Below are 47,221 nucleotides of genomic sequence, written 5' to 3'. Positions count from 1 at the left end.
GGTGCGCGCACCCTCTCCATCTTCCATGCGACACCCGTGCCGGTCATCTCTCCAGGTTGTCGGGTAGATGACCTATCCGGGACATCGAGGGCCGGGCTTACACCCGCTCCCGGCGCTGCGCCGGATGGCGACCGGTTTCCAGGGCTTCGTCACTCACCTCGGGACCGGTGTGGCCGGTTGTGCGCCGCCGGGCCCGGCCCAGCCGCAGCACCCGCCGCCGGACCCCCGGATCCACGCCCTTGTCGGCCGGATCGTGTTCGCCGTGGAACCGGCGCCACAGGCGGCGGCCGGCGAGCAGGAACAGCAGTGCGGCCGCGCAGGCGGTGATGATCGCCAGAATCTGCCCGTAGGCGTTGGAACGGACCGAAATCGAGGTGGCATGGCCGAGCGGGACACCTTCGGGTGTGCTCAGCGATATCGGAACGACGAGGTTGCGGCTGTCGCTGACCTCGGTCGGGATCTGGAACGAGCGGGTCCCGCGGGGCGGGAGCAGCTGTTCGCCGATATCGGTGATCTTCGTTTCCGGCGGCGCGTCGATCCGGAAGCGGATCCGCATCGAAATGGGCAGGTCGTTGCGCGCCACCAGGAGCAGCGGGCTCGATTCCGAGGCCAGCGTGTACACCCCGCCGGGCGGCAGCACCGTCACCGAGCGGTAGATCTCATCCACTGCCGCGGTGGTTTTCTCGATCCGCCGCTGCGCGAACACATCGGCCTGCCCGGCGGGGCCGCCGCGCCGATCCGACAGCGACAGCGCGCGCACCAGATCGTCACGTAGCGGGTTCAGGTAGGCGCGTGGTGTCGGCTGAGTGTCGGGCACCTCCACCATGGCCTGCAGCAGCTGGGACAGCCGGTGCGACTGATCGCGGGCAGGTATCGCGAAATGTCCGGGCACTGTCTCGGCAGCGGCGTCCGGGAGCGGGGCCAGCTGATAGGGCGCCGGGTCCGGCGCCTGCCCGACCAGATCGTCGAACGGCCGCGGATTCACCAGGTTGTTGTCCACGAGCAGTTCGAGCTGGCGCAACAGCGCGACGGCTTCGTCGCGGTTGGCCCCCCATTGCTGCGGCGGCATGATCAGCTGGGAGCGCGGGCGCGCCGGGTCGGCGTGCAATGCCTGCCAGGACACCGCACCGAGCGCGTCTTGCAGGCGTGCGCTGCGGGAATCGTTGGTCACCGGGTAGCGGGCTGCTTCGGGGACGTAGGCGGGCGTGGGTGGATTGGAACCGATACCGGCCAGCGCCGCCGCCGGCCAGATATCGAAGGTCGCGACTCGTAGCGCGGGATCACCCGTCGAGGCACCACCACTGCCCGCCTGATTCGGCGGCGCCGCGGCACCGGATGTCGCCGGCCCGCCCTCGACCGGGGTAGGACCACCGGCGGGGACGGCCTGTTGTTCGGCCTCCTCCCCCGGTACGGGTCCGGGCGCCGGGGCGGCACCCGCGATACCGGGCAATCGCACCACGTCCGGCACCGCGGCGGCGGGATCAACGGCCCCACCCTCCGGCGCCACCGCGTTCCCCGCGAGTACCGCGGTCTCGAAACCCTGCGATTTCAGCAGTTGTGCCGCCGCGGGGTCGAGACTGCTCGCGTCCGGCAGACTCACCTTGCGCACCGACCGGGTGTTGAGGATGGAATCGACGATCTGCGCGGGAGCTTCCAATGCCCGGGCAGTGAGCGCCGGATCGTTCGCCGCCGCCAGCGCGGAGATATCGACCTGCGCGAACGGCAACGCCACCGTGCACATCGACGAGGCCAGCCCACGCACCCGGTCCAGCCACTGCTTGGCCGCCTCGGTGCCCGTACCCGGCCGCGTCGCGCCGTCGGGATCCGACGGGCTGGCCAGAACCCGGTACTCCTCGGTCATCGCCTGCACCGTGAGCAGCAGATCGGGGTCGACGGCCAGGCATATCGCCGAAGCCGGACCGTCCGCCGTGCGGTCGTCGCCGACGACCGATTCCAGCGCGGCGACCAGTTCGTCCAGCCGGCCGCCGCGGCTCAGCGAGGCCGCGAGCTCGTCATCGGCCAGTTCGGTCGTCCGGTCCAGCTCACCGGTCTGACCGGCCACCATGCGCGGCCGGTCGGCCAGCGGCCACAGCAGTGTCGTCGACACCGCGGGGTTGGCCGGCGGAGGTAGCGGCGGGGCGCTACCGTCCGCGGCCGCCGGTAGGCCGAGTACCGGCAGTAGGAAGCGGGCATCGTCCAACCGGGCCTGGCCGCCGTAATCCGGGGTCCCGTTGACATTCAGCAGCAGCGGATAGACACCGGGTTCGGTGATGTTCAACGATTCCGCGGTCCCGTCACGCAACGGTGCCGACAGCGTGAACTGCTGACGTTGACCCGGTTCCAACCGCACCGCGATGTCCTGGAACGGAGTCGGATAGTCGTAGCTGGACTGGTCCAGCTTCAATGTGGTGCGCAGCTCGCTGGGGTCGGCGATCGCCCGCGACCGCTGCACCCGGACGGTGACATCGTCCACGCCGCGGTCGCCGATATTGGTGACCGTGCCGGTCACCGTCAGCAGCGGTTCGCTCGCGGTGGTCACCGTGCCGGGGCTCACCGAATCCAGCGACAGCTTCAGGAACTGTGGCGCAGCGGAATCCTCGGCCGACCCGGCCGGCTGGGCATGCGCGACGGTCACGGGCAGCGCGGACAGCGCCGACACCGCGCCGAGGATGGTCAGGATCACGAAGATGATCCGACTCGGTCCACGCGTCATCGCTTACCGGTCTCCATCCGGTCGATCAGGCGGTTCGCCACCTCGGCCAGCCTGCGCTCGTCGGCGTAGGCGAGCCTGGAGTTCAATTCGCTCAACGGCACCCAGTCCACCTGGGTGACCTCCACATCCGCGTCGGATAGTTCACCACCGACCGAACGCAGCAGAAAATGGTGCACTGTCTTGTGTACCCGCCGCCCCTCGGTGACGAACCAGTAATCGATACTGCCCAATTCGGCGACCACCACGCCCTGAATACCGGTTTCCTCGGCGACCTCGCGAATAGCCGTCTGTTCCGAGGTTTCGCCTTCTTCGATATGTCCTTTGGGCAGCGACCATAGCAGCCGTCCCCGGCGGTCCGTCCGGCCGATCAGGGCGGCGCAGCGCTTCTCGGGCGGACCGTCGAGCCCGTCGACAACCAATCCCCCCGCCGACGTCTCGCGCACCGTGCGCATACGCGGTTTCGCCGCACCACCGGCCGAACCACGGCGCCGGGGCTGGCGGCGTCGACTGTTCGCGCGATCGGCCGGAGACACTACGCAATACTAGAGCAGTATCTTTTTGCACCGCCTCCGGCGGCGCGGGGTTTCGGCCACCGCGCGCCCGGGGCGCACAAATAAACACAGTAAGGTTTTGCTGTGGTTTCGACGGAGTCCGAGGATGCAGTGCTGGATCGCCGTACTCGTTTGCTGGCGGCTGCGGCTGTCACGCTGGGCCGGCTTTCCGAGGTGCTGACTCCGCTGGGGGAGATGTTCGCCGCTCGTGGTTTCCACTTGTATCTGGTGGGGGGCAGTGTGCGGGATGCGGTGCTGGGGCGGCTCGGCACCGATCTGGATTTCACCACCGATGCGCGGCCCGAGCAGGTGCAGCAGTTGCTCGACGGCTGGGCGGATCAGTTGTGGGATACCGGTGGGCTGGCGTTCGGGACGGTGAGCGCGGCCAAGAGTGGTCAGCAGTTGGAGATCACCACCTTCCGTAGTGATACCTACGACCGGGTTTCGCGAAATCCGCAGGTCAGTTTCGGGGACAGTTTGGCGGGCGATCTCGTCCGCCGCGATTTCACCGTGAATGCGATGGCGGTGAAGATCGCAGCCGACGGCGCACTGGAATTCGTGGATCCGTTGAACGGGATGGAAGCGCTGCTGGCGGGCGTATTGGATACGCCGGCCGCGCCCGAGGATTCGTTCAACGACGACCCACTGCGGATGCTGCGTGCGGCCCGTTTCGTTTCCCAGCTGGGTTTCGCAGCGCATCCGCGGGTGCGGAAGGCGATATCGGAGATGGCGCCGGAGATCGAGCGGATCACCGCGGAACGGGTCCGGACGGAGCTGGACAAGCTGATCGGGGGCGCCTATCCGATCGACGGTATCAACATGATGTGCGAAACGGGGCTGGCGCAGCGGGTGCTGCCCGAGGTTCCGGCGATGAAACTGGAGATCGACGAACATCATCAGCACAAGGATGTCTACTGGCATTCGCTGACCGTGCTGGAGCAGGCGATCGACCAGGAAGAGGGCGATCCCGACCTGGTGTTGCGCTGGGCGGCGCTGCTGCACGATATCGGCAAACCGGATACCAAACGCAATGAGCCCGGGGGCGGGGTCAGCTTCCATCACCATGAGGTCGTGGGCGCCAAAATGGTGCGTAAGCGGATGCGGGCACTGAAGTACCCGAAGCAGTTCACCGAGGATGTGGCGCGGCTGGTGTTCCTGCATCTGCGGTTCCACGGTTACGGGAAGGGCCAGTGGACCGATTCCGCGGTCCGCCGCTATGTCACCGACGCCGGGGACCTGCTGCCGCGGTTGCACAAGCTGGTGCGTGCCGATTGCACCACGCGCAACAAGCGCCGCGCCGCCGCATTGCGTGCCACCTATGACGATCTCGAGGTGCGGATCGCCCGACTGCAGGAGCAGGAGGATCTGGCGCGAGTCCGGCCGGATCTGGACGGTAACGCGATCATGGAATTGCTGGGGCTGCCGCCGGGGCCCGAGGTGGGTCGCGCGTGGCGTCATCTGAAAGAGCTGCGGCTGGATCGCGGTCCGCTGACCCGCGACGAGGCCGAGGAGGCTCTGCGGCAATGGTGGCGGTCGCAGCAGTGAACCGGCCGGTCAGAACACGATCAGGGTGGTGCCGGCCACGATGGCCGAGCGGATCTGGGCCAGGTCGAACGATCCGCTGACGGGTGCCACGTCGACCCGGAAGCGGACCAGCTCGCCGTCGCGGACGGCGCGCCGTATCCGTGCCCCGCTCGGCAGTTCCGGTATCCGGATCGGTTCGGTGGTCCGCCAGCGCCGAGGTACGGGCATACCGAACCAGGTGGCCCGGTGGATATCGAGTTCGAGGATGTCGTCGGTGATGGAGGCGTCCAGTTCGGCGCTGATCCGACGGCGTCGGTGGACCGCGCGGACAGGTCCCTGCTCGGCCGGCGTCAGTTCCCATTCGGGGGCGCGGTCTGCGAACCGGCCGAGCAGCGCCGGCAAGGTGACGGTGCCGTCGATATCGATCCGGGCCGCGCGGATTCTGGTCGGTACACCCGGTACCAGCCGGACTTCGTGGGCGATGACGGTGACCTCGTCGAGCGTCAGGCCGTCCCAGTCCAGGTCCCGAAGCACGGCCTTGGTCTGGAAATGTGCGCCACGGCGGCGCACTTTCAGCACGTCGAGGGTGCCGGTGAGGTGATGATCGAGCAGGGTCGCGCTGATCTCCCGGCCGCCGAACCGGCTCAGGATCCCCTCGCTGAGCACGGTGAGCACGGTATCGGGAAGCAGTGCGGTGACGGTGCCGGCGCCGAGATCGGCCACGGGTTCGACCCATGCGGTGGTATAGCTGATCCACTGTTCCAGCCGGGCCTGCTCGAACAGTCGTTTGCCGAGGTCGACTGCCCACAGTGGGGAGAACGGGGAAGTCGATCGGGGGTCGGATTGTGCCGCCATGATCATCTCCGAGAGTACTGGCCCGGACCGGTCCGCCACCATACGTAGTCGGCTGCGTCACCGCGCCGTCGTACCGGAGGGTGCGCCCCCGTGGCATTCCGGACGGGTGTTACCGGTGCGTCATGATCATGAATGAGCGCGATGGCGGCGAGGCTCGGGTAGGTTCACTGCGACAATGGGACCCGACAGGAGACAGTGAGCTGTTGACCGAGGTGGTGTGGGGTTTTCGGCCGGGGCGTTGCCGGCTCGTATTCCTCGGATTGGTGCTTACGGGGTATGTGGGGATACCGGTGCCCGCACAGGCGGCACCGCATCCATGGGCTCCCCCGCCGGTGAACGAGTGTGGTGAGGTCGGGTTCGATCCGCTCGACCGCGCGCCCGACCCCTCCGCGCCGCCGCCCCCACCGGTCGCGGTGCCGCCGCAGATCGATATCCCGATCCCGGTACCGCAGCTCACTCCGGTGCCGGTGCCCGATCCACCGCACGACAACACCCGGATCGTCCCGGAGCCGCTACCGGCCGACCCGTGCCGTAACCCGTGCCCGGATATCCGCGACACCTCCGGACCGGAACCTGCCGAGGAGGACGAGGCCGCGCCGCCCGCACCGCCGGAAACCGGTTCCGGCAGTGGTTCGGCCACCGGTAGCAGTTCGGGCAGTGGTAGCAGTTCGGGCAGTGGTTCCGGTTCCGGTGATCCGGTGAAGTTGCCGAGGATCCAGTTCAAACCGGAGATCGAACCCATCCCGATCCCGGTCCCCGGCGAACCGGGCGACCCACCGCAACCCGCGCCGCCACCGGTCGTCCATCCGGCCGAACCCGGTCCCGTCGCGGGTCCGGCGGCGCTGCCCCGGGTGGAGTCGGTGCGGCTGGTCGAGCAGGTGACCGGGCACGGTTCCCCGAACCGGACCGATATGCGCTGGCAGGTCGACGGCACCGATCTGGGTTTGATGTGGGAGACGAAACCCGGCGAGATCGCCGTGGTGTTCGGCGATACCTTCGGCCAGGGCTGGGTGCCCGGCGGTGCCGGTGGTGATGGCGCGGATTGGCGCAGCAATATCCTCGCCTACAGCACCGACCGCGACCTTTCCGACGGGCTGCGCCTGGACACGATGGTGCAGGACAGCCGCTGTCACGCCGCCGAACTGCTGGGCAGCCGCAAGATCAAGAACTGGGAAACCACCACCATCCCCACCTCGGGTTTCGCCCTCGGCGACCGTCAGTACCTGAGCTATATGTCGGTGAACCGCTGGAGCCGCATACCGGGCCTGTGGTGGACGAACTACGGCGGTATCGCCTATTCCGACGACAACGGCAATACCTGGGTCAAGGATCAGCACGCCAAATGGGAGAACCTGTTCGGGCTGGGCCGGTTCCAGGTCGCGGCGATGGTGCCGCACGGCGACCACGTGTACATGTTCGGAACGCCCAACGGCCGGATCGGTGTGATCGGGCTGGCCCGGGTGCCCAAGGAACAGGTGCTGAACAAATCCGCGTACCAGTACTGGGTGAACGGAACCTGGGCGCCGGCGTCGGAAAACCTGGCCACTCCGCTGGTGCCGGGTATCGCCAGTGAGCTCTCGGTGCGGTTCGATACCGAATCGGGGCTGTGGCAGATGTCCTATCTGGATTCGGCACGCGGTGCGATCGTATTGCGCACCGCCGCGCAGCCGCAGGGGCTCTGGACCGAGCCGGTGCCGCTGGTGTCCACCGCCGACTATCCCAAGGCGTACGGCGGGTTCATCCACCCGTGGTCCACCGGCCGCGACCTCTATTTCACGCTCTCGGAGTGGGATTCCTACAACGTGTACCTGATGCACGCCCGCCTGGATCTGCCGGACTGAGCCGCCACTCAGATCGCCCCGGCCCGGCGGAACCGTATCCGCTGACCCGGCCGGGCCTGCGCAAACAGATCGATATCGGTGTCCAGGACCACCGCGATCACCGGATAACCGCCGGTGATCGGATGATCGGCGAGGAAGACCACCGGTTGCCCGCCCGGGGGCACCTGCACCGACCCGAGCGCCACTCCCTCGGTGGGCAGCTCCGCCGTGGAGGTCCGTTCCAGCGGTGGCCCGTCGGCACGATCCAGGCGTGCGCCGACGCGGTCGGTGTCCTGACCGACCGTCCAATATCCGGTGAACAACGCCGCGGGCTCGGTGAACCAGTCGTCCCGTGGACCGGGCATGGCCCAGATCTCCATGAGGTCCGGGAATCCGGGTTGTGGCGCCTGGTCGATGTTCGGCCAGCTCCGCGGTGCCGGACCGGTGGGTAGCCGGTTCCCGGTGCGCAACGGCGGCGGCCCGATACCGGACAGTGTGTCGTAGCTGCGGGAACCCAGAACCGGCGCGATATCGATGCCGCCGCGTACTCCGACGTAACTGCGCAGCCCGGTCTGTGCGAAAGCCAGCCGCAGCACCTGCCCCGCTTCCAGGTACAGCACGCAGGCATGGCCGACCGGAGTCCCGTCGACTGTTGCCGGTGCCGGCGCTCCGGTGACCGCAATCAGCGTCGGCTCCTCGGTGCGTAGCACCAGGCCGCCGAGCAGAACCTCGATACCCGCGGCGTGCTCCGGGTTTCCCACCAGCCGGTTCGCCAGCCGCAGTGCTCCGCGGTCGGCCGCTCCGGCCGGTCCGACACCGGAATCGAACCAACCCGGCCGGCCCAGATCCTGGACTGTCGCCGGTGGACCGACCTCCTCGACCACGATCATCGGCCCGACCCCGCATCGACGAACCGGACGAGCCCGCCTGCCCGGATCAACGCGGGCGGGTCGCGATCGGAATCCCATATGACCAGATCGGTACGGCCGATGAGCTGCCAGCCGCCCGGGCTTTCCCGCGGGTACACGGCCGAATAACCACCGGCCAGCGCCACCGAACCCGCCGGGATCCGGGTGCGCGGTACCGGACGCCGCGCGACAGCGAGCCGGTCGTCCGGGGATTCCAGATAACCGAAGCCCGGGGCGAACCCGACGAAGGAGCACCGCCACACCGTGCCGGTATGCGCCGCGACGACCTCGTCGGGATGTAGGCCGAGCGCGTCGGCCACCTCGGGCAGATCCGGGCCGTTGTAGTGGACCGGAATCCGAACGGGTTCGCCGCGGGGCAATGTTCCACGGGAAACATTGCCGGGAACGGATTGGTTCACCGCGGCGACCAGCCGCTCGATTTCCGGCCGCAGCCGATACGCCGCCTCCGGCGAATCCAAAGTCACCAGAACGGTTTCCGCCGCGGGAAGTAGATCGACGACACCGGGCAGCGACCGTTCACGCAGCTCCGCGGCCAGCTCGGCGACCCGATCCGGGTTCGGGGTGCACAGGTATGCCCGGTCGCCTGCGGGTCGCAGTACCGGACCCGCCTCGTCCCGGTTTCGTGGGGACCGCGCCAGTGCACTCACCTCGTTCCCGCTCGTTCAGGTGAACGACGCTACCGCGATCCCCGCGTCCTCGAGGGCGGCCCGGATCCGCCGGGCCATCTCCACTGCCGCCGGGGTATCGCCGTGTACGCAGATACTGTCGGGCGATACCGCGACAGTGCCGCCACCCGCGACTCGCGCAGTCCCGGTTTCCGCCAGCGTCACGGCCTGGGCGAGCGCCATATCCGCGTCCAGGACCGCGCCGGGGGTATCGCGCGGGGCCAACCCGCCCGTCGCGGTGTAGGCGCGATCGGCGAACCCCTCGCTCACGAACCGGATACCCGCGAGCGCCGCCGATTCCTGCAGGTGAGTCCCCGCCGGCCCGAGCAGGACCAGCGCCGAATCGTATTCGCGGAGTCCGGCGACAACGGCGTCCGCGAGGGCCGGCTGGGCCGCCGCGGCGTGATAGAGCGCTCCGTGCGGTTTCACATACCGCACGCGATCCCCCGCGGTCCGCGCGAAACCGTCCAAAGCGCCTATCTGGTACAGCGTTTCGTCCCGCAGTTCCGCCGGCGCGACGGTCAAGGCCCGCCGCCCGAACCCCGCAAGATCCCGGTAGCCGATATGCGCGCCGATCCGCACACCCTTCTCCACTGCCAGCGAACAGGTGCGTCGCATGATGGAAGGGTCGCCGGCATGGAATCCGCAGGCGATATTCGCACTGGTGACGATATCCAGCATGGCGGCATCGTCGCCCATACTCCAGGCCCCGAACCCTTCGCCGAGGTCGCTGTTCAGATCGAGTCCCATCCGACCCTCCTTCCGCCTGTCTCCATTGTTCCCGCCCACTCTTCACACGACACCCTCGACCGGCCGGTGGTTGCGAGTTCTGCCGGATCCGAATTTCGTGGAGGAATCCGTCGAGTGCTGCTCACGGAATGCGCACCGAGTGATCCTTTTCACATAAAAACTCGGATTTGTATGGAACCGCTCCGAGAGCACAGGAATTTCTTCCGGTTATCTCCGTGTCATATCGGGCGTACCGGCGAATCGGCGAGAACTACCGGCAATTGCTGTGCGGGCGATACCTTCGACCCGAATACCTTGCATTGTCCGGTTCTCCGGTGTTTCGGCGGCCCGTGGGGGCGATCGTGAGGTTATTCCGTGGCAAATTTGTGGACGCAGAACCCGAAGCCATTGCCGCGCAGCGTGGCTCGAACACCGGATCCGAACTTGCGGAATCCGCTCGGGCCCGTAGTACTGTCTGGCCGCGGCCGGCCCAACACAGGGAGGCCGAATTCTGGGGAGGATCGAAATGAAATTCGGAAAGTTCGGTGCTGTCGCAATCATGGCTGTCGCCGCCGTCGGTATCACCGCCGGTTCCGCGAATGCTGCGCCCGCCACCGCGACCGAGGGTGTGACCACCGTCGGGCAGCAGCAGGGTATCGAGTACCAGAGCACACTTTCCAGCGATGCGCGCGAGGTGACCACCACCGTCGACGCGGGCACGTTCGCGCTCACCGACAACGGCACCACCGTCAGCCTTATCGCCGCCGACGGTGCGGAGGTCACCGAGGTCCCGCTCACCTTCGAGGTGGCGGGCCGGTCGATCCCGGTCGGTCACCAGATCGCCGACAACGGCCGCAGCCTGACGCTGACGCCCGACGTCGCGCCGGCCGATATCGCCGAATTGAAGAACATCAGCTCCTTCGACCGCTTCCTCGACCAGGCCAATCAGAACCTGATCGGCATGATCGCCGGCGGTGTGCTCGGTGGCTTCATCGGCAGTCTGCTGGGGCTCGGCATCTTCAGCATCGTCACCGGGCCGGTGGGCACGGTGGTCGGCGCCCTGGCCGGTGGCGCCGCGATGGGTGGCCAGCCCTTCATCGACGCGTTGACCGCGGTCGCGACCGGTCAGCCCTGATCGTCGACCGCCGCGGATTCAGCGGGCGCATCCCGACCGGGATGCGCCCGCTCCGTGTTTACGGCGCCGGTTGTTCAGCAGCAGGGCGACGATGCCCGCCCCGTAGCACCCCGCCCCGGTCACGATCACCGCGACCGACCTGCCGTCCGCCGGGACGACCAGCGCGGTCAGCGCGACCGCAAGCACGAACGCGATATTGAAGACGGTGTCCTGCAGGGCGAACACCTGTCCGCGGCGGTCGTCGGCGATATCGATCTGCATGGCCGCGTCACCGGTGAGTTTGATGGTCTGGCCGGCCACACCGAACAAGAATGCGCCGACGAGCAGCAATTGGTGCGCGCGGTGCGTGGCCTCGGCGGAATCGGCCAGAGCAGTCGGCAATACCAGGGCGAGTTGTACGACGATCGCGCAGGACAGCCCCAGCAGAACCGTGCGCGCCCGGCCCAGCCGGGGAATGAGGAACGGCGTCAGCAGGGCGGCGAGAAGCATACCGGCGGCGGTGGCGGTGATCGCGACCCCGAAACCGATGAGCCCGCCCTCGACCGTGGTCGCCCCGGACGGTGATTCCCGCAGCACCAGCACCATGATCAGCGTATTGGCGCCGAAAACGATGCGGTGCGCGGCGATTCCGATCATCGCGGTGGAAACATCCACCGAGCCGCGTACCGCCCGCGCCCCCACCAGTAACCCGGTGAGCACTGCGCGCACCGCACCCACCGTCCTATCGGGCTGTGTTTCCGGCCCGAGGGCGCGCGGCCGGAACCCGGCGGCGAGCAGCACACCGGCCACCGAACCGGTCATGCTCACCGCGACAGCCACCGCCGAGCCGGTATCTCCGGCCCCGATCGCTCCGATAACCGCCACCGCCGCGGCCGCTCCCACCGCCGCGCAGGCCGAACCCGCCGTTGCCAGTACCGAGTTGGCCGGTACCAGCCACTTTTGTGCCAGCACCCGGGGCAGCGCCGCCGAAACACCGGCCGCGGTGAACCGGCTGATCCCCACCACTGCCAAAGCCAGCAGTAACAGCGGACTCGCACCGACACCGGCCAGCAGTCCCAGCGTTACCGCGAGGATCAGCAGCCCCCGCACGATATTGGCCACCAGCAGCACCAGCCGCCGGTCCCACCGGTCCAGCAAGGCGCCCGCATAGGGCCCGATCACCGAATACGGCAGCAGCAACACCGCGAAACCGGCTGCCACGGCAAGCGGGTCGGTTTCGCGTTCGGGGTTGAACAGAATCGCACCGGAGAGCGCGGCCTGGAACATTCCGTCACCGAACTGGCTGGTGAACCGCACCAGAGTCAGCCGCAGCGCACCGGGACTCGCCCGGATCGCGGCGCGGATCGCCCGCAGATCGTGTTTACGCTCGCCCGTATCGGCCTCCCGGTCCGGTGCGGCAGGTTCGGGCGCAGCGGTGGACACGGCCGCGACGCTACCTGTTCGGCGGACCCGAACGTATTCCGGCCGGTCCGCACTCCTCGGTGATCAGCAGATCCACGGCCTCGCGCATATCCGGGGCCATGGGGAGGGTGCCCAGCGCGGCGGCATCTATCCAGGCGTAGGCGTCGTGTTCGTCGGGTTCCAGGATTACGTCACCGGGTTCGGCTTCGGCCAGGAAACTGAATTTGCGCACCTTCGGTTTCGTCCGGGTGGCGTAGTCGAACCAGCCGAGGAATTCGGTGACCGAACGTGCCACCAACCCGGTTTCCTCGAAGAGTTCGCGTACCGCGCTCTCGGTGAGTGTTTCCCCGTTCTCCACTCCCCCGCCCGGCAGTTCGTACATTCCGCCGAGATCCGCACCGGGCACTCGCCGGACCACCAGGAGTTTTCCGTTTCGGAACACCGCGACACCGACCACCAGATCGGTGACACCGTCGCGGCGTGCACCGGCACGAAGCCGCTGCTCGATCCGCGCTAGTGCTTCGGGTCGCATCGTTCACCTCCCGGTCCGGTATTTCCATTTTCGACGACCGCGTGCCATACCGCCATTACCGTCCGCCGCTGCTCACCGGCCGTTCACCCCGGGGTCGCTCGCGTAAAATGCCGAGAGCGGACAATCGACGAAGCGGGGTATCGGGTGTCCCTGCGGAAAAGGTAATTGTGCCCGAGCCGGAAAGGAGGCGTGTGATGTCCACACCGCCCACCTCGCATATCGATGTCCATCGCGGCGGCGACCGGCTGAAAACGCGGATATCCTGGCTCGATTCCAAACACTCGTTCTCCTTCGGCGAGCACTACGACCCCGAGAACACCCACCACGGCCTGCTGATGGTGAACAACGACGATATCGTCCTGCCCGGTCAGGGTTTCGATACCCATCCGCACCGCGATATGGAGATCGTGACCTGGGTACTGGAGGGGTCGCTGGTCCACCAGGATTCGCTGGGGCACAGCGGCGTCATCTATCCGGGTCTCGCGCAGCGGATGAGTGCCGGTACCGGGATCCGGCATTCGGAGAAGAACGATTCGTGGCGAGTCGACCCGGGCCGGGCCGAACATGAGCAGCCGGTGCATTTCGTACAGATGTGGGTACTGCCCGACGAACCCGGTATCGAACCGGGCTACCAGCAACTCGAGATCGACGACGAACTGGCCGCGGGCGGGCTGGTCACCGTGGCGTCCGGTCTGCCGCGCTACCGCGACCGCACCGCGATCGCCATCAACAGCAGCCATTCGGCGTTGCATGTGGCGAAATTGTCCCCGGATGCCGAACGGGCCGTTACCCTCCCCGAAGCGCCCTATCTGCACGTTTTCGTCGCACGCGGGGCCGCGGACCTGGAAGGGGTGGGCCGTCTGGACACCGGCGACGCCGTACGCCTCACCCATTCCGGAGGACAGCGGCTCACCGCGGCAGAACCGGCGGAAGTGCTGATCTGGGAGATGCACGCCCGCCTCGGCGCCGGATGAGCGGCGGCTCCGGTGGACGCGTGAACAGGTCTGTGCACCGTTCGAGGTGAACCCCGGCCTACGCCGAGGTCGTGCCATCCGGTCTCTCTCTCTCCCCCCCGGCCGCGCCGAATCGGGTGCGGAACTCGCCGCCTTGGTCACGACCCGTGACAATGGTGAGGCGAACTCCGTGATGTCGTTGTAGCGGCACCGCCGTGCTCGTGACCGCCAGCCGAGGAGGAACGATGACCTACCCACCGCCCCCGGGACAACCCGCGCCGGAGCCTTACCCGGGGCACGGACAGGAGCCGTATCCGGGGCCCGGACAACAGCCCCAGTACTGGCAGGAATCACCCAAGAGCAAGGGTCTCGCGATCGCCGCCCTGGTCTGCGGCATCCTGGCCGCGATCAGCTTCTGCACCATCGTCGGTGGCCTCCTGTTCGGGCTCCTCGCCGTGATCCTCGGTGCGATCGCCGGGATGAAGGTCCGCCGAGGAACCGGCGGTGGCGGCGTGATGGCGGTGGTCGCGCTGATCCTGGGTGTGGTCGCGATCGTCGCGGCGATTGTGTTCGGCGTGTTCTTCTGGAACTTCTGGGAGGATTCCGGCGGCAAGGAATTCACCGACTGCGTCTCGCGCGCCGGTAGCGACCAGCAGCAGATCGCACAGTGTGAGGATCAGTTCAACCAGCAACTCGAAGACCAGTTCGGGGTGACGATGGAACCCCCCGTACCGGCGAACTGACCGGCCCGGTACCTCGCAGATCGCACCGCGCCACAGCGGGCATCGGCATACTGGGTTGTGTGACTTCCGACGTGACCAGCCCTTCCGGTATCGATCTGACCCATCTCGACTCGGCCGTCCGGGTGCAGGACGACCTGTTCACGCATGTCAACGGCGCCTGGCTGGCCGGGTACGAGATCCCGGCCGACCGGGCGGTCGACGGTGCGTTCCGCACGTTGTACGACCGCGCGGAGCTGGATGTGCAGGAGATCATCCGCACCGCCGCGGGCGAGCCGGGTAGCGATGCACGCAAGATCGCCGACCTGTACGCCTCCTTCATGGACACCGAGACCGTCGAGGCGGCCGGCCTGACTCCCGTGGCCGAGGAGTTGCGCGCACTGGCGGCCACCTCCGACCGCGGCGAGTTCGCCGCGCTGATCGGCCGGCTGCAGCGCACCGGCGTTTCCGGCGCGGTCGCGGTCTATGTCGATACCGACGACAAGAATTCCCAGCGCTACCTCGTCAATGCGACCCAATCCGGTATCGGCCTGCCGGACGAGTCCTACTACCGTTCCGACGAATACGCCGAGATGCGGGAACGCTATATCGCCCATATCGATCGGATGTTCGCCCTGGCCGCCGCGGACCCGGCAGTCGCGGATCTGCTCGATGCGCAATCGGCGGGGTCCCGGGTATTCGAACTGGAACGCAAGCTTGCCGCCGGCCACTGGGATGTGGTGCGCCGCCGCGACGCCGAACTGGGGTACAACCTCACGGCGTTCACCACGCTCGCCGAGCAGAATCCGGAATTCGACTGGGGTGCATGGGCCGATGGACTGGCCGCCGGTGTTTCGGGCGAGGGCTCCCTGCTGCTGTCCGAACTGGTGGTCCGCCAACCCGACTACCTGCGCACTTTCGCGCAGACCTGGGAATCGGTGCCGCTGGAGGAGTGGCGGCTGTGGGCGCAGTGGCGGGTGCTGCGGGCCCGTGCGCCATATCTCACCGAGGCCCTGGTCGAGGAGAGTTTCGATTTCTACGGCCGCACCCTGACCGGTGCCCAGGAGAACCGCGAACGCTGGAAGCGCGGGGTTTCGCTGGTGCAGGATCTGCTCGGCGAAGCGGTCGGCAAACTGTATGTCGCCGAGCACTTTCCGCCGGAGGCCAAGGCCGCGATGGTCCGGCTGGTGGAAAATCTGCGCGAGGCCTACCGGCGTAATATCACCGAACTGGACTGGATGACCCCGGCCACCCGCCGTGCCGCGCTGGCCAAACTCGACAAGTTCACCCCCAAGATCGGGTACCCGGACCGCTGGCGTGATTATTCCGCCGTCACGGTGGACCCGGCCGATCTGGTGGGCAACTACCGTCGCGGGTACGCCGCCGAACACGACCGGGACCTGAACAAGCTCGGTGGCCCGGTGGACCGCGACGAATGGTTCATGACACCGCAGACGGTGAACGCCTACTACAACCCGGGGATGAACGAGATCGTCTTCCCGGCCGCCATCCTGCAACCCCCGTTCTTCGATATGAACGCCGACGACGCCGCGAACTACGGCGGTATCGGTGCGGTGATCGGCCACGAGATCGGGCACGGATTCGACGATCAGGGCGCGAAGTACGACGGCGACGGCAATATGGTCGATTGGTGGAGCGATACCGATCGCACCGAATTCGGTAAACGCACCCGCGCGCTGATCGACCAGTACGACATCCTCTCCCCTGCCGATCTACCCGACGAGCACACGGTCAACGGCGAGTTCACCATCGGCGAGAACATCGGTGACCTGGGCGGTCTCTCGATCGCGCTACAGGCCTACCGGATCTCCCTGAACGGGGAGGAACCGCCGGTGATCGACGGCCTGACCGGCCTGCAGCGGGTGTTCTTCGGCTGGGCCCAGGTCTGGCGGACCAAAACGCGGCCCGAGGAGGCCGTGCGCCGCCTGGCCGTGGACCCGCATTCTCCGCCGGAGTTCCGCTGCAATGCCGTGGTCCGCAATATCGACGCCTTCCACGAGGCCTTCGAGGTGAAACCCGAGGATGCCCTCTACCTGGCCCCCGAAGAGCGCGTGAAGATCTGGTAACCCACGCCCGGCGAACAACGAACGGCGGTGCACCCGTTGGATGCACCGCCGTTCAAAGCTTTGCCCGGCAGGCCCGCCGCGCTGGTGGCGCCGACCCGCTTCGAAGGCCCCCGGCCCTCCTCACCTCTCCGGACGGTTAACCACTCCCCGGGGTGGGGCCCACCAGGGCCCCACCCCTCGAGACGCGGAGCGTCTCCAATCCACGGATGGCCTACCCGAGGGCACAGTTACACCGCTGGCCTCCCGAGAGCAGGTTGTTTACAGGCCCAACCCGCCACCGGGATCCCGGTGAGGCGGCCGGCACCGGAGCCCGCCCCCGGTGGAAGCACGCCGAACTACGCAGTGTTCCAGTCCCCCAGCCCGTCGCCGGCATTCAACGTGCCCCCCTGAGTGTTCTGCACGACCACCGCGTCACCCTTGCCCACGTTCTCGTAGAACCATTTGCCGTCCTCGGTGCTCACGTTCAGGCAGCCGTGGCTGGTGTTGGCGTAGCCCTGCGATCCGACCGACCACGGGGCGGCGTGTACGAAGATTCCGCTGTTGGAGATGCGGGTCGCGTATTCGACGTCCAGTTTGTAGCCCTCGGGAGCGTCGATCGGCACACCGTAGGTGGAGGAGTCCATGACCATTTCGCGCCGCTGTTCACCCACGATGTAGGTGCCGTTGGGTGTTTCGTAGTCGGTTTTGCCCATCGAGGTGGGCATGGTCCGCACGACCTCGCCGTTGCGGGTGACGGTGATGGTCTTGGTGTTGTCGTCGGCGGTGGCGATCACGGCGTCGCCGATGTGGAAGGCGCTGCGGCTACCGCCGGCCTCCACCACCACATCGGTCTGCGCGGGCCAGAACTCGGTGGGCCGCCAGCGCACCTGCTTATCGCTCCACCAGTAGAAGTTCCCGGATACCTCGGTCGACGGGCTGATCTCGATGGCCCGTTCGGCCGCGGCGCGATCGGTGATCGGTTCCTTGAAGTTGATGATGATCGGCTGTGCGATGCCGACCTGCTCGCCCTCGGAGGGGTTGATCGCCGGTGGGGCGAAGTTCGCCGCGGGCGGGGTGGGCTCGGTGGCTCCGGCGGCCGAACCGGTGGGCAGTTCCGGCAGGGCGTAGACGGGTGCGGTGGCCACGGTGGTGGCGGTCGCGATCGCGGCCGTCAACAGGACACCCTGCCGGAGCCGGCGCGCAATCCGGCGAGTGGTCGGCAGCGACCCGGTGTTCTCGGTGACATGCATAAGAGTGTTCGTCCGTCCATTCGACTCTGGAGCGTACGGCGGCCGATGGCGCACCGGTACGTGGAGTTGCGGAGCGGTCCCGACGGGCGGTGGAGCATCGCGGAAGTCGTTCCATCCATGCTGGTGCGCCTCCGCTCCGAGCTCCTTCCTACTGCCTTCATCTCTTCGTGACCAACCCTCGTTTCCGTTACATAGCTGTTATGCATGACTGGTGTTATGGGCCACCCGCGCCCGGGGGTGGGATCGATTGCGGCCCGGCCGCGCCCGCTACCCGCGCCTTTTCCGGCCATCGACCGCCGTATGTCCGAAAAACGACAGATCGGCGGTCAAACCTGTGAATGACATATGTCACGCGGCCGCGGCGGTAACGAGATTCGGTCAGCATCCCCGGTTCGATCCCCGGTGGTGCGAGGTCTCACCGAGTCGACGCTCGCGCCGCCATGGTGTATTCATGGCGTGTTGTGCCAAGCAAGGCTGTAGTGAGGTTCGGATTCGACGGGGGAAGGGTTCGGCGTCGCAGCGGGAGGACTGTGCGTGTCAGGATGGACTTCGTCTCGATGGACGGTGGCGCTCGCCGGTATGGCGGCGGCGATAGCGGTGGCGGGCTGTAGCTCCACCATCGAGGGCCGGGCGCTCCCGGCGACCGAAACCGGGACCGTGGATGCCGTGGATGTGACCACCACACCCGATGCCGGTGACCGGACCACAACCACCACCACCGCGGCGCCGACAACCACCGAAACCGATGAAGACGGTATCGCCGGCTTCGATGCCGAGGTCGGTGATTGTGTTCTGCTCGGTGGCACCACCACCGATGCCGATATCGAAGAGGCATCCTGCGGTACCGCCACCTCGAACTACCGGGTGATCGGGAAGGCCGCGCGCAGCAGCGATTGCGTCGGCGACGCCGACAACTACTACGCCGAAAGCCGCAACGGGATCGAGACGGGTGCCTTGTGCCTGGATATCGATTGGGTGATCGGCGGCTGTATGGATGTGGGTAGTGGTAGCACCGGGCCGGAGCGTATCGATTGCACCGAAACCAGCGCGGCGGACGGGGTGAAGGTGGTTGCCATCGAGGAGAACGCCGACGATGTCAACGCCTGCGGGGCCGGCAGCAGCGGGTACGTCTATTCGGAACGCCGCTTCGTGGTGTGCGTAGACGAACTCTGAGTTTCGGCGGATACGAAAAAACGAGCGGGACCGTTGGTCCCGCTCGTTTTCGTTACCGGAGGGTCCGGTGTCAGATGGGCCGGAAGCCCGAACCGACACCTGCCCGGCTGTCGATATCGCCCATGATGGTGGACATGTTCGTGCCCACCTCGGGGCCGAAGCAGGCGATCGCGAGATAGGCGTTGACCATGCCGACCAGCGTCGAACCGACAACGACCGGCGCGCCGGAATCGCCTTCCATCACGCACATCTGCGACCAGGTCTCGATACTGCTGGCGAAGATATCGCCGTAGGCGATACCGCAGGTGTTGCCCGTGGTGCGGCCTTCCTTGCATACGATGTTCGGGAACTGTGCGGGCCCACCGACACCGGTGATGCTGAGGTTGCCGACCCGGTTGACGGGGGTGACCCGGCCCGGGTCGAATTGCAGGACCGCGTAGTCGAGTTCTTGGTTCGAGTAGACGAACCGGCCGAGCGTTCCCGCACCCGGATCCTGTTCGGAATAGACCTCGTGCCCAGGTGTTCCGCAGTGTCCCGCGGTGAGCCCGACCAGCCGTCCGGCCCCGTCGTGGCCGATCGTGGTGAGCGTGCACTGAATCGCCATATCGGACATGCGACCCGGCTCCGAAGAGACGATCAGCCCTGATCCGCCGCCGAGTACGGGCCGGCCGGGGTCGGCGACCGCCGTTCCCGAGCCGAGTAGTGCCGCACTCAGGGCGACGGCGAAGACGGCAGCGGCCGCCTGGGCTAGTTTCCTGAACATATCCCTCCAGACCTCGAAGCCCGCACGATATCAATGTGTGGCACCTCATCGTGGCAGCAGCGGCCGCGATGCGCGCCCCGAGATGCCGTTACTTGCGGGTTGCCTTGTGCCCCTGGACGATTCGGCTGTTCGGTCGAGCATTCGGCCGGTGCGCGCCGTGTTCGGCGGAGACTGCGCGAAACTCCGGCCACGATACCTTCGGAAGAATAGCTCAACGCTATTAATTGCCCCCGTTCCGGCTACGCGCGTCGAGTAACAGTCGAATCTCCATGTCGCCGCGAATCGGTAATTTTCAGGAAAATCATCCGTTATTTATGTGAACGGGCATTCTCAGCGGATCTACGTCTCTGGCGCGCTTTATCCGCCGGTCAGCTGTATGTTCTTCCAGAATCGCGGAACTTCCATTGGGATACGTACCAAGAAGTGCTGGATAACTCGATGGTCACGCCACGGAGTGATGAACGTCTGTGACAGCCCTCACCCGTCTATGGTGTGTTCCGCACTACTACGTAGTAAGGTGCCTCAAGCAAACCAGTCGTCGGGGTAGGTAACCGACGTCGAGAGGGGTTAGTCAGTGCAGTCGACCAAGAGTCCACCAACAGGTTCTCGGTTGAGCGGAGCGGTCGAGTGGACGCGGGACTATTGGCGCGACCACCCCAGACGTTCTTTGGAGACCCTCGGCCGCCAGATGACGATGGGTGTCGAGGCCGTTACCGAGCTCGTGGTCAGTATCTTCCGCGGCCGATTCCCGCTCGCGGAGTTCATCCGGCAGTGCGCATTCATGGCCAATGTGGCCGCGGCGCCCACCCTGCTGGTCGCTATTCCGATCGGCGTCATCGTATCCATCCAGGTCGGATCGGTTGCGCAGCAGGTCGGTGCGACCTCGTTCATCGGTGCGGCCAACGGTTTGGGCATCATTCAACAGGGTGCGCCACTGGTCACCGTTTTGATGATCGCCGGCGCCGTCGGTTCGGCCATCTGCGCCGATCTCGGATCCCGGACGATTCGCGAGGAAATCGACGCCATGAAAGTCATGGGTGTCGATCCGCTGCGCCGACTGGTCGCGCCACGTCTCGGCGCGGCAATGGTAGTCAGCGTGCTGCTCTGTGGTTTCGTTGTCTTCGTCGGATTTTTGACCGGCTACATTTTCAATATTTTCGTCCAGGGCGGCACCCCGGGTTCGTATATCTCGACCTTCGCATCGTTCGCAATTTCGCTCGATCTGGCTGTCGCTCTGCTGAAATCGCTGTTGTTCGGTCTGCTCGCGGCAATCATCGCCTGTGATACCGGATTGAATACCCGCGGTGGTCCGGGTGGTGTCGCCAACTCGGTGAATACCGCCGTTGTCATGTCCGCGGTGATGTTGTTCGGAGTGAATGTGATCTTCACCCAGGTGTACAACACCTTGTTCCCACCTCAGGTGGTGTGAACCGGTGTCCGCAACCTATGTACCTCCGCTGCTGAAACCTCTTCAGCAGCTGCGAAAAGCGGCCGGCGCTCCCGTCGATATGCTCGCGCGGCTCGGACACCAGGTTTTCTTCTTCCTGCGGTCCATCGGTTCCATGCCGCTGGCGTTCAAGCAGTACCCGAAGGAAGTGTGGCGGCTGCTGTCCGATGTCACCTGGGGTAACGGAAACCTCATCGTCGGTGGTGGAACCATCGGCGTGGTGCTCATCCTGAGTGCGTTCGGTGGGATCACGGTCGGCCTGCAGGGCTACACCTCGCTCGACCTGCTCGGGCTGAGCCCGCTGACCGGCGCGATCTCCGCATTCGGCACAACCCGCGAATTGGGGCCCCTGCTCGCCGCGCTGGCCTTCGCCGCCCAGGCAGGTTGTCGATTCACCGCCCAACTCGGTGCGATGCGGATTTCCGAAGAGATCGATGCGCTGGAATCGATTGCGATCCGGCCGCTGCCCTACCTGGTCAGCACCCGGATGATCGCGGCGATGATCACCATCCTGCCGCTGTACTGCCTCGGCCTCGCGATGGCCTATATCTCCTGCTCGCTCACTGTGCAGGTGATCGGCGATACCGCCAGCGGTACATACCAGCATTACTTCTATCAGTTCCTGGTTCCGACGGATGTCCTGTATTCGCTACTCAAAGCAATACTTTTCGTCGCTATCACCACGTTCATCCAGTGCTACTACGGCTTTTTCGCTTCCGGTGGCCCCGAGGGCGTCGGTGTCGCGGCCGGTCGCGCGATCAAGATGTGCATCATCGTGGTCGTTTTCGTCGACCTCTTCATGACCTTGGCCATCTGGGGTGTCGACCCCGGTATCAGGATCTCGGGGTAGCGCAATGATCATCGATCCGAGTGGGCGCGGGCCCACGATGAAACAATTGCTCATTGCCGGCGTATGCGGCCTGGTTGTCTTCGCTGTGGTGCTCGGCTTCCTGATGGCCCGCTACCAGGGCTATTTCGTGGAGAAGGTGCGGGTCACCGCGAACCTGACCACCACCGGTGACGGACTGCCGCAGAAAGCGGATGTGAAGTTCCGCGGCGTCCTGGTGGGTGCGGTCGAAACCGTGACAGTGGCCGCCCAAGGCGAACTCCAGCAGGTGAATATCGAGCTGGATCCCGAGTTCGTCGAGCAGATTCCGGCGAACGTCACCGCCCGGGTGGTGCCCAGCAACCTGTTCGCCGTCACCTCCGTGGAGTTCCTCTACAACGGTCCCGCCGAGGCCCACCTCGAAGAGGGCTCGCAGGTTCCGGAGGACAAGAGCCAGGGCACCATCGCCCTGCAGGACACGCTGACCACAGTCCAGAACATCCTCGACCGGATCGACCCGATGCAGTTCGGCCGGGTCCTGGGCACTCTCTCCTACGCCCTCGACGGCAGCGGCCGGGCGCCCGGATCGACCATCGAGCGGATCGACCACTGGTTGACCTCGGTGGACGGATCGATACCGGATCTCGGCGTCTTCCTGCAGGATTTCGCGAACTCGGCGCATGCGCTCAACGAGTCGGCACCGGAACTCATGGATGTCCTGGCCTCCTCGGTGCAGACGGCGAGGACCATCGCCGACCGGCGCGAGCAACTGGTCGATGTGATCACCGGCGCCGGCAGCATGGTGGACCAGGTCAACGATCTGTTCGCGCGGAACCCGAATACCGGTAAAGAGCTCACCGTCGGCCTGAACCAGACCTTCGGCGCACTGGCTTCGAACCCGTCCGCCATCACCAACGCGATCAGCAATCTGAACAATTCGGCACGCGCCCTGCGTACGACGTTCACCTGGGGTCCGCAGCAGCAGATGGTGTGGAACGCCGGGGTGACGTTCACTCCGTTCAATCCGAACACCGTCGCGGACTGCCCCCGCTACGGTGACCTGGCCGGACCGAGTTGTTTCACCGCGCCCGCCGTGGCCGATCCCGGCTACCTGCCCGAGCAGATGAAACCGCGCCGGCTGCCCGCCGCCGACGGCCTGCCGGTGCTGCCGCCGATCCCCGGTCTGCCGCCGATTCCGGGCGTCACCACCGAGGTCGGTGTTCCCGCCCCGGCCGCACCGCCTGCGAACAACCCGTTCGCCGGTACGCCGCTGGAGGGTTTGTTCCCGCAGGGGCTGCCGCAGCTTCCGGGCCTGCCCGGGGCACCGGCCCCGGCGCCGGCTGCCCAGCCCGGTGACCAGCCGCCGGCCCCACCGGCCGAACCCGGTGCGGCCGCACCGGCAGCGGACAGCGGTAACGGTGCCGCTCCGGCCGCCCGGCCGATCGCCTCCTACGAGGGCGATGCGGCGGTGGCGGCCCTGCTCGGCCGTCAGCCGACCTCAGTGGAGTACCTGATGTTGAGTTCGATTCTCGAAGGCGGAACCTTGCGAGTGACCGAGGAGGCGTCCGCGTGAAGGGGGTCCGGAAACCGCTGATCGGCTTCGGCCTGTTCGCGTTGGTATCGGTGCTGGTCACCGTGCTGGTGTGGAATACGCTGGCCCGCACGGTGGACGGTGGTACGAAATCGTATTCCGCGGTGTTCACCGATGTGCTGGGTCTGCGTGAGGGCGACGATGTCCGGATGGCGGGTGTGCGCGTCGGGAAGGTCGAGAAGATCGAGCTGACCGGCGAATCGCAAGCCAAGGTCAGCTTCATCGTCCAGGACGATCAGACCCTGTTCGGTAACACCAAAGCGCTGGTGCGATACCAGAACCTGATCGGCCAGCGCTATGTGGCCCTGGCGCCCGGATCCGGCGGGGATGCGTCCCAGCTGGCGGAGGACGCCACCATTCCCGTCGATCGCACCGAGCCGTCCTTCGATATCTCGGCGTTGCTCAACGGTTTCCAGCCGCTGTTCGAGGTGCTCGAACCCGAACAGGTGAACCGGCTCTCGGAGACCTTCGTCCTCGCCCTGCAGGGTGACCGGGTCTCGTTGAGTTCCTTCATCACCCAGGCGGCCACCATGGCCACCGATTTCCAGCGGCGTGACGCCATTCTCAGCGATGTGATCACCAACCTCAGCGGTGTGATGGCGGGCCTGGCCAAACGAGGGGGCGAATTGGAGACGCTGATAACCCAGACGAGGGCACTGATCGGCGGCCTGTACGAGCAGGGCCAGTCGCTGCTTTCCTCGACCGAGCAGATCGCGGGTGCCACAACCGCGCTCGTCGGGATGGTGGGCAATATCCAACCCAAGCTGGAGGCGGTCCAGAATTCGACACGTGACGCTTTGACCCTGTTCCTGGCCAATGGCGCCAAACTGGATCAGGCCGCGATCGACCTGCCCGCCATCCTCGCCGACGCGGGACGATTCACCTCCGAAGGCGCCTACGCGAACGCGTATATCTGCCGGCTGGATGTCTCGCTGTACGGAGTCCTGTTCCCCCGCGGTCTGTTCTCGCAGATCGGCGGCAATTCGCAATCGGCGGTGTGCCGGCCATGACCAAATTCAAAACCTGGTTCAACAACAATCGCTACTTCGGGCTCGGCATCATCGGCGTCATCGTGGTCGCCGTACTGGTTCTGGTGTCCAGCGGTTTCCGTAACCTCGGTATCGGCGAGCAGTCGATCAAGGCCGAGTTCGTCCAATCCGCGGGTATCTCCGTCGGTGACAAGGTCAATGTGGCCGGTGTCCCGATGGGCCGGGTATCCGGGGCCGAACTCGAGGGCGACCACGTCCTGCTCACTCTCCAGGTCTCCAATGATGTGGAACTCGGACCCGATGCGCGGGCGGCGATCAAGATGGCCACCCTGCTCGGCGCCCGTTATGTCGACCTCGACCCCGGTGACGGTACGGGTCTGTCGGACAACCGCATCCCGAAGACCAATACCGCGGTCCCCTACGATCTCGCCGATGTGGTCGACAAGGGCACCCCGGAATTCCAGGAGCTCGACCCCGGCAAACTCGCGGAATCGCTGAATCTGTTCAACGAACAGCTGGAGGGTTCCCCGGAGCTGGTCGCCCAGTCGCTGGACAGCATCGGCGCTCTGGCCAAGGTGATCGACAGCCGCAAAGACGATGTCGAGCAGCTGCTGAAGGACCTCGACCGGGTGACCACCATCCTCGCCGACAACCGCAACAGTGCCCTGCTGATCATCACCCAGGGTGAGGCCATCGCCTCGCGGGTGGTGGAACGCCAGCAGCTGCTGCGGACCCTGCTGGACAATGTGGCCACCCTGACCGCGCAGCTGCAGGCGATCGGCGCGCAGAACAACAACCAGTTCACTACCACGCTCGACCAGCTGAACACCATGGCCGCAGGCCTGCAGAAGAACAAGGACAACCTCGACCGGTTGCTGTCGATCATGCCGCCGTCGGTGCGGTACCTGACCAACGCCTGGGGTAACGGCAACTACGCCGAGGTCGGTATCCCGTGGTTGTTCCCGGACAACTGGTTGTGCTTCGCCCAAGTCGCCGAGGGGTGCCAGGGATGAATCCGTTGAACATCGACCTCGTGAAGAAGACCGCGAAAACGCTGGTCATCGGCGCCTCAGCGCTGGCGCTGGGCAGCTGTTCGATGGTGAACAGCTTGGTCGGCGGCGATATGAAGATCACCGCGGATTTCGAGAACATCGCCGGTATGTACGAGGGCAACCCGATCACCGTGCTCGGGCTCGAGGTCGGCAAGGTCGACAAGATCATCCCGCACGGCGATCTGGTGGAAGTCCATATGAGCATCGACGGCGATGTGGAGATCCCGAAATCCGCCAAGGCCGTGGTGATCTCCCCGTCGATCGTCACCAACCGCCATATCGAGTTCACACCGCGCTATGTCGAGGGCGACACACTCGAGGACGGCGACCACCTGCCGCTGGAGAAGACCGATGTGCCGGTCGAGCTGGACACCATGCTCAAAACCATCGACCAGTTCGCCGACGCACTGAAACCCCAAGAGGGGCAGGAAGGTGTCGGTCCGCTGTCGGGCCGGGTGCTGTACCCGATGCTCAACGGTCAGGGCGGGAAGATGCGCGACACTCTCAATGCGCTGTCCAGTGCGCTGAAGGTCGGTGTCGACAACAAGGGCGCCATCGCCAACATCATCACCAAGCTCAACGAGCTGACCACGATGCTGGCCGAGAACGACCAGGCCGTCCGCGATTTCAGCAATCAGGCCACCCAGATGACGACCATGCTGGCCGAGCAGGCACCCGGCCTGCAGGCCACGTTGCAGCAGCTCTACGACTTCCTGAACAACACCAGTTCGGTCTTCGGACAGCATCAGGATCAGCTGGTGGACACGCTGACCCGGATGAACACCGTGATCGAGCAGCTGCGGCAGAACTCGCACGGTGTCACCGAAGTGGTCGACGTCGCGCCGATGCTGCTGCAGAACATCCACCGCTCGATGAACTACGAGCAGGGCTACGTCCGGTTGCACGCGCTGATCGGCACCAACCTCGCGGGCGGTGAAATCGTGAGCTTGTTCTGCGAACGGATTCAGATGCGATCCGACGGCTGCCGGACCGGCCGGCCCGAAGATTTCGGACCGGACTTCGGACTCACCGCCGCACTGCTGGGACTGACGAAATGATACGAACAATCCGACGCGCTCGCCGCACCGTAGCCGTCCTGGTGGCGGCCGGTACGGTGGCGCTGGCCTCCGGTTGCGGCCTGACAGTGGAGGATATTCCGCTGCCGAAGCCCGGCGCGAGCGGGGAAACCCTCGGCGTGCGCGCAGTATTCGACAATGCGCTGAATCTGCCCGATCAGGCCAAGGTGAAGGTCGGCGGCTCCGATGTCGGCGTGGTCACCAATATCGAAACCAAGAATTTCCAGGCGATCGTCGATATGGAGATTCGTAAGGACATCGAACTCCCGATCGGGACCACTGCCGAACTGCGCCAGGCAACCCCACTCGGCGATGTCTTCATCGCGGTCGCAAAACCGCAGACCGAACCCGGGACGGCCCTGCTCGAGGACGGCGACACCCTGCCCATCGAGCAGACTTCGGCCGGCGCCACGGTGGAGGAACTGCTGCTGTCGGTATCGCTGATGTTCAACGGCGGCGGTATCGCCCACCTCACCCGGCTCGGCACCGAACTCGATTCCATCGTCGGCGGGCGTAGTGACCAGCTGGTACATCTGGTCAACGAGATCACCGGCGTGGTTTCCAGTATCAACGCGAATTCCGCGCGGATCGACAGTGTGCTCGGCGAATTCAGCGTGCTGGCCGGCACTCTCGAAAGCCGCCGCAACGAACTCGGCCAGGTCGCCGATACGCTGCCGGATATGATCGGCGCGGTCGCCGAGAACAACCGGGCGCTGGGTGATCTGCTGAGCAAGATCTCCACCACGAGCGCCGCGCTCGGCGATTACGCGAACACCTCCGGCGGCGATCTGGCGGGCACTCTCGACAGTCTGAACAACCTGATGGCGGCGCTCGCGGCCACCGGGGACAAGTTCGGTGCGTTGATGGATATCCTGCACGAACTGCGCGGGCCCGTCGATGCCACCTTCCGCGGAAGCAGCCTCGCCGCCTACGTCAATGTCACCAATCTCGATATTGCGATGCTCACCGCCCCCGGCACCAGCCACTTCTACGACGTGCGCGATCTACAGGATTTCGCGGGCAGCCTGATCCAGATCCTCCAGGTCGTCCAGCAGCGCGTGGGAGGCCAGTGATGTTGAAGAACAAGATGCTGTGGTCGAATCTCGGTATCGTCCTGGCGCTGCTCATCGGCGGCACCTATCTGATGGTCAACGTCATGCGGGTGAACCCACTGCGCAGTACCTACACGGTCATCGTGAACCTGGACCGCTCCGGCGGCCTCCAGGAAGGTAACGACGTCACGTTGCGCGGCTACCGGGTCGGCGAAGTGAGCAGCCTCGAACTCGTCGACAACGGCGCCGGAATCCAGGCCGAAGCCGAGATCGAATCCAAATGGGATATCCCGGTGGATACCAAGGTTGCGGTGCAGGCTCTGTCCGGTGCCGGCGAGCAGTACATCGATTTCCGGCCCGCCGGGAACCAGGGGCCCTTCCTTACCGACGGTTCGGAGATCACCTTCGACCCCGAGCGGGTCAGCACTCCGGTGCCGATCTCCGCAGTCCTGGAGAACTCCAGCGATCTCATCGCGCAGGTGAACCCGGAGCATTTCTCGGTGATCCTGAACGAGCTCGATATCGCGCTCAGCGGTGGTCCCGATCAGCTGCGTTCGCTGATCGAAGGCGTCAGCCTGGTCTCGGCCGGGCTGGAGAATCTGCTGCCGCAGACCACGAACCTGATCGCGAATCTGCAGACGATTGCGGCCACCACCTCCCAGGCCCAGCCGGACCTGGGCACGCTGACCGCGAACTCGCAGGTATTGTTCGACCAGTTCAACAAGGCGAATGCCGAACTGGTGAAGGTGCTGGACCAGGCGCCCGGACAGTTCGCCAGCGTTACCGCGACGCTGGACGCCACCAGCGATCCGATCACCACACTGGTGAACAATTTCGTCGCCGTCACCCGTGCGGCGCAATTGCGCCAGCCGGCGCTGGCGGCGCTGTTCCCCGCGCTCGAACTCGGTGGCGCGGCATTGGGCGTACCGGCCCACGACAACGAATTCCACGCCATGCTCGATATCTGGTTCCGGCCCTACTGCCAGTACCAGTCCACTCCGGTGAAAACCCAGGTCGTCCAGGACGGCACGCTGCCGAAGTGGAATTACTGCGATAACCCCGGGCCCGGCCAGCAGATCCGCGGCGCGGCCAACGCACCGCGACCGGACGTGCCGAACAACGGCGCGAATATTCCGCCGGGAGTGGATCCGAACGAACGTACGCTGCCGCCCGTGCGGTAGTAGGAGACCGGTCGTCCGGTGCCGGGTGCGACGGTGCATACTCTCGCAGAGATGCCCGCCACACCCGGCGCTGGTTTTCCGGCCGGTAGATTACGGCGCGTCCGCAGAGATGCGCCGGGAAGGTGTGATCAGTACAGATGTCCTCGAAAAAACCCAGCTCCGACCCTTTGGAGCCGGAAGGCACTGGTGTGCCGGCGGACGACGCGGCTGAGCACACCACCACCTCCGGCAGTTCATCGACGGATAGCGCCGCGACGGCGGATTCCGCCGATTCGGGTGAACCCGTGGACAAGGCAGCCGGGGAGTCCGCCGATTCGGACACCACGGCAAAGGTCGAGAAAACCGACCCCGATGCCACGGTGAAGGTCGAGACATCCGCCGATGCCGATGCGACGGCGAAGGTCGAGAAGCCCGCCGATGCGGACGCGACGGCGAAGGTCGGCAAAACGGCCGATCCCGATGCGACGGCGAAGGTCGATAAATCCGCCGATACGGACGCGACGGCGAAGATCGACCGCCCGGAATCGGCCGGCGGCGGAAAGAACGAACCGGCCGATTCCGACGAGACGGTGGTTCTGGGTAAAGAATCGGCCGCCACGGAACCGACGGTCGCGCTCGGGAAATCCGCGGCCGGCAATTCGGCCGAGTCGGGGAGCGAGGAGACCGCGAAGCAGGCGCAGCAATCCGGCGCCGGCGAGCCGAAGAAGTCTTCCGGTCTGCGCTCGCGGTTCCCGTTGCCGGTGCTGGCCGGGGCGGCCGTGCTGGTGATCGGTGCGTTGGTCGCGGTCGGTGTTTTCTTCTACCTCGCCAACGATCGCCAAGGCGAACTGGACCGGCGTGCTGCGGCCACCAAGGCCGCCTGCGATTTCGGGAACAGTTTCGCCACCTATACCGGCGATAAGGCCGACGACTACGTATCCCGGCTGGATCAGAACGCGACCGGTGAATGGAAGAAACTGGTTTCGCAGATCGGTCCCGATCTGAAGGCCCGTTTCGCCGAGACCCAGGTGAACTCGACCGCGGCCGAAGTGCAGTGCGGTTACGAGTCCGGTGACGGCGACAAAGCGCGCGTGGTGCTGGTGATCGACCAGCAGTTCACCACCGTCGGCGGCCCGCAGCAGCAGGCGCCGGGCCGGGTCAAGGTGGCGGCCAATGTCGATATGGAGAAGGTCGACGGTCGCTGGATGGTGGCGAATTTCGATACGCCGATGATGCAGCAGTAGCGGCAGCCGCGAGACGAATCAGAAGTTAGGACTCGAAGAGCTATGGCGAAGAACGAGACCGCGGCAGCGCAGGACACCGACGGCAAATCCGGGCTGCTCCCGGTGGTGATCGCCTTCGTCACCGGCGTGGTGCTGGTGGCGCTGGTCGCCGCTGGGGTGCTGTATTTCCGCGCCTACCAGCAGAACAACGGTGAACTCGCCGCGCAGGACGAATCCACCCGGACGGCCTGCGATTTCGCCCGGGCGACCAACACCTACGATTTCGAGGGCGATCTCGACGGTTTCATGCGGGCCATGAAGGACGGCGCCACCGCCGATGTGGTGGGCTCGGTGGAGCAGAACTGGGATGTACTGCGCCAGTTGCTCACCGAGTCCAAGGTGAAATCCTGGGTCGACGAAGCGTCCTGCGGTTTCCAATCCGGTGACGAGAAAAGTGCCAAGGTCCTGGTCAATATCGGCCTGATGAAGACGAATGCCGTGACACCCGAGCCGAAGCGGCAGGATATCGCGGTGGTCGCGGGTCTGGAGAAGGACGGCGACCGCTGGATCGTCAACCAGTGGGATCTGGCCATGCTGGCCGGCGTGGGCGGCGATCAGGCCCAGGCGGCTCCGGGTGCCCCCGCACCGGGCGGTCCCGCACCGGCGGCTCCGGAAGGTCAGCCGGCTCCGGCTCCGGGCAACTGATCGGGGCGCCTCCGGCGGTGGGTCGAGCCACCACCGCCGGAGGCTATTCGGGTGGTATCCAAATATCCGTACCACGACGACAACAGCGCGGGCGCCGCATCTGATTCAGAACAGGTGCAGTGCCTGCGCTGTTGTCGCGTAGTCGGCGGCCGGCCCGGCCGCCGGTTCCGCAGCCTTCCCTGCTGCTGCGGAGGTTTCGAGCACCGGGCGCGGACCGGCCGGATCACCGGTGGCCGCACTCATGGTGGTTTTCTCGCTGATGGCCGGGCGGGAGCCGGTTGTGGGGCGGCTGTCGCGCGGGGCTGTCGCCGCTGCCTTGCGGGCGGCGGCGCCGGCCAGCGCATCGGCTTGTTCGTTGAAGTAGTTGCCCACATGTCCGCGCACCCAGCGGAACCGGACCGGGCCCGGCCGGCCGGCGATGGCGTGGTCGATATCGCGGATGAGTTCGATATTCTTCACCGCGCCACCGGTCGAGGTGCGCCAGCCGTTGTTACGCCAGTTGGGGAGCCATTCGGATGCGCATTTGATCGCGTAGAGCGAATCGCTCTCGATCAGCAGTGGGTCGGAGCCGGGGTGGGCCCGGATGGCCTCGAGGACCGCGCGTAACTCCGCGATCTGGTTGGTACCCGTTGCCGCGCCGCCACTTTCGGCGCCACCCGCATGATCGACCCATGCCCAGCCGATGGCCCCGCCGGGGTTTCGCAGGCATGAACCGTCGGTACTCACGATGATCATGGCAGTACCCTACGCAAGTCGGCCGACAAGATCTGTACCGTGCAATTCTTCGATGGCCGCGCGCAATCGCGATTCGCTACGGCGCAGCGCGGTGCGCAGCAGCGCCTTGCGTGGTCGGTCCCGCAGGGGCGCCGCGAACCCCCGCGAACCCGTGTAGTCGAGCTCCGAGGTGAGTACGGATCTCCCGCGGCCGAGTGGATCGAAACGTAGTGTCAGGCAGGCGGTGAGCGGACCGCCGATCAGGGTATAGCCGATCACGGCGTCCTGACGGTGCTCGGTGACCTCACAGTTCAGTACCGGACGCCACAGGCCGAACCGGAACCGGATGCCGTACCGGGCGCCGAGCCCGCCGTCGGTTTCGCCCTGGAGCGAAACGTGTTCGGCACCTGTCAGCCACTCCGTCATGGACCGGGGATTGTCTGCATAAGCGAAAGCCACGGTGATCGGCGCCGTCACATCGCTTGCGTACTTGATGAAGCCCACGGGCCCTCCCTCCACGGCTGCCCGACAAAAATACTATAGCCTTCCGCTTTATTTCCGGCAGTCCGGGAATCGATAGCCGTGCGACGCATATGTGATGTATGGCCGAATCGTCGCGGAATCGTATCAGAGCAGGTAGGTATCGAACCCGGTGTGACCAGCGTACGTTCCACGGAGACGAGCATCACACCGGTACGCCGGGCGCCGGATCCGCCGACCGGATGTGCCGCAGGTTTTCCCGGGCCCTGTCAGGGGTACATAACAGCAGCCGGCGAGCGCCGTACTCGACTGCCGCGCGCAGGCACCCCGGCCAACGATGTCCGGCTGCGCGGGAACCTGGTCCGGCGCTCGCCGGCCCCCGTCAAACCTGGATTCCGGGCTTTCGGCCTTCCCCGGGCGGCCCCGCGAAGGCCTGTGCGATGGACAGCCACCGTTCCGCGTCGCTGCCGGTTGCCTGGAGTGTCAGATCGGCCGGATGGCGCCGCTGCGTCACCAGCAGGCAGAAATCGAGTGCCGGCCCGGTGACCCGCTGCTGTGCGTCCGGCGGACCCCAGGACCACAGCGCACCGGACGGTGCGACGAGCTCGACCCGGAATTCCGCCGCCGGTACCGGCAGCTCCCGGACCACATAGGCGAAATCCCGGGTACGTACACCGATATGCGCGACGGCGCGTAGCCGATCGGTCGGTTCACGCCGGACACCGAGCGCGTCGGCGATATCTTGACCGTGGGCCCACGTTTCCATGAGCCGCGCGGTGGCCATCGACCCCGGCCGCATGGGCGGCCCGAACCAGGCGACCTTGGCATCGTCCGGTACGGCGCGCAGCGCCGCATCCAAGGCCACCCGGCCGTTCCGCCAGCGTTGTAGTAGTTCGGGGACCGGCGTATCGGCGGCTTCGGCCGCGGCGTCGTCGACGAAGGTGGCGACGCGGTCGGCGGCCTCGGTCAGCAGTTCGGTGAAGGCCGTGCCCCCGGTTCGGGCGTCGGCGGCGGACAGGCCGGCAACTTCGTCGGTCCAGGCGAGATGGCCGATCTGATGGGCTATGGTCCAGCCGGCAGCCGGGGTGGGCCGGGCCCATTCTGCGGGTGGTAGCGGTGCGACCAGCGCTTCGAGTTCGGCGCTCTCGGCGCTCAGGTCGTCGAGCAGGGTGTTCAGGTCGGCCATACGCTCAGCATTCCAGCGGCGTGGGCCGAATACAAGCAAGCGTGCTTGTATTTTCCGTCGCCGTCTACCAGCCGAAGATCAGCAGGTGGGTCGCACCCACGAACAGGCCGAGCACCGCACCGTGCAGATACAACAGCCAGGCATCCTGCTCGACCGATGCGTAGAACATCTCCATGAACTCACCGGGGGTCAGCAGCTGGAGTTTGCGGGCGGCGAACTCATCGATCTTCTCGGCCTGCTCCCGGATGAAATCGGCATCTCCGACCAGCGCCGGCGCCAGCCCCACGGCCGCACCGGCCGCACCCACCTTCAGATTGTCGAACTGTCGGCGGCCGAACGCGGCGCGTACCACCGACGTCGTCCGCCCCAGTTGCCGGTGGATCTCGTCGGAGATGAGTTGTTCGAGCAGCAGCCGGGTCTTGTCACCGTTCGGACCGTTCAACAGCTCGTTGGACAGGTTCGGCAGGGTCAATACCTGATAAGCGAGAATATGCGCCAGATCGGTGGCCGCCTGCGGCTGCCGTTTCGCCAGCAGGGCCTGTTTCCACAAATATTTGTAGCGCGGTTGCGGATCACCCGGTGTGAACACCACCCGGATGGCGACGATATTCACTGCCACACCGATGAGCGCCGTCACCAGCAGGACGATCACCCAGGCCGGGACCCAGCCCCATACCGGGATGTCCTGATGAATATGCAGATACAACGCGAGGAGTAATCCGAACGGCGCACCGAGCAATCCGATCCGGACCATGAATTTCAGCTCCGGAGCGGCGATGGTGGTGGTGAGGTCCTTGAGGATATGCGGGTTGTCCTGCAGATAGCGGATGACGAAGCCCTTGATATCGATCAACTGATCGACATTGTCGCCGAGCGAGGTGAACGCCTTCTCGCACAGTTCGGGCATCTCCCGCTCGACCCGCTGGTAGATGAGCTGGCGCATCGGCCGCGGCAGACTCTTCCACAGGTCCGGGTTCTCCCGGTTCATCACCTCGTCCACGATGGATTCGACCTGTTTACCGGCCAGCGCCGCGACATAGTCGGCGATACCGTCCAGATCGAGTTCGTGAATGAAATCCCGCGGGCTGCCGATCCGCATCAATGCCTTGTCGACACAGATACTGGCCATTTTCTCGGCCCGGGCCGGAATGAAACCCTGGAAGCCGAGCCGGGAACCGTCCTCGGAAAAGGTGGGCAGCACCTGCACCCGGCGCGGCAGATACGGGTAGAGCACCGCGAGCCCCGGAATCCGGACCCCGCGGAACAGCAGCGGCCAGAAGAGCATCACCACACCGGTCCAGTTGGTGAACCAGCCGGCCGCCGCGCTGAAAATCGGAAAACTGATCAGGTCGACCACGAATTTGGTCTGCCCGGTGAGTTCCTCCCAATCGATCAACACTCCGGACGAGAGTGTGATCATCGCGCGCTCCCCTTGGGCCGGATTGTGGATTCGATGATCACATTGTCACCGGGCCGTCCCGGGTGTCAATCAGGGCCCCACCCCCGCCACCGCGCACGTCGCCGGAGGTGGACATCCACCACCTCACCGCTGCGGAACCAGAATAAGGTGCCCGTATGACCGATCCTCAGGCCGCCGCCACCGCGCTGTCGACCTTCCTCGACGCCGTCACCACCGGAAACCTGGAAGTGGTCGATCTGACCACCGCGCTGAGCAGTTCGACCCCGGCGCTGCGCCTGCCCGCGCCCTTCGCCAACCTGATCGATTTCAGCCTGGAGGAGGTCAGCGCCTACAACGAACCCGGGCCGTTCTGGCGGCACAACAACATCCACACCGGGGAACATGTGGGCACCCACCTCGACGCACCGGTGCACTGGGTCACCGGCCGCGACGGTGACGATGTATCGCAGATTCCCGTGCGGCGGCTGATCGGCCGGGCGGCCGTTCTCGACCTGACCGAACAGGTCGCCGCGGATCCGGATTATCTGCTCACCGTCGCTGATGTCGAGACCTGGGAACGTACTCACGGCCGGCTCACCGCGGGTACGTGGCTGTTGCTGCGCACCGGCTGGGAAACCCGCGGCGATTCCGAGGCGGCGTTCCTCAATACCGACGACACCGGCTCCCATACGCCCGGCGTGGCGGTCGACTGTGCCCGGTGGCTGGCCACCGAACGCGAGATCACCGGTCTGGGGGTGGAGACCGTCGGGGTGGACGCGGGCCTCGCCGGCGGGTTCGACCCGGCCTTCCCGGTGCACCACTACTTCCTCGGTAACGACAAGTACGGAATCACCTCGCTGCGCAACCTCGGCCGGCTGCCTGCGGTGGGCGCGATGCTGGTGGTGACCCCGTTGCCGATCGTCGGTGGTACCGGCAGCCCGGCGCGAGTGCTCGCCGTGATCGATCCGGACGGTGCCCGCGGATGACGACTGCGCAGCATGCAGCGGGTGAGCCGATATACGGTCCCACTGTCGCCGACGTGGTGGGCCGGGTACTGGCCGATCTGGGCGCTGGGCATGTTTTCGGTGTCGTCGGCAGCGGAAACTTCGTGCTCACCGAGGCGCTGCGCCGGGGCGGGGTGCCGTACACCGCGACCCGGCACGAGGGCGGTGCCGCGACCATGGCCGACGCGTATACGCGGATGTCCGGGCGAGTCGGTGTGGTTTCGCTGCACCAGGGCTGCGGATTGACCAATGCGATGACCGGTATCGGCGAGGCCGCCAAGAGCCGCACCCCGATGATCGTCCTGACCGCCGACAGCCCGGCCGCCGCACTGCGCGCCAATTTCCGGATCGATCAGGACGCGCTGGTCCGCAGTGTGGGCGCGGTGAGCGACCGGGTGTACTCGGCCGCGACCGCGGTCACCGATGTGACGCGGGCATTCCGCACCGCTGTCGCGCAGCGGCGCACCGTGGTGCTGAATATGGCCATCGATATCGCCGCCGCCGCGTGTTCGGTGACCGGTCCGGTCGAGGCAGTGGTGGCACCGGCCCGGGTCCGGCCGGATGGCGGCTCGGTGGCGCGGCTCGCCGAAACCCTGCGTGCCGCGCGCAAACCCGTATTCGTCGCCGGGCGCGGCGCCCGGGCCGCCGGGCCCGATGTCGCCGAACTGGCCCGGGCCTGCGGTGCGCTGGTCGCCACATCGGCGGTCGCGAACGGTTTGTTCACCGATGACGAGTTCGCCCTGGGTATCTCCGGCGGTTTCTCGTCGCCCGCCACGGCCGAGCTGATCGCCGGGGCCGATCTGATCGTCGGCTGGGGGTGTGCCCTGAACAACTGGACGATGCGGCACGGCCGCCTCATCGGTCCGGGTACCCGGGTTGTTCAGGTCGACGATGATATCGATGCCATCGGTGCGCACCGGCCGGTCGATTTCGGGGTTCTCGGCGATTGCGCCGCGACCGCCCGCGATGTTCTCGCCGAACTGCGCTCGACCGATCCGGCGGGCCGGATCGGTTACCGCACCGGAGATATCGCCGAGCGCATCGCGAAATCAACGCGCTGGCAGGATGTCCCGGTGGCAGACAGTTCCACCGCGGAACGGATCGACCCCCGTGTGCTGACGATCGCCCTCGACGAGATACTGCCCGCGGAGCGGATCGTCTCGATCGATTCGGGCAACTTCATGGGCTACCCGGCGACCCACCTGTCGGTGCCCGACGAGTTCGGTTTCTGTTTCACCCAGGCCTTCCAATCGATCGGCCTCGGCCTGCCCACCGCCATCGGCGCGGCCTTCGCCCAGCCCGGCCGCATCCCGGTACTGGGTGCCGGTGACGGCGGTTTCCTGATGGCGATCGCCGAACTGGAGACCGCGGTCCGCGCCGGATTACCGCTGGTCGCGATCGTGTACAACGATTCCGCCTACGGTGCCGAGGTCCATCATTTCGGCGACGCCGATCACACCATCGTCACCTTTCCGGAAACTGATATCGCCGCCATCGCTACAGGCTTCGGTGCCACCGGGGTGACGGTGCGCACGGTGGACGATCTGGCGCCGGTCCGCGAGTGGGTCGAGCGTTATCGGAAGGACGGGCAGTCACGACCGTTGGTAATCGACGCCAAGATCACCAGCGACGGCGGCGCCTGGTGGCTGGCGGAGGCGTTCGCCGGCCACTGATCACTGTCCTGCGGGATTGCAGAAGGCGAACATCAACGGCCCCTGCACCGCAGCAACCACACTCGCGGCGCGCACGGCGCTGGGCCGGAACATGCCGGAAGGCCTGCGGACCTGGTGAAGCCTGCGGACTTCACGAACGGGGTGGAATCCTTTCGGGCTCAGATGATTCAGCGTTGTCCGACGAAAACTTCGAGACCCGCGCGGACCCGTACAACCGGGGCGCGAGCCGGATGAGCAGCCAGTTCGGTGCGAGGAGCGGGAGCAGGAACAGGCCCGGCACGCCGAAGAGGACTGCCGGAATGATCGAGATCAGCCCGTTCAGCACCGAGGCATGACCATGGTAGACAATCGCGTTCTCGCCGAACTCGAGCAGCCGCGGCCGTGCGGTGATCACCTCTCCCGCATCTGCGTCGTATAGGTTGACTGTCCGGTCCTCGCCGATCACGCGGCCTGCCGCAGGTTCTGAAGAATCCGGGCCCGGCCCGAGGTCACTCGTACCGACGGTGACCTCGATACGGATCTCCTCGCCGTATCCGAAGTAGTAGGCGACGACATTGATCGGCTCGATCAGGAATACGGCCGCCAGCATGCTCAGAGCGAGACCTACGATGCCGCCGACGATGCGCCAGAAAAGCAATGGCAGGTCCCCTCCAGCGCCTGTGCGCAAATATCATCCGCTCGCATCGAACCACACACGATGAGTGGTGTGCGATCGACCAACGTATGTGCCGATCGTATGAGTGGATCGGTTGTTCGAGCGCCGTGCGGGCCCTTGCGCGTCTCGCCCGGGACTCCGGCCAACGCCATCCGCTCAGCGGCAGTGAAGCTCGAATGTACGGTTCACACCGCATCCGAGGTCGACTCGAGGAGCGGGACTGTGGCAGCATCCGCAGGAGATACCGGCAAGCGGCGGGGGCGATGCGCTGAACCTTCGATCGGCACTCGAAGCCGATCCTGGTATGTAAGCACAAGTCTGCGTGGAGCACCGGATGCTCATTGCGATAGAACGAAGGTTGAGAGTGGTCTACGAATTCAAGGTGGAGCCGGACGATCTCGACGAGTCCGCTCGACACCTGTGGAGGCTGGGTCAGGAGAATTCCCGAGCCGTATCGTACGCGGAGACATGGCTGAAGGTGCAAGAAAACGGAGGACTGATACTGACACCGGTCCTCGATCAGCTCCAGGAAGTATGCAACGAGCTGAAAACCAACTATGAGCGCCTGGGGCTCGTCACCGATTCGTCGGCGACGGAGTTGACCGATGCGGCGGTGATGTACCGGAACACCGACAATGCGACAGCAGCGAATCTGGATCGCGCGTATTCCGCGGGCGGCGGCAAATGAGCACCGAACAGGCCACCGTTGGGTTCCCGATGGAAATACTCACCGAGGAGTGATATGACGAACCCCAGAGAGGAGCCGATGCTCGATCTCGCGCGCGGTGATATCGGAATGTCACGCCACCTCAAAAGTGCCTTGAATGTCCTTGCCGACAGCGGCCTCGCCCAGGGGATGGAAAAACAGCTCCGCGAGATCGCACAAGGCAATGGCAGCGTGCGCGACCTCCGGCACAATGAAGCGTTTCTCCGGCTCAGCGATTCGTTACTCGCACAGGCGGAACGAGACCAGGCCGACCAGGACCGAGAGGAACAGCAGCGGCTGGTCGAGGAGGGCAATGCCGTACTCGACGGCTATCGTCAGCACGATCCCAACCCTTTGGTGCCGGCACCTCATTCGGCCACTCCCAACCCACCCACTTCCGCGGCACCCACTCCCGCGCCGTTGAACCCGAGCCCCGGACCGAGCCACCCTGGCCCGGCACCTGGTGCGACGACAGAGAACCATCCCGCGACACCTGCCCCACCGGCACGCAACCGCCGGCAATCCTGGCGCGATGTCGTCGTCACCCCCGACGAACCCGACGAAGACGATGCCTACTTCCAGGAACGACGGCAACGCGGCTGGCTGCAATGAGCTGGAAGGAGCGGATCGACAAGTTTCTCGACTCCGGACGATACCGCCCCAACGAGTATCCGCGGACGTGGTTGTTCGCCGATGATCCGGTGCGATACCAGGGCGGAGGCCTGTACGACACATCCGCACCGGCCGATGTGACGCTCACACTGCGGCGCTCGCCTGCTGCCGAACAGTACAAGGACGTGCACTGGAACAAGAAGCACGATTCACCGCTGAACGTGCCACCGCTGGAATTGGAGCTCGCGCAGCCACTTCCGGACCTGTGTCCAACGCACGGCCGCGCGGCGGTATCGCGGCTACTCGTACGGTCCAATTTCTATGAAACCAGGGTTCACCCCCGCAACCCGCACGGCGGTAACCAGCTGGGACGCGGGGTCGCACCGGTTTCGACCATTGTCGTGGGTGAGTGGCCTCTATGTGACCGCTGTAGGCGCAGACTGCAGATTTATCACGCAGCAGCGGGCATCCTCGTCTTGACGATGGCCCTCAACCTGATCGCGCTGATAGTCGTCGGCCTGGTGATCAACTACGAACCAGTGATCCTGCCGCTGGTGATCGGCGTATTTCCGGGCTCGTTGCCGATCGGGATGGTCCTTGCTCTCGTGCTCTTCGGCCGAGGCAATCCCCGGGTGACGTTGCGACCCATCGATGACGAACGAACGCTGTCGATCGACGCACACCCGGACTTCACCACTGCTGTCCACCAGATGCGATCGTCGCCCGAACAGCTCCCGCCGCCCAACCATCGGCAGTAGAACGAACCGATGGTCACGGACCATTCGCCCGTGGACCGGGCGATCGGCTCGGGCACCGTACCGGAGGGCGAAGGACGCGAGTCCGGCCGATCCGGCACTATGGCCGCATGTCGTGAGCGCCACCGCCTCGAGCTGCTGTCCTCGTACGATTCGGGCGTGCTCCGGCAGGCAGCCATAGAGCGAATCGTCATCTGTAGCTGATCGTGGCACGGGCATTCGAGGCCGGCCATCGGGCCGACAATATCTTCGCGAACACCGCGCCTACGTATTGTGCATTCGTCTTCTTCTTCGCCCTGGGCGAACACGGGCGTCGGGTGGAACAACCACGACTCCCGTGAAGTTGAGTCGGGATAGCTCAACTATTGGAGGTTGTGTTCGTGACTACACCACTGAATCTTCCGGTGCTGTTCCTGACCGATCCCATCGTGCTGCCGGGCATGGTCGTCCCGATCGAACTGGACGAATCCGCGCAGGCCGCGATCGATGCCGCGCAGGCCGCGAAGACCGGAACCGTACTGCTGGCTCCCCGCCTGACCGAGGGGTACACCGCCTACGGTGTGCTCGCCACCATCGAGCAGATCGGCCGGATGCGCGGCGGTACCCCCGCCGCCGTGCTCAAGGCGGAACGGCGCGCAAAAATCGGCCACGGGGTCACCGGGCCCGGGGCCGCACTGTGGGTGGAGGCTGAACCGGTCGAAACCCCCGACGTCGACGGCCGCACCCGGGAACTGGCCGAGGAATACAAGAAGCTGGTGGTATCGGTACTGCAACGCCGTGAAGCGTGGCAGGTGATCGATGCCGTCAACCAGCTCACCGACCCCTCGGCCATCGCGGATACCGCCGGCTACGCCGCCTATCTCACCGCCGAGCAGAAACGCGAACTGCTCGAAACTCCGGATGTCGCAGCGCGCCTGAACCGGCTCATCGAATGGACCCGGGCACATATCGCCGAGGCCGAGGTCACCGAGAAGATCGGTGACGAGGTCCGCGAGAACATGGAGAAGAGTCAGCGCGAATTTCTGCTGCGCCAGCAGCTCAACGCCATCCGCAAGGAACTGGGCGAGGACGAGCCGGACGGCGCCGACGACTACCGCACCCGGGTCGAGCAGGCCGATCTACCCGAATCCGTCCGGGAGGCGGCGCTGCGCGAGGTCGCCCGGTTGGAGCGGTCCAGCGATCAGAGCCCGGAAACCGGCTGGATCCGCACCTGGCTCGATACCGTGCTGGAACTGCCGTGGCAGGTGAAAACCACCGACTCCACCGATGTCGCCGCCGCTCGCGCGGTGCTCGACGCCGACCATCACGGCCTGGACGAGGTGAAGGACCGGATGGTCGAGTACCTGGCGGTCCGCGCGCGGCGGGCCCGGCGCGGGCTCGAAGTCGTCGGCGGTCGCGGATCGGGTGCGGTGCTGGTGCTGGCCGGACCGCCCGGAGTGGGTAAAACTTCGCTCGGCGAATCGGTCGCTCGGGCGCTGGGCCGCAAGTTCGTGCGGGTCGCGCTCGGCGGTGTCCGCGACGAGGCCGAAATCCGCGGCCACCGGCGCACCTATGTGGGTGCGATGCCCGGCCGGATCGTGCGGGCCATCAAGGAAGCCGGTTCGATGAACCCCGTCGTCCTGCTCGACGAGGTGGACAAACTGGGTGCCGATTTCCGCGGCGACCCCGCATCGGCGCTGCTCGAGGTGCTCGACCCCGCCCAGAACCACACCTTCCGGGACCACTACCTGGATATGGACCTCGACCTCTCCGATGTGCTGTTCCTGGCGACCGCCAACGTTATGGAAACCATCCCCGGCCCACTGCTGGACCGGATGGAAGTGATCACCGTGGACGGCTACACCGAGGACGACAAGGTGGCCATCGCCCGCGATTTCCTGCTGCCCCGCCAGCTGGAACGCAATGCGTTGACCGCCGAGGAAGTCCAGGTCACCGATGCCGCCCTGCGTGAGGTCGCGGCCGATTACACCCGGGAAGCCGGGGTCCGCCAGATGGAACGGCTCATCGCCAAGATCCTGCGCAAGGCCGCAACCCGGTTGTCCGGAACCGGGGTCTCCGGTACGACCCCGAGCGGTCTCGGGGACGACGCCACGAGTGGCTTCGAGGCCGGCACCGAGCGTGATGCGGATACCGCGCGCGGTCCGGGGTACGACCCCGAACTGGGTTACGGCCCGGTCGGGAAGGCCGCGGACGGGATCACCGCGCCGGGCGAAAGCCTGCGTATCGATGTCGCCGACCTGAAGGACTACTTGGGCCGCCCCCGGTTCACCCCGGACTCGGCGGAACGTACGGCCGTCCCGGGTGTGGCGACCGGACTTGCAGTCACCGGTCTCGGCGGTGATGTCCTCTACATCGAGGCGAACACCGCGGAGGGTGAACGCAACCTCACCCTGACCGGTCAGCTGGGCGATGTGATGAAGGAATCGGCGCAGATCGCGCTGACCTACGTGCGCTCGCATCTCGGTGAGATCGGTATCGAACCCGATGTTTTCGAGCGCAGCCTGCACGTGCACGTTCCCGCGGGCGCCGTGCCCAAGGACGGTCCGTCGGCCGGGGTCACCATGGTGACCGCGCTGGTATCGCTGGCGCTCGGGCGTCCGGTGCGTTCGGATGTGGGAATGACCGGTGAGGTCACGCTGAACGGCCGGGTGCTGCCGATCGGCGGGGTGAAGCAGAAACTGCTCGCCGCCCAGCGTGCGGGTCTGAAGACGGTGTTCATCCCGGTTCGCAACGAACCGGACCTCGATGACGTCCCTGCCGATGTGCTGGCCGAGCTGGACGTTCGCCCGGTGGCAGATGTGGCCGAGATCCTGGCTCACGCCATCGAGCCGATCCAGGAGCCGGCCTACGTAGAGCGGCCCCTGGCGGCCAGCGCCTGACCCGATTCCCCAATTCCGCGGGTCGCGGTAGCCGTCACCGGCTGTCGCGACCCGTTCTCGTTTCCCCGAATTCCCCGAATGGTTCCCATCCGCCCAGCCGGTCCACCACGAACTCCGTCCAGCAATGTTCGCGGTACGACCGGCAGTGTGGTTGTCCTGGCCGAAAGTGATGGATACTCATCGAGAACGCTCCGGGAAACCCCGTCTTCAGGCGTGGGGAGGAATCGGAGCGCCACCTACGCATTCCGCTGGTCTTCGACATACTTCTCGACCACCTCCGAGGTTGCGTCGCCGAGGAGTGGCGGCGACGTAGTCGTTGGTCCGCCAGCGTAGGGAGTTCGGAGTCGAGCGAGGGGAGTTCCTGACGCAGCAGGCGTGACGATCGGCCCTTGATTTGCTTGACGAGCCGGTGGATGCCGAAGTGCGGGTCAACGGACGCGAGTAGATGCACGTGGTCGGGCATTGTTTCGAGCCCGATGATGTGGGCTCGATGTTCGTTGCAGACCTCGCCGATGATCTGCTCGAGGCGTTCGTCTGTGTGTCCGCCGACGACGGGCCACCGGTGCGTCGGGCACCACACGCCGTGTCGTTGCAGCGGTAGACGATGGCGTTGTTCGACGCCGGTGACATCCACACCCGGTTGGATACGTCCATGCTGTATCTTGGCCGGTCATGGGGGAAGTCGTCCGTTACACCTATCGCCTGCGCCCCGGCGTGCTCGCGGAACGGGCACTTCTGGCCGAGTGGCATCGCTGCCGGTTCCTGTGGAACGAAGCGGTGAACCAACAACGCGCCGAGAGTAAACCGACCTTCTCCCGGTTGTCGAAAATGCTCACCGAAGCACGCGGCCGTAATGCCTGGTTGCGGTCGGGTTCCCAGGTTGCTCAGCAGCAAATGTTGCGCACCTATGCGCAGGCGCTCGATCACTCGTTCCGGGTGAAAGGCCGTGGTAGGCCGGAAGTCAAGACCCGGAAGAAGGCGTTGCCGTCGCTGGAATACACCACCCGGGGCTTCACCATCAAAGAGCAGCGATTGTGTCTGCCGGGTAAGGTCTCGATCCCGGTGGTGTGGTCTCGTGAGTTGCCGTCGGCACCGAGTTCGGTGCGGGTGTATCGGGACAGTCTCGGGCATTGGTATTGCTCGTTCGTGGTGCGTCGCGACAGTGAACCGCTGCCGGGAGCGGCCGGGGCGATCGGTATCGACTGGGGTGTGAGCACGACCGCGACCACTACCGATCCCGCCTATGATCTGCCCTATCTCGGGCACCGGCGTCGATGTGCGGCTGAGCTTGCCGCAGCGCAGCGGAAGATGGCGCGGCGGCGGCGCCCGCGTGGGCAGACCCCGTCGAAGGGCTACCAGCGGGCGAAAATCCAGGCCGCACGGCTGCACAAGAAAGCCGCTCGGCAGAATACGCATGAGGCCCGGCAGTGGGCGCGGCGGGTGGTCGACAATCACCACACGATCGCGGTGGAGGATTTCAAGCCGAGGTTTCTGTCCCGGTCGACCATGGCCCGCAAGGCTGTGGATGCGGCGATCGGGGCGGCGAAACGAGAGTTGATCGAGCGTGGCGCGCGGGCGGGCCGGAAGGTGGTGTTGGTTCCGCCCGCCTATACGACCATGACCTGCTCGCAGTGCGGTACGAGAACCAAGGAACGCCTCGGGCTGGCCGAACGCACCTTCCGGTGTGGACACTGCGGGCACACTGCAGACCGTGACCGGAATGCTGCCGCAACGATTCTGGCCACGGTAGAGCTCGACCGTGCTGGTGTTGACGACGTAAGACACTGCCTGCCTCCTTCCGAGGTTGTCGGTGCGGTCCGAGTCAGAAATCCCCCGGCTTCAGCCGTGGGGAAGGGTTAAGAAAAGCATGCAGCGCGTTGTGCGGTGTGCTTCTGACCGCGACGGCCTACATGATCGACGAGGTCCCGCCCGTCGCCCGGGTGACCGGTTTTCCCACGCCGCTGCCGAGTGTCAGAGACTGGACTCATGACGCCTCGCGGCTATGAATGTGAATTGCGTTATAACGCGGATCCGGTGTCCATCCTTGGTGTCGCGCGTGGCGAACACCTTCCCATGCAGTCGAGGTCACGATCATGACGAAGTGGCCGGAATCCGGTTCGGGCGCGGTCGGGTTCCGGGGCGTCGATGCGGCGGACTCCGATACCGAGGCCGGGCGGGCGTGCCCCGTCCGCCGCGCCGGCCACGACGACGGCGCTACCCAGCGCCGGCTCGCCGATCTGCTGCAGGCGGCCGGGAACGGTGACCGAGAGTCGTTCACCCGGTTCTACCGGGAGACCAGCCCCCGGGTGTTCGGGCTGACGCGGCGGATCCTGCGCAGCCCGGCCGCGGCCGAAGAAGCCACCCAAGAGGTATATCTGCAGGTCTGGTCGGCCGCCGCCCGCTACGACCCGGCGCGGGCCAGCGCGATCGGCTGGTTGATGATGATCGCCCACCGGCGAGCCGTCGACCGGGTACGTGCCGAGGAATCGGCCGCCGTCCGGGATATCGTCTACGGCCACACCCATTTGGGTCGCGACCACGACATCGTCTCCGAAACGGTGCATCAGCAGTTCGACGAGCAGGCCGTCCGCGATTGCCTCGAAGTGCTCACCGCCACGCAGCGGGAGGCGGTCGCGCTGGCCTACTACAGCGGGCGTACCTACCGCGAGGTCGCCGATCAGCTCGAATCCCCTCTGCCCACCATCAAGAGCCGCATCCGCGACGGTCTGAAACGGCTCCAGAACTGCCTCTCAGGGGTTGTCTCCGATGCCTGATAATTCACCGCCCGATTCGCCGGACAACCACGGTGACCTAGTTGACCTGGCCTTTCCCTACGCGCTGGACGCGGTTTCGGCCGCCGAAAGCGCCGATATCGAACAACGATTGCGCGCCGCCGATCACGAGACTGCCCGGGTCTTCGACGGTGTCGTACGCGAGGTGCGGGAAGCGATGAGCGCCTTGTCGGTCCTCGACGCGCAGGAGCCGCCCGCCCGGGTGGAGGCGCGCATACTCGCCGCTCTCGCCGCCGGCCCCGGCGCACGTTCGGATGTGCACACCGGTGCGCGTCGCACCGATTCCGGCGAACACCATCCCTCCGCAACGGAACCTCCTGGTATTCAGGGCGATACGGCGGCAGCCGCGGATACCGATGAACTGGCCCGGGCGCGCCGGCGCCGGCTACGACTGTCCGGCCTCGCGGCCGCGGCCGCCGCAGTGGTGGTCGCTATCGGTATCGGGGTCGGGGTTCTCGGCCGGCAGACCGGTGACGAACCGGGCGGAACTGTCACCGCACAGCAGATACTCGAACAGCCCGACGCCCGCACATCCACCACCCCGATCGGTTCCGGCGGGAACCTCACGGTGCACGTTTCCGCCGAACTCGGCGCGGCCACCGTCGCCTTCGACGCCGTACCGCCGCCACCCGACGGCAGCGACTACCAGCTGTGGATGATCGATCCGACCGGAGTTCCGCATTCGGCCGGGGTGCTGGCCGAACTTCCGGCGGCGAGCGCACCCTACGTCACCGAGTTCACCGGTACCGGACAGCTCGCGGTAACGCTCGAACCCGACGGCGGGTCGCCCGCGCCGACCAGTTCCCCGCTCGGCGCGGTCACGCTGGGGTGAGCCACCTCGGTGGGCTCCGGCGAGCGGCGGAGCATGCCGACGAGCAGTTGATGACGGCCCCGGCTCTCACGGCACAGGCATCGCCAGCCGCGAATTCCTGACAGTTCGGTGACGCTGTGCCTGCGCATCTTCCGGAACCGTGCCCGCAATGAAACCATCCGCAGCGAGGCAGTACGACGAACACCGAGGCAGGCGGGCCCCCGGCCCGATGGCGGAACGAGGGTGCTCATGCAGGATGTACCGGATTCGCCCGGAAACGCGCAACGATCCCGGGAACCGGCGGATGAACCCACACCAGGGGTTGTCGCGGCGGGTCTGTGTGGTCTCGTGGCCGCCGGGATGGTGCTCGGTATCGCGGAACTGTTCGCAGGACTGATCGATCCGGACGCCTCGCCGTTCGTCTCGACCGGCGCCACCGTGGTCGACTATACGCCGAAAGCATTGCGCGAGTACGCCATCGAGCAGTTCGGCACCGCCGACAAAGCCGTGCTGTTCGTATCGATGGGTGTGGTGATGGCGGTGCTCGCCGTCGTGGTGGGTCTGCTGGAACGGCGGCGGCCTTACGGTAGTGCGCTGCTGATCGCCCTAGGCCTGATCGTTTGCGTGGGCGTGCTGGGCCGGCCCAACACGACTGC

General features: G+C 66.0%; 41 protein-coding genes and 2 pseudogenes. 27 read left to right on the top strand and 16 right to left on the bottom strand.

The window, feature by feature from the left end; genetic code table 11:
- Positions 1 to 97 precede the first annotated feature (97 nt).
- On the bottom strand, positions 98 to 2,713 hold the full coding sequence (locus tag ON22_RS26590) for a DUF6049 family protein (RefSeq protein ID WP_051158113.1): 2,616 nt from the start codon (positions 2,711 to 2,713) through the stop codon (positions 98 to 100).
- The gene (locus ON22_RS26585; RefSeq protein WP_081595861.1) at positions 2,710 to 3,246 is read right to left on the bottom strand and encodes an NUDIX hydrolase; all 537 of its coding nucleotides are present in this window, start codon (positions 3,244 to 3,246) and stop codon (positions 2,710 to 2,712) included. The genes ON22_RS26590 and ON22_RS26585 overlap by 4 nt, the downstream gene beginning before the upstream one ends.
- Positions 3,247 to 3,348: 102 nt before the next feature.
- Between ON22_RS26585 and ON22_RS26580 the strand changes: the two genes are divergently transcribed.
- Entirely contained in the window at positions 3,349 to 4,809 is a 1,461-nt protein-coding gene (locus ON22_RS26580) for a CCA tRNA nucleotidyltransferase (protein ID WP_033243757.1), read from the top strand.
- Positions 4,810 to 4,818: 9 nt separating this feature from the next.
- Here ON22_RS26580 and ON22_RS26575 read toward each other — a convergent pair whose 3' ends face one another.
- Positions 4,819 to 5,643: a hypothetical protein gene (locus tag ON22_RS26575; RefSeq protein WP_033244401.1), complete on the bottom strand. Its 825-nt coding sequence runs from the start codon at positions 5,641 to 5,643 to the stop codon at positions 4,819 to 4,821.
- Between the two features lie 260 nt (positions 5,644 to 5,903).
- Here ON22_RS26575 and ON22_RS26570 point away from each other — a divergent pair, with 260 nt between their 5' ends.
- Positions 5,904 to 7,484, top strand: coding sequence for a glycoside hydrolase family 183 protein (locus ON22_RS26570; protein ID WP_033244400.1), 1,581 nt, complete (start codon positions 5,904 to 5,906; stop codon positions 7,482 to 7,484).
- Between the two features lie 8 nt (positions 7,485 to 7,492).
- Here the strand turns inward: ON22_RS26570 and ON22_RS26565 are convergent, their stop codons facing one another.
- The 3 genes from ON22_RS26565 to ON22_RS26555 all read right to left on the bottom strand — a co-directional run bounded on the left by ON22_RS26565 (position 7,493) and on the right by ON22_RS26555 (position 9,807).
- Positions 7,493 to 8,353, bottom strand: a complete 861-nt coding sequence (locus ON22_RS26565) for a 5-oxoprolinase subunit C family protein (protein WP_033243756.1) — start codon at positions 8,351 to 8,353, stop codon at positions 7,493 to 7,495.
- The gene (locus ON22_RS26560; RefSeq protein WP_197039668.1) at positions 8,350 to 8,988 is read right to left on the bottom strand and encodes a 5-oxoprolinase subunit B family protein; all 639 of its coding nucleotides are present in this window, start codon (positions 8,986 to 8,988) and stop codon (positions 8,350 to 8,352) included. The genes ON22_RS26565 and ON22_RS26560 overlap by 4 nt, the downstream gene beginning before the upstream one ends.
- Positions 8,989 to 9,054: 66 nt before the next feature.
- On the bottom strand, positions 9,055 to 9,807 hold the full coding sequence (locus ON22_RS26555) for a LamB/YcsF family protein (protein ID WP_033243755.1): 753 nt from the start codon (positions 9,805 to 9,807) through the stop codon (positions 9,055 to 9,057).
- 505 nt (positions 9,808 to 10,312) lie between these two features.
- On the opposite strand from ON22_RS26555, the gene ON22_RS26550 reads away from it, so the two are divergent.
- Positions 10,313 to 10,921: a DUF8020 domain-containing protein gene (locus ON22_RS26550; protein WP_033243754.1), complete on the top strand. Its 609-nt coding sequence runs from the start codon at positions 10,313 to 10,315 to the stop codon at positions 10,919 to 10,921.
- Positions 10,922 to 10,939: 18 nt separating this feature from the next.
- Here the strand turns inward: ON22_RS26550 and ON22_RS26545 are convergent, their stop codons facing one another.
- A complete protein-coding gene (locus ON22_RS26545; RefSeq protein WP_051158116.1) occupies positions 10,940 to 12,274 on the bottom strand; it encodes an MFS transporter in 1,335 nt (444 codons plus the stop codon).
- 79 nt (positions 12,275 to 12,353) lie between these two features.
- On the bottom strand, positions 12,354 to 12,854 hold the full coding sequence (locus ON22_RS26540; RefSeq protein ID WP_051158112.1) for an NUDIX hydrolase: 501 nt from the start codon (positions 12,852 to 12,854) through the stop codon (positions 12,354 to 12,356).
- 194 nt (positions 12,855 to 13,048) lie between these two features.
- Between ON22_RS26540 and ON22_RS26535 the strand changes: the two genes are divergently transcribed.
- From ON22_RS26535 to ON22_RS26525, 3 genes are all read left to right on the top strand, one after another.
- Positions 13,049 to 13,828: a pirin family protein gene (locus ON22_RS26535; protein WP_033243753.1), complete on the top strand. Its 780-nt coding sequence runs from the start codon at positions 13,049 to 13,051 to the stop codon at positions 13,826 to 13,828.
- Between the two features lie 224 nt (positions 13,829 to 14,052).
- Positions 14,053 to 14,550, top strand: coding sequence for a DUF4190 domain-containing protein (locus tag ON22_RS26530; protein ID WP_033243752.1), 498 nt, complete (start codon positions 14,053 to 14,055; stop codon positions 14,548 to 14,550).
- Between the two features lie 59 nt (positions 14,551 to 14,609).
- A complete protein-coding gene (locus ON22_RS26525; RefSeq protein ID WP_081595860.1) occupies positions 14,610 to 16,613 on the top strand; it encodes a M13 family metallopeptidase in 2,004 nt (667 codons plus the stop codon).
- Positions 16,614 to 16,948: 335 nt separating this feature from the next.
- On the opposite strand, the gene ON22_RS26520 is transcribed toward ON22_RS26525, so the two are convergent.
- Positions 16,949 to 17,842, bottom strand: a complete 894-nt coding sequence (locus ON22_RS26520; protein ID WP_033243751.1) for a L,D-transpeptidase — start codon at positions 17,840 to 17,842, stop codon at positions 16,949 to 16,951.
- Between the two features lie 534 nt (positions 17,843 to 18,376).
- On the opposite strand from ON22_RS26520, the gene lppU reads away from it, so the two are divergent.
- Complete coding sequence (gene lppU / locus ON22_RS26515) at positions 18,377 to 19,015, top strand: LppU family putative lipoprotein (protein WP_033243750.1); 639 nt, start codon at positions 18,377 to 18,379, stop codon at positions 19,013 to 19,015.
- A 70-nt stretch (positions 19,016 to 19,085) separates the two neighbouring features.
- Here lppU and ON22_RS26510 read toward each other — a convergent pair whose 3' ends face one another.
- On the bottom strand, positions 19,086 to 19,778 hold the full coding sequence (locus ON22_RS26510) for a chymotrypsin family serine protease (protein ID WP_033243749.1): 693 nt from the start codon (positions 19,776 to 19,778) through the stop codon (positions 19,086 to 19,088).
- 610 nt (positions 19,779 to 20,388) lie between these two features.
- Between ON22_RS26510 and ON22_RS26505 the strand changes: the two genes are divergently transcribed.
- From ON22_RS26505 to ON22_RS26460, 10 genes are all read left to right on the top strand, one after another.
- A complete protein-coding gene (locus ON22_RS26505; RefSeq protein WP_081595859.1) occupies positions 20,389 to 21,207 on the top strand; it encodes an MlaE family ABC transporter permease in 819 nt (272 codons plus the stop codon).
- Positions 21,208 to 21,211: 4 nt separating this feature from the next.
- Positions 21,212 to 22,075: an ABC transporter permease gene (locus ON22_RS26500; RefSeq protein ID WP_033246616.1), complete on the top strand. Its 864-nt coding sequence runs from the start codon at positions 21,212 to 21,214 to the stop codon at positions 22,073 to 22,075.
- 4 nt (positions 22,076 to 22,079) lie between these two features.
- Complete coding sequence (locus ON22_RS26495) at positions 22,080 to 23,624, top strand: MlaD family protein (RefSeq protein WP_033246615.1); 1,545 nt, start codon at positions 22,080 to 22,082, stop codon at positions 23,622 to 23,624.
- The gene (locus ON22_RS26490) at positions 23,621 to 24,652 is read left to right on the top strand and encodes an MCE family protein (RefSeq protein WP_033246614.1); all 1,032 of its coding nucleotides are present in this window, start codon (positions 23,621 to 23,623) and stop codon (positions 24,650 to 24,652) included. The genes ON22_RS26495 and ON22_RS26490 overlap by 4 nt, the downstream gene beginning before the upstream one ends.
- Positions 24,649 to 25,644 carry an MCE family protein gene (locus tag ON22_RS26485; RefSeq protein WP_033246752.1) on the top strand — a complete coding sequence of 332 codons (996 nt, stop codon included), beginning with the start codon at positions 24,649 to 24,651 and terminating at the stop codon, positions 25,642 to 25,644. Before ON22_RS26490 ends, ON22_RS26485 begins: the two co-directional genes overlap by 4 nt.
- Complete coding sequence (locus tag ON22_RS26480) at positions 25,641 to 26,741, top strand: MCE family protein (protein WP_033246613.1); 1,101 nt, start codon at positions 25,641 to 25,643, stop codon at positions 26,739 to 26,741. Before ON22_RS26485 ends, ON22_RS26480 begins: the two co-directional genes overlap by 4 nt.
- Complete coding sequence (locus ON22_RS26475; protein ID WP_033246612.1) at positions 26,738 to 27,832, top strand: MCE family protein; 1,095 nt, start codon at positions 26,738 to 26,740, stop codon at positions 27,830 to 27,832. Before ON22_RS26480 ends, ON22_RS26475 begins: the two co-directional genes overlap by 4 nt.
- Positions 27,832 to 28,992, top strand: coding sequence for an MlaD family protein (locus tag ON22_RS26470; protein WP_033246611.1), 1,161 nt, complete (start codon positions 27,832 to 27,834; stop codon positions 28,990 to 28,992). Before ON22_RS26475 ends, ON22_RS26470 begins: the two co-directional genes overlap by 1 nt.
- Before the next feature lie 188 nt (positions 28,993 to 29,180).
- Complete coding sequence (locus tag ON22_RS26465; protein ID WP_033246610.1) at positions 29,181 to 30,215, top strand: hypothetical protein; 1,035 nt, start codon at positions 29,181 to 29,183, stop codon at positions 30,213 to 30,215.
- 42 nt (positions 30,216 to 30,257) lie between these two features.
- Positions 30,258 to 30,899 carry a hypothetical protein gene (locus ON22_RS26460; RefSeq protein WP_051158111.1) on the top strand — a complete coding sequence of 214 codons (642 nt, stop codon included), beginning with the start codon at positions 30,258 to 30,260 and terminating at the stop codon, positions 30,897 to 30,899.
- A 105-nt stretch (positions 30,900 to 31,004) separates the two neighbouring features.
- On the opposite strand, the gene ON22_RS26455 is transcribed toward ON22_RS26460, so the two are convergent.
- The 4 genes from ON22_RS26455 to ON22_RS26440 all read right to left on the bottom strand — a co-directional run bounded on the left by ON22_RS26455 (position 31,005) and on the right by ON22_RS26440 (position 34,699).
- On the bottom strand, positions 31,005 to 31,634 hold the full coding sequence (locus ON22_RS26455) for a ribonuclease H family protein (protein ID WP_033246609.1): 630 nt from the start codon (positions 31,632 to 31,634) through the stop codon (positions 31,005 to 31,007).
- Between the two features lie 9 nt (positions 31,635 to 31,643).
- Positions 31,644 to 32,117, bottom strand: a complete 474-nt coding sequence (locus tag ON22_RS26450) for an SRPBCC family protein (RefSeq protein WP_033246608.1) — start codon at positions 32,115 to 32,117, stop codon at positions 31,644 to 31,646.
- Positions 32,118 to 32,475: 358 nt separating this feature from the next.
- Entirely contained in the window at positions 32,476 to 33,279 is an 804-nt protein-coding gene (locus ON22_RS26445; protein WP_033246607.1) for a TIGR03084 family metal-binding protein, read from the bottom strand.
- 64 nt (positions 33,280 to 33,343) lie between these two features.
- A complete protein-coding gene (locus tag ON22_RS26440) occupies positions 33,344 to 34,699 on the bottom strand; it encodes a DUF445 domain-containing protein (RefSeq protein WP_033246606.1) in 1,356 nt (451 codons plus the stop codon).
- A 155-nt stretch (positions 34,700 to 34,854) separates the two neighbouring features.
- Here ON22_RS26440 and ON22_RS26435 point away from each other — a divergent pair, with 155 nt between their 5' ends.
- Both ON22_RS26435 and ON22_RS26430 read left to right on the top strand, forming a co-directional pair.
- Entirely contained in the window at positions 34,855 to 35,664 is an 810-nt protein-coding gene (locus tag ON22_RS26435; RefSeq protein ID WP_033246605.1) for a cyclase family protein, read from the top strand.
- On the top strand, positions 35,661 to 37,355 hold the full coding sequence (locus ON22_RS26430; RefSeq protein WP_051158110.1) for a thiamine pyrophosphate-binding protein: 1,695 nt from the start codon (positions 35,661 to 35,663) through the stop codon (positions 37,353 to 37,355). Before ON22_RS26435 ends, ON22_RS26430 begins: the two co-directional genes overlap by 4 nt.
- Before the next feature lie 130 nt (positions 37,356 to 37,485).
- Here the strand turns inward: ON22_RS26430 and ON22_RS26425 are convergent, their stop codons facing one another.
- Complete coding sequence (locus ON22_RS26425; protein WP_156052402.1) at positions 37,486 to 38,022, bottom strand: hypothetical protein; 537 nt, start codon at positions 38,020 to 38,022, stop codon at positions 37,486 to 37,488.
- Positions 38,023 to 38,374: 352 nt separating this feature from the next.
- Here ON22_RS26425 and ON22_RS26420 point away from each other — a divergent pair, with 352 nt between their 5' ends.
- The 4 genes from ON22_RS26420 to lon all read left to right on the top strand — a co-directional run bounded on the left by ON22_RS26420 (position 38,375) and on the right by lon (position 42,962).
- A complete protein-coding gene (locus ON22_RS26420) occupies positions 38,375 to 38,698 on the top strand; it encodes a type VII secretion target (protein WP_033246603.1) in 324 nt (107 codons plus the stop codon).
- A 54-nt stretch (positions 38,699 to 38,752) separates the two neighbouring features.
- Positions 38,753 to 39,328 carry a hypothetical protein gene (locus ON22_RS34955; RefSeq protein ID WP_156052400.1) on the top strand — a complete coding sequence of 192 codons (576 nt, stop codon included), beginning with the start codon at positions 38,753 to 38,755 and terminating at the stop codon, positions 39,326 to 39,328.
- Positions 39,325 to 40,086, top strand: a complete 762-nt coding sequence (locus ON22_RS26410; protein ID WP_033246602.1) for a hypothetical protein — start codon at positions 39,325 to 39,327, stop codon at positions 40,084 to 40,086. Before ON22_RS34955 ends, ON22_RS26410 begins: the two co-directional genes overlap by 4 nt.
- A gap of 437 nt (positions 40,087 to 40,523) precedes the next feature.
- A complete protein-coding gene (lon, locus tag ON22_RS26400; protein WP_051158114.1) occupies positions 40,524 to 42,962 on the top strand; it encodes an endopeptidase La in 2,439 nt (812 codons plus the stop codon).
- A gap of 236 nt (positions 42,963 to 43,198) precedes the next feature.
- On the opposite strand, the pseudogene tnpA reads toward lon, so the two are convergent.
- Positions 43,199 to 43,592, bottom strand: a pseudogene (tnpA, locus tag ON22_RS36000) (IS200/IS605 family transposase).
- A 42-nt stretch (positions 43,593 to 43,634) separates the two neighbouring features.
- Between tnpA and ON22_RS26395 the strand changes: the two are divergent.
- The 4 genes and pseudogenes from ON22_RS26395 to ON22_RS26380 form a co-directional block, all read left to right on the top strand.
- On the top strand, positions 43,635 to 44,822 hold the full coding sequence (locus ON22_RS26395; protein WP_051158108.1) for an RNA-guided endonuclease InsQ/TnpB family protein: 1,188 nt from the start codon (positions 43,635 to 43,637) through the stop codon (positions 44,820 to 44,822).
- A gap of 233 nt (positions 44,823 to 45,055) precedes the next feature.
- Positions 45,056 to 45,736 carry an ECF RNA polymerase sigma factor SigK gene (gene sigK / locus ON22_RS26390; RefSeq protein ID WP_033246600.1) on the top strand — a complete coding sequence of 227 codons (681 nt, stop codon included), beginning with the start codon at positions 45,056 to 45,058 and terminating at the stop codon, positions 45,734 to 45,736.
- Positions 45,729 to 46,586 (top strand): anti-sigma factor, encoded by an 858-nt coding sequence (locus ON22_RS26385; protein WP_033246599.1) that lies wholly within the window; start codon positions 45,729 to 45,731, stop codon positions 46,584 to 46,586. Before sigK ends, ON22_RS26385 begins: the two co-directional genes overlap by 8 nt.
- A gap of 228 nt (positions 46,587 to 46,814) precedes the next feature.
- Positions 46,815 to 47,221 (top strand): annotated as a pseudogene (locus tag ON22_RS26380) (molybdopterin-dependent oxidoreductase); the annotation flags it as partial.

It is taken from the genome of Nocardia carnea NBRC 14403 (assembly GCF_000308515.1).
GTDB classification, from domain to species: Bacteria; Actinomycetota; Actinomycetes; order Mycobacteriales; family Mycobacteriaceae; genus Nocardia; species Nocardia carnea.
The sequence above is the reverse complement of the archived record's forward strand: the minus strand, read 5'-3'. Positions and strand labels throughout refer to the sequence as shown.

Bases quoted from the DNA above. Each gene is read 5' to 3' on its own strand.
- ON22_RS26590 (WP_051158113.1), bottom strand. From the start codon at position 2,713: ATGACGCGTGGACCGAGTCGGATCATCTTCGTGATCCTGACCATCCTC.
- ON22_RS26575 (WP_033244401.1), bottom strand. From the start codon at position 5,643: ATGGCGGCACAATCCGACCCCCGATCGACTTCCCCGTTCTCCCCACTG.
- ON22_RS26565 (WP_033243756.1), bottom strand. From the start codon at position 8,353: ATGATCGTGGTCGAGGAGGTCGGTCCACCGGCGACAGTCCAGGATCTG.
- ON22_RS26555 (WP_033243755.1), bottom strand. From the start codon at position 9,807: ATGGGACTCGATCTGAACAGCGACCTCGGCGAAGGGTTCGGGGCCTGG.
- ON22_RS26550 (WP_033243754.1), top strand. From the start codon at position 10,313: ATGAAATTCGGAAAGTTCGGTGCTGTCGCAATCATGGCTGTCGCCGCC.
- ON22_RS26540 (WP_051158112.1), bottom strand. From the start codon at position 12,854: ATGCGACCCGAAGCACTAGCGCGGATCGAGCAGCGGCTTCGTGCCGGT.
- ON22_RS26535 (WP_033243753.1), top strand. From the start codon at position 13,049: ATGTCCACACCGCCCACCTCGCATATCGATGTCCATCGCGGCGGCGAC.
- ON22_RS26530 (WP_033243752.1), top strand. From the start codon at position 14,053: ATGACCTACCCACCGCCCCCGGGACAACCCGCGCCGGAGCCTTACCCG.
- ON22_RS26520 (WP_033243751.1), bottom strand. From the start codon at position 17,842: ATGCATGTCACCGAGAACACCGGGTCGCTGCCGACCACTCGCCGGATT.
- ON22_RS26510 (WP_033243749.1), bottom strand. From the start codon at position 19,778: ATGTTCAGGAAACTAGCCCAGGCGGCCGCTGCCGTCTTCGCCGTCGCC.
- ON22_RS26495 (WP_033246615.1), top strand. From the start codon at position 22,080: ATGATCATCGATCCGAGTGGGCGCGGGCCCACGATGAAACAATTGCTC.
- ON22_RS26485 (WP_033246752.1), top strand. From the start codon at position 24,649: ATGACCAAATTCAAAACCTGGTTCAACAACAATCGCTACTTCGGGCTC.
- ON22_RS26480 (WP_033246613.1), top strand. From the start codon at position 25,641: ATGAATCCGTTGAACATCGACCTCGTGAAGAAGACCGCGAAAACGCTG.
- ON22_RS26475 (WP_033246612.1), top strand. From the start codon at position 26,738: ATGATACGAACAATCCGACGCGCTCGCCGCACCGTAGCCGTCCTGGTG.
- ON22_RS26470 (WP_033246611.1), top strand. From the start codon at position 27,832: ATGTTGAAGAACAAGATGCTGTGGTCGAATCTCGGTATCGTCCTGGCG.
- ON22_RS26460 (WP_051158111.1), top strand. From the start codon at position 30,258: ATGGCGAAGAACGAGACCGCGGCAGCGCAGGACACCGACGGCAAATCC.
- ON22_RS26455 (WP_033246609.1), bottom strand. From the start codon at position 31,634: ATGATCATCGTGAGTACCGACGGTTCATGCCTGCGAAACCCCGGCGGG.
- ON22_RS26445 (WP_033246607.1), bottom strand. From the start codon at position 33,279: ATGGCCGACCTGAACACCCTGCTCGACGACCTGAGCGCCGAGAGCGCC.
- ON22_RS26440 (WP_033246606.1), bottom strand. From the start codon at position 34,699: ATGATCACACTCTCGTCCGGAGTGTTGATCGATTGGGAGGAACTCACC.
- ON22_RS26435 (WP_033246605.1), top strand. From the start codon at position 34,855: ATGACCGATCCTCAGGCCGCCGCCACCGCGCTGTCGACCTTCCTCGAC.
- ON22_RS26430 (WP_051158110.1), top strand. From the start codon at position 35,661: ATGACGACTGCGCAGCATGCAGCGGGTGAGCCGATATACGGTCCCACT.
- ON22_RS34955 (WP_156052400.1), top strand. From the start codon at position 38,753: ATGACGAACCCCAGAGAGGAGCCGATGCTCGATCTCGCGCGCGGTGAT.
- ON22_RS26410 (WP_033246602.1), top strand. From the start codon at position 39,325: ATGAGCTGGAAGGAGCGGATCGACAAGTTTCTCGACTCCGGACGATAC.
- lon (WP_051158114.1), top strand. From the start codon at position 40,524: ATGGTCGTCCCGATCGAACTGGACGAATCCGCGCAGGCCGCGATCGAT.
- ON22_RS26395 (WP_051158108.1), top strand. From the start codon at position 43,635: ATGGGGGAAGTCGTCCGTTACACCTATCGCCTGCGCCCCGGCGTGCTC.
- sigK (WP_033246600.1), top strand. From the start codon at position 45,056: ATGACGAAGTGGCCGGAATCCGGTTCGGGCGCGGTCGGGTTCCGGGGC.
- ON22_RS26385 (WP_033246599.1), top strand. From the start codon at position 45,729: ATGCCTGATAATTCACCGCCCGATTCGCCGGACAACCACGGTGACCTA.